Source organism: Litoribacterium kuwaitense, assembly GCF_011058155.1.
GTDB lineage: Bacteria > Bacillota > Bacilli > Bacillales > DSM-28697 > Litoribacterium > Litoribacterium kuwaitense.
In genome coordinates, this window is record NZ_JAALFC010000003.1 from 57,672 (window position 1) to 115,342 (window position 57,671).

General features: G+C 43.2%; 54 protein-coding genes and 2 pseudogenes (1 of these 56 only partly in view). 13 read left to right on the forward strand and 43 right to left on the reverse strand.

Annotated features, from left to right (window positions below; genetic code table 11):
• Positions 1-636: the 5' portion of a LacI family DNA-binding transcriptional regulator gene (locus G4V62_RS03245; RefSeq protein ID WP_165199321.1), read on the reverse strand. The gene continues 285 nt to the left of window position 1, outside the view; 636 of the gene's 921 nt are visible here — the first part of the coding sequence; it begins with the start codon at positions 634-636; its stop codon lies beyond the left edge, outside the window.
• Between the two features lie 161 nt (positions 637-797).
• On the opposite strand from G4V62_RS03245, the gene G4V62_RS03250 reads away from it, so the two are divergent.
• Positions 798-1,031 (forward strand): hypothetical protein, encoded by a 234-nt coding sequence (locus tag G4V62_RS03250; protein ID WP_165199322.1) that lies wholly within the window; start codon positions 798-800, stop codon positions 1,029-1,031.
• A gap of 92 nt (positions 1,032-1,123) precedes the next feature.
• Here the strand turns inward: G4V62_RS03250 and G4V62_RS03255 are convergent, their stop codons facing one another.
• The 8 genes from G4V62_RS03255 to G4V62_RS03290 all read right to left on the reverse strand — a co-directional run bounded on the left by G4V62_RS03255 (position 1,124) and on the right by G4V62_RS03290 (position 8,364).
• A complete protein-coding gene (locus G4V62_RS03255; protein WP_165199323.1) occupies positions 1,124-1,498 on the reverse strand; it encodes a DnaJ family domain-containing protein in 375 nt (124 codons plus the stop codon).
• A 51-nt stretch (positions 1,499-1,549) separates the two neighbouring features.
• Complete coding sequence (gene bshB2 / locus G4V62_RS03260) at positions 1,550-2,230, reverse strand: bacillithiol biosynthesis deacetylase BshB2 (RefSeq protein ID WP_165199324.1); 681 nt, start codon at positions 2,228-2,230, stop codon at positions 1,550-1,552.
• Positions 2,223-2,594 (reverse strand): YojF family protein, encoded by a 372-nt coding sequence (locus G4V62_RS03265; RefSeq protein WP_165199325.1) that lies wholly within the window; start codon positions 2,592-2,594, stop codon positions 2,223-2,225. The genes bshB2 and G4V62_RS03265 overlap by 8 nt, the downstream gene beginning before the upstream one ends.
• 143 nt (positions 2,595-2,737) lie before the next feature.
• Positions 2,738-2,983 carry a type B 50S ribosomal protein L31 gene (locus G4V62_RS03270; RefSeq protein ID WP_165199326.1) on the reverse strand — a complete coding sequence of 82 codons (246 nt, stop codon included), beginning with the start codon at positions 2,981-2,983 and terminating at the stop codon, positions 2,738-2,740.
• 194 nt (positions 2,984-3,177) lie between these two features.
• A complete protein-coding gene (locus tag G4V62_RS03275; RefSeq protein WP_376768259.1) occupies positions 3,178-3,597 on the reverse strand; it encodes a CoA-binding protein in 420 nt (139 codons plus the stop codon).
• Positions 3,588-5,153 (reverse strand): ABC transporter permease/substrate-binding protein, encoded by a 1,566-nt coding sequence (locus tag G4V62_RS03280; RefSeq protein ID WP_165199328.1) that lies wholly within the window; start codon positions 5,151-5,153, stop codon positions 3,588-3,590. The genes G4V62_RS03275 and G4V62_RS03280 overlap by 10 nt, the downstream gene beginning before the upstream one ends.
• A complete protein-coding gene (locus G4V62_RS03285; RefSeq protein WP_165199329.1) occupies positions 5,150-6,202 on the reverse strand; it encodes an ABC transporter ATP-binding protein in 1,053 nt (350 codons plus the stop codon). The genes G4V62_RS03280 and G4V62_RS03285 overlap by 4 nt, the downstream gene beginning before the upstream one ends.
• Before the next feature lie 632 nt (positions 6,203-6,834).
• Positions 6,835-8,364, reverse strand: a complete 1,530-nt coding sequence (locus G4V62_RS03290) for a glycosyl hydrolase family 18 protein (RefSeq protein WP_165199330.1) — start codon at positions 8,362-8,364, stop codon at positions 6,835-6,837.
• A 270-nt stretch (positions 8,365-8,634) separates the two neighbouring features.
• On the opposite strand from G4V62_RS03290, the gene plsY reads away from it, so the two are divergent.
• Entirely contained in the window at positions 8,635-9,219 is a 585-nt protein-coding gene (gene plsY, locus G4V62_RS03295) for a glycerol-3-phosphate 1-O-acyltransferase PlsY (protein ID WP_165199331.1), read from the forward strand.
• 288 nt (positions 9,220-9,507) lie between these two features.
• On the opposite strand, the gene gltD is transcribed toward plsY, so the two are convergent.
• Together gltD and gltB are read right to left on the reverse strand one after the other, a co-directional pair.
• Positions 9,508-10,992 carry a glutamate synthase small subunit gene (gene gltD / locus G4V62_RS03300; protein ID WP_165199332.1) on the reverse strand — a complete coding sequence of 495 codons (1,485 nt, stop codon included), beginning with the start codon at positions 10,990-10,992 and terminating at the stop codon, positions 9,508-9,510.
• A 14-nt stretch (positions 10,993-11,006) separates the two neighbouring features.
• Positions 11,007-15,628, reverse strand: a pseudogene (gene gltB / locus G4V62_RS03305) (glutamate synthase large subunit).
• Between the two features lie 188 nt (positions 15,629-15,816).
• Between gltB and gltC the strand changes: the two are divergent.
• The 5 genes and pseudogenes from gltC (at position 15,817) to G4V62_RS03330 (ending at position 19,238) form a co-directional block, all read left to right on the forward strand.
• A pseudogene (gene gltC, locus G4V62_RS03310) lies at positions 15,817-16,721 on the forward strand (glutamate biosynthesis transcriptional regulator GltC).
• A gap of 81 nt (positions 16,722-16,802) precedes the next feature.
• Positions 16,803-16,976, forward strand: a complete 174-nt coding sequence (locus G4V62_RS03315) for a hypothetical protein (protein WP_165199333.1) — start codon at positions 16,803-16,805, stop codon at positions 16,974-16,976.
• A gap of 77 nt (positions 16,977-17,053) precedes the next feature.
• The gene (locus tag G4V62_RS03320) at positions 17,054-17,767 is read left to right on the forward strand and encodes a YwaF family protein (protein ID WP_165199334.1); all 714 of its coding nucleotides are present in this window, start codon (positions 17,054-17,056) and stop codon (positions 17,765-17,767) included.
• A gap of 87 nt (positions 17,768-17,854) precedes the next feature.
• Complete coding sequence (locus G4V62_RS03325) at positions 17,855-18,157, forward strand: HesB/YadR/YfhF family protein (RefSeq protein WP_165199335.1); 303 nt, start codon at positions 17,855-17,857, stop codon at positions 18,155-18,157.
• A gap of 241 nt (positions 18,158-18,398) precedes the next feature.
• Positions 18,399-19,238 carry a metallophosphoesterase family protein gene (locus tag G4V62_RS03330; protein ID WP_165199336.1) on the forward strand — a complete coding sequence of 280 codons (840 nt, stop codon included), beginning with the start codon at positions 18,399-18,401 and terminating at the stop codon, positions 19,236-19,238.
• Positions 19,239-19,458: 220 nt separating this feature from the next.
• Here G4V62_RS03330 and G4V62_RS03335 read toward each other — a convergent pair whose 3' ends face one another.
• The 7 genes from G4V62_RS03335 to acnA form a co-directional block, all read right to left on the reverse strand.
• Positions 19,459-19,776, reverse strand: a complete 318-nt coding sequence (locus tag G4V62_RS03335) for a hypothetical protein (RefSeq protein WP_165199337.1) — start codon at positions 19,774-19,776, stop codon at positions 19,459-19,461.
• Positions 19,777-19,781: 5 nt separating this feature from the next.
• Positions 19,782-20,201, reverse strand: coding sequence for an acyl-CoA thioesterase (locus tag G4V62_RS03340; protein ID WP_165199338.1), 420 nt, complete (start codon positions 20,199-20,201; stop codon positions 19,782-19,784).
• The gene (locus tag G4V62_RS03345) at positions 20,198-22,414 is read right to left on the reverse strand and encodes an AAA family ATPase (protein WP_165199339.1); all 2,217 of its coding nucleotides are present in this window, start codon (positions 22,412-22,414) and stop codon (positions 20,198-20,200) included. Before G4V62_RS03345 ends, G4V62_RS03340 begins: the two co-directional genes overlap by 4 nt.
• Positions 22,415-22,574: 160 nt before the next feature.
• Positions 22,575-22,811 carry a small acid-soluble spore protein Tlp gene (locus tag G4V62_RS03350; protein ID WP_165199340.1) on the reverse strand — a complete coding sequence of 79 codons (237 nt, stop codon included), beginning with the start codon at positions 22,809-22,811 and terminating at the stop codon, positions 22,575-22,577.
• Positions 22,812-22,815: 4 nt separating this feature from the next.
• Positions 22,816-22,959 carry an acid-soluble spore protein N gene (locus G4V62_RS03355; RefSeq protein ID WP_165199341.1) on the reverse strand — a complete coding sequence of 48 codons (144 nt, stop codon included), beginning with the start codon at positions 22,957-22,959 and terminating at the stop codon, positions 22,816-22,818.
• Positions 22,960-23,068: 109 nt separating this feature from the next.
• On the reverse strand, positions 23,069-23,203 hold the full coding sequence (locus tag G4V62_RS03360) for an FbpB family small basic protein (protein WP_165199342.1): 135 nt from the start codon (positions 23,201-23,203) through the stop codon (positions 23,069-23,071).
• Between the two features lie 139 nt (positions 23,204-23,342).
• The gene (gene acnA / locus G4V62_RS03365; RefSeq protein ID WP_165199343.1) at positions 23,343-26,054 is read right to left on the reverse strand and encodes an aconitate hydratase AcnA; all 2,712 of its coding nucleotides are present in this window, start codon (positions 26,052-26,054) and stop codon (positions 23,343-23,345) included.
• Between the two features lie 166 nt (positions 26,055-26,220).
• On the opposite strand from acnA, the gene G4V62_RS03370 reads away from it, so the two are divergent.
• The 3 genes from G4V62_RS03370 (at position 26,221) to G4V62_RS03380 (ending at position 27,391) form a co-directional block, all read left to right on the forward strand.
• Positions 26,221-26,325: a small acid-soluble spore protein P gene (locus G4V62_RS03370; protein WP_165199344.1), complete on the forward strand. Its 105-nt coding sequence runs from the start codon at positions 26,221-26,223 to the stop codon at positions 26,323-26,325.
• A gap of 298 nt (positions 26,326-26,623) precedes the next feature.
• Entirely contained in the window at positions 26,624-26,872 is a 249-nt protein-coding gene (locus G4V62_RS03375) for a hypothetical protein (RefSeq protein ID WP_165199345.1), read from the forward strand.
• A 60-nt stretch (positions 26,873-26,932) separates the two neighbouring features.
• Positions 26,933-27,391 (forward strand): DUF2621 domain-containing protein, encoded by a 459-nt coding sequence (locus tag G4V62_RS03380; protein ID WP_165199346.1) that lies wholly within the window; start codon positions 26,933-26,935, stop codon positions 27,389-27,391.
• Positions 27,392-27,412: 21 nt separating this feature from the next.
• On the opposite strand, the gene G4V62_RS03385 is transcribed toward G4V62_RS03380, so the two are convergent.
• The 8 genes from G4V62_RS03385 to yneA all read right to left on the reverse strand — a co-directional run bounded on the left by G4V62_RS03385 (position 27,413) and on the right by yneA (position 33,209).
• Positions 27,413-27,943, reverse strand: coding sequence for a CcdC family protein (locus G4V62_RS03385; RefSeq protein WP_312855422.1), 531 nt, complete (start codon positions 27,941-27,943; stop codon positions 27,413-27,415).
• A gap of 67 nt (positions 27,944-28,010) precedes the next feature.
• Positions 28,011-28,445: a Na(+)/H(+) antiporter subunit B gene (locus tag G4V62_RS03390; RefSeq protein WP_165199347.1), complete on the reverse strand. Its 435-nt coding sequence runs from the start codon at positions 28,443-28,445 to the stop codon at positions 28,011-28,013.
• Between the two features lie 29 nt (positions 28,446-28,474).
• Positions 28,475-28,693: a YneF family protein gene (locus G4V62_RS03395; RefSeq protein ID WP_165199348.1), complete on the reverse strand. Its 219-nt coding sequence runs from the start codon at positions 28,691-28,693 to the stop codon at positions 28,475-28,477.
• Between the two features lie 36 nt (positions 28,694-28,729).
• Positions 28,730-29,206 carry a sporulation inhibitor of replication protein SirA gene (sirA, locus tag G4V62_RS03400; RefSeq protein ID WP_165199349.1) on the reverse strand — a complete coding sequence of 159 codons (477 nt, stop codon included), beginning with the start codon at positions 29,204-29,206 and terminating at the stop codon, positions 28,730-28,732.
• Between the two features lie 339 nt (positions 29,207-29,545).
• Positions 29,546-31,552, reverse strand: coding sequence for a transketolase (gene tkt, locus G4V62_RS03405; RefSeq protein WP_165199350.1), 2,007 nt, complete (start codon positions 31,550-31,552; stop codon positions 29,546-29,548).
• A gap of 385 nt (positions 31,553-31,937) precedes the next feature.
• The gene (locus tag G4V62_RS03410) at positions 31,938-32,183 is read right to left on the reverse strand and encodes a DUF896 domain-containing protein (RefSeq protein ID WP_165199351.1); all 246 of its coding nucleotides are present in this window, start codon (positions 32,181-32,183) and stop codon (positions 31,938-31,940) included.
• 49 nt (positions 32,184-32,232) lie between these two features.
• The gene (locus G4V62_RS03415) at positions 32,233-32,895 is read right to left on the reverse strand and encodes a YneB family resolvase-like protein (protein WP_165199352.1); all 663 of its coding nucleotides are present in this window, start codon (positions 32,893-32,895) and stop codon (positions 32,233-32,235) included.
• Positions 32,892-33,209: a cell division suppressor protein YneA gene (gene yneA / locus G4V62_RS03420; protein WP_165199353.1), complete on the reverse strand. Its 318-nt coding sequence runs from the start codon at positions 33,207-33,209 to the stop codon at positions 32,892-32,894. Before yneA ends, G4V62_RS03415 begins: the two co-directional genes overlap by 4 nt.
• 210 nt (positions 33,210-33,419) lie before the next feature.
• Here yneA and lexA point away from each other — a divergent pair, with 210 nt between their 5' ends.
• Both lexA and G4V62_RS03430 read left to right on the forward strand, forming a co-directional pair.
• Positions 33,420-34,040 (forward strand): transcriptional repressor LexA, encoded by a 621-nt coding sequence (gene lexA, locus G4V62_RS03425; protein WP_165199354.1) that lies wholly within the window; start codon positions 33,420-33,422, stop codon positions 34,038-34,040.
• A gap of 341 nt (positions 34,041-34,381) precedes the next feature.
• Complete coding sequence (locus tag G4V62_RS03430; protein ID WP_165199355.1) at positions 34,382-34,576, forward strand: hypothetical protein; 195 nt, start codon at positions 34,382-34,384, stop codon at positions 34,574-34,576.
• Positions 34,577-34,642: 66 nt separating this feature from the next.
• Here the strand turns inward: G4V62_RS03430 and G4V62_RS03435 are convergent, their stop codons facing one another.
• The 5 genes from G4V62_RS03435 to G4V62_RS03455 form a co-directional block, all read right to left on the reverse strand.
• Positions 34,643-36,676 (reverse strand): LamG-like jellyroll fold domain-containing protein, encoded by a 2,034-nt coding sequence (locus tag G4V62_RS03435; protein ID WP_165199356.1) that lies wholly within the window; start codon positions 36,674-36,676, stop codon positions 34,643-34,645.
• Positions 36,677-37,110: 434 nt separating this feature from the next.
• Entirely contained in the window at positions 37,111-38,448 is a 1,338-nt protein-coding gene (glnA, locus tag G4V62_RS03440) for a type I glutamate--ammonia ligase (protein WP_165199357.1), read from the reverse strand.
• Positions 38,449-38,636: 188 nt separating this feature from the next.
• Positions 38,637-39,884: a methionine gamma-lyase family protein gene (locus G4V62_RS03445; protein ID WP_165199358.1), complete on the reverse strand. Its 1,248-nt coding sequence runs from the start codon at positions 39,882-39,884 to the stop codon at positions 38,637-38,639.
• A gap of 16 nt (positions 39,885-39,900) precedes the next feature.
• Positions 39,901-41,124 (reverse strand): GTPase HflX, encoded by a 1,224-nt coding sequence (gene hflX / locus G4V62_RS03450; RefSeq protein ID WP_165199359.1) that lies wholly within the window; start codon positions 41,122-41,124, stop codon positions 39,901-39,903.
• Positions 41,125-41,147: 23 nt separating this feature from the next.
• The gene (locus G4V62_RS03455) at positions 41,148-42,101 is read right to left on the reverse strand and encodes an AAA family ATPase (RefSeq protein WP_165199360.1); all 954 of its coding nucleotides are present in this window, start codon (positions 42,099-42,101) and stop codon (positions 41,148-41,150) included.
• Positions 42,102-42,267: 166 nt separating this feature from the next.
• Here G4V62_RS03455 and G4V62_RS03460 point away from each other — a divergent pair, with 166 nt between their 5' ends.
• Positions 42,268-43,293, forward strand: coding sequence for a tyrosine-type recombinase/integrase (locus tag G4V62_RS03460; RefSeq protein ID WP_165199361.1), 1,026 nt, complete (start codon positions 42,268-42,270; stop codon positions 43,291-43,293).
• 281 nt (positions 43,294-43,574) lie between these two features.
• Here the strand turns inward: G4V62_RS03460 and hfq are convergent, their stop codons facing one another.
• The 12 genes from hfq to recA all read right to left on the reverse strand — a co-directional run bounded on the left by hfq (position 43,575) and on the right by recA (position 57,597).
• Positions 43,575-43,811 carry an RNA chaperone Hfq gene (hfq, locus tag G4V62_RS03465; RefSeq protein WP_165199362.1) on the reverse strand — a complete coding sequence of 79 codons (237 nt, stop codon included), beginning with the start codon at positions 43,809-43,811 and terminating at the stop codon, positions 43,575-43,577.
• Positions 43,812-43,853: 42 nt separating this feature from the next.
• The gene (miaA, locus tag G4V62_RS03470) at positions 43,854-44,792 is read right to left on the reverse strand and encodes a tRNA (adenosine(37)-N6)-dimethylallyltransferase MiaA (RefSeq protein ID WP_165199363.1); all 939 of its coding nucleotides are present in this window, start codon (positions 44,790-44,792) and stop codon (positions 43,854-43,856) included.
• Positions 44,793-44,808: 16 nt separating this feature from the next.
• Complete coding sequence (gene mutL, locus G4V62_RS03475; protein WP_165199364.1) at positions 44,809-46,686, reverse strand: DNA mismatch repair endonuclease MutL; 1,878 nt, start codon at positions 46,684-46,686, stop codon at positions 44,809-44,811.
• A gap of 18 nt (positions 46,687-46,704) precedes the next feature.
• The gene (gene mutS, locus G4V62_RS03480; protein ID WP_165199365.1) at positions 46,705-49,296 is read right to left on the reverse strand and encodes a DNA mismatch repair protein MutS; all 2,592 of its coding nucleotides are present in this window, start codon (positions 49,294-49,296) and stop codon (positions 46,705-46,707) included.
• A gap of 133 nt (positions 49,297-49,429) precedes the next feature.
• Positions 49,430-49,987: an outer spore coat protein CotE gene (locus tag G4V62_RS03485; protein WP_165199366.1), complete on the reverse strand. Its 558-nt coding sequence runs from the start codon at positions 49,985-49,987 to the stop codon at positions 49,430-49,432.
• Positions 49,988-50,238: 251 nt separating this feature from the next.
• Positions 50,239-50,679, reverse strand: a complete 441-nt coding sequence (locus G4V62_RS03490; RefSeq protein ID WP_165199367.1) for a YlbF/YmcA family competence regulator — start codon at positions 50,677-50,679, stop codon at positions 50,239-50,241.
• Positions 50,680-52,200: a tRNA (N6-isopentenyl adenosine(37)-C2)-methylthiotransferase MiaB gene (miaB, locus tag G4V62_RS03495; RefSeq protein WP_165199368.1), complete on the reverse strand. Its 1,521-nt coding sequence runs from the start codon at positions 52,198-52,200 to the stop codon at positions 50,680-50,682.
• 103 nt (positions 52,201-52,303) lie between these two features.
• Positions 52,304-53,233: a dipeptidase gene (locus G4V62_RS03500; protein WP_165199369.1), complete on the reverse strand. Its 930-nt coding sequence runs from the start codon at positions 53,231-53,233 to the stop codon at positions 52,304-52,306.
• 223 nt (positions 53,234-53,456) lie between these two features.
• On the reverse strand, positions 53,457-53,717 hold the full coding sequence (gene spoVS / locus G4V62_RS03505) for a stage V sporulation protein SpoVS (protein WP_019242228.1): 261 nt from the start codon (positions 53,715-53,717) through the stop codon (positions 53,457-53,459).
• A gap of 107 nt (positions 53,718-53,824) precedes the next feature.
• Positions 53,825-54,622: a TIGR00282 family metallophosphoesterase gene (locus G4V62_RS03510; RefSeq protein ID WP_165199370.1), complete on the reverse strand. Its 798-nt coding sequence runs from the start codon at positions 54,620-54,622 to the stop codon at positions 53,825-53,827.
• A gap of 75 nt (positions 54,623-54,697) precedes the next feature.
• Positions 54,698-56,260 carry a ribonuclease Y gene (gene rny / locus G4V62_RS03515; RefSeq protein ID WP_165199452.1) on the reverse strand — a complete coding sequence of 521 codons (1,563 nt, stop codon included), beginning with the start codon at positions 56,258-56,260 and terminating at the stop codon, positions 54,698-54,700.
• A 290-nt stretch (positions 56,261-56,550) separates the two neighbouring features.
• Entirely contained in the window at positions 56,551-57,597 is a 1,047-nt protein-coding gene (gene recA / locus G4V62_RS03520; RefSeq protein WP_165199371.1) for a recombinase RecA, read from the reverse strand.
• Positions 57,598-57,671 lie beyond the last annotated feature (74 nt).

Sequence of the window (57,671 nt, forward strand, 5' to 3'; positions counted from 1 at the left end):
TCGCGGTGGCGTTTCAGAATGAAGTAACTGGATGGTTTCTTGATAACCTTCAGCGGCGCTGTTTTGCTTACACGTCACAATTGAATGAACACCTACTTTTTCGACATAACTCTTCCACGCAAAGCTATCGTCTGCTGTTAAACAGAGCGCCGTTTTGTCATTGTCTTCTTTGAGCCAGTATCGTAAAGCATATGCTTCATCAATCGTAATCTGCAATGCATCAGACCCTTCCGCTGTAAGTAGTGTCTTTTTTTCTTCGCCTCGTTTATGTCCCACACGAATGACATGAGCGCTTTCCGATGCTAACCCTTGGTGAGCACGGCTTAACGGAAGCATCATCACTTCAATACCTGCTGCTAAAGCATACTCTTCAATGCCGGCCCTTAGGCGCTGCACGTACGATGTTGAAGAATACTCATCAGGAAGGAGCAGACACAATTGACCTTCAACTAAATCGTCCTCTGTTGGACTTTCTTTTTTACTAAAATTTTTTCGGTAACCTAACTCACGAGCATACTGCCAGACTCTTGTCTTCGTTTCTTCTGTGACATGCAATGTTTCGTCTTTCTTCAACACGCGGGAGACCGTAGAAATTGATACACCTGCACGTTCAGCAATATCCTTTAGCGTAGCCATACAGCACCTTCTTTTAGTAAAGAATATGTTTTAGTAAACAATCAAAGCCGTCTTTAGTTTTTCATCACTGCCACCCATTTTACCAAAGAAAGCGACCTTGTTGTGCACATTTTATCACTTCAAGCTTACAATATAATGGAGGTTAAAGGAGGTTACGGGTCATGGATTCACCAATGAAATCTCTTGAAGACTTGCTGATGTCGCATGCGACGAAAACAGAGAAGAAGCTCATTTCACTTGCGGAAGAACTTGAATCTAAGGATGAAGTGTTTGTTGAGTTCGCTGAAAAAATCAATCAAGAAACCGGCGTGCACGTAGGAGAGTTTTTTAAGAAGCGACACGGTCACCAGCTTGATGGGTTAAGCTCAGCCCTTTCATTTCTTGACAATGAATAACAGGCCTTCCTCTTCCTACACATAAAAAGCCGATGTCTCAATTATTAAAGAAACATCGGCAGATTTTATTTATACGCAAAAAGCGCTAAACATTATTTAAACGACCGAAATTTTTGCATCACTCGCTGTTGATAAAAACGGACAGATGGACGAGAAAGATTTTTATGTTTTGCCATCAGCAGCTGATACCTTATTTCTGATTCAGAAAGCTTTGTCTGCAACATTTGTTTTTCGTCCTCATCTACACAACAAGCAAGCAAGTCCTTCATGTGTAAAATCTCTTTTTTGAGTTCCATTTCTGGTGGGAGCATCCCTGCATTTTTCAACACTTTATAGGAGGATTTTAATTCTTTTGGTACGCCATTCGCATCATCCAAAGGTAATGGTCTTCCCTTTCCAGGAAGATTAGAGAAATCGCCCTTTTTAATGGCATTGCGTATCCGTTCTTCGACGACGTCATCTAACATACCTTCGCCCTCCCTTTAGTTTACATAATATAATTATGGTGAATTTAAGAATTATCGATCGATTAAATCAAATTGATCAACATCCACTGTCCAAAAACGCTCCTCAACAAAAAACGAATATTGTTCTTTGACATCTGCAGCACCAAGATCCATATCTTTAAGTGCACTTTCCGTTTGCGACCGATGGGCCCGTAACGCTTCTAATTTAGTCTCTAAGTATTCTTTAATATGAATGACGACGTCAGCTTCCCCGATGTATCGTTCATGATTTTTAGAAAAAGCATGCGCCAAAACAACAGGACGATCCTCTTTAGGCATGTGCTGTACAGCACGCATCGTTGCAGCGCCAAGCGAATTATGATCTGGATGCACAGCATAGCCTGGATAGTGCGTCAAAATCGTATCTGGCTTTTCCTCTTTAATCACTTTCATAAGCATTGCTGCAAGTTCTTCGCGGTCTTCAAACTCAATCATTTTGTCATGCAAACCGAGCTTACGGAGGCGGGAAACGCCTAAGGCTTTACAAGCATCTTCAAGCTCTTTTTCACGAATGAGCGGCAGCGTTTCACGATTGGCAAAAATCGGTGCGCCCATATTTCTGCCCATTTGGCCAAGGGTCCCACAAGCATAAGTGACATGACCGCCTTCTTGGACATGCTTGGCAATAATACCTCCACAACCGTATGATTCGTCATCTGGATGAGGGAATACGACAAGCAGTTTTTTACTCATGGCGATCTCCCCCTTCTCCATTTCGAAAAGGTTTTTTACTTAGCTGTAAAGCAACAGCTAAACGCCCCTCTAAATTATGTCCAGCCAGTAATAACTGACCGTCCGCCTCTTCAAAATCTGTGAGGCCTTCAGAATAGAGCCAGCCCTCAGGTAGTTTAATCCCGACGCGATACGGTCCCTCTCCTTTAATAGCAGCGCGTTCAATGAAAATTTTCCCATTTCTTAAAAAGACACCCGCACTAAGGAAACCTTCATTATGGTGAGAAGCGTATGCGCCATTCGTCGTTTCCATATGAATATAAACTTGTTGCTTTTCAAAGCCTTTAAGAATCTCCTCCACTTGCACACGATCGATTGGCTTCACAAAACACCCTTCTTTCTCCCTCATTTTCTATCTATCATTTTACGCATTCCATGCGTTCATTGCAACGACCGCGCCTTTTCGGGTACAAACTTATAAAAAAACTGCCCTTCTTATAAAAAGAAAGGCAGCGAAGACGTTCACGTTTATTTCATATTGTATTTTTTCATAAAACGTTCTGCACGTCCGCCTGCATCAGCAAATTTCTGTTTGCCTGTATAGAACGGATGAGATGCAGAGCTGATCTCGACTTTAATGACTGGGTAAGTGTTCCCATCTTCCCACTCAATCGTTTCGTCTGAAGAACGAGTTGAACCAGTCAAAAACTTCTCACCGTTATTTGTGTCCATAAAAACCACTTTACGGTATTCTGGATGCGTTTCTTGTTTCATTTCTTTCACCTCCAACTAAAACGTAAGCATCATCATTGATCCCAAAAATAAATTATATCGGCCAAACTAGGAAAGATCAAGCCGAAGCTATAAACACCTTTTTCATTGTAGTTGATTTTGCAAAAGAGATCAATGGTTTAAAGGAAAAAGACTTAACAAACTGTATGCAACAGATGACTCTTCTCATTGCTGTCTTATGACCTTTTTAAACGCGCATGCTCCACTTGAATGCATCGATTCATCACAGTTTTTACTTCATGCTTCGTTAGATAATCGTACGTCTCTTGATCTTCAATTCCCAATTGCGCCCAAAAGAAAGGGAACCCGGCTTTCACTGTCTCTTCCGCTACTGAGAACAAATACTCTGGCCTTCTGAAGACGTTGACAATATCGACTGCTGATTCAATATCTAAAAGTGAGGCAACAGCAGGGACACCTAGACTTTCATCAATCGTCGGATTGACTGGAATAATGCGATAACCCTTTGCCTGCATTTCCTGAGCGACCTGATAAGATGTACGCATAGGGTTGTCTGATAGACCAACGATTGCAATGGTCTGTGCTGTCTTTAACATCTCGTTCATTTCTTCAGTAGCAATGTTCATCATAAAGATCCTGCCTCCTTTAACAATTGCGCTTCAAGTAAATATTCTCTAGCAACACCCTCTGCCGACTCGCCTTCTACTTCAACTCGATAATTCATACTTTGCATCTCTTCATCGGTAATTTGCCCACCAAGCTTGTTTAATGACTCGGCAACTTCAGGATAACGATCAACAGTTTCTTGTCGCAATAAAGGTGCGCCTTGGTAAGGTGGAAAAAGTTTTTGATTATCCTCTAAGGCGACGAGATCGAGCTTAATCATGGATGAGCTTGTAGAATATGCATCGATAACATCCACTTCCCCTTTGCGAATGGCATTTTCGCGAATGCCTGGCTCCATCGTTTCCACTGCGCTAAATTGAAACCCGTAAAGCTCCTGAATACCGAGGTAACCGTCTCCGCGATCAGCAAATTCCAAAGTAAAACCCGCCGTTAATGAAGGAGCTACGGTTGCAAGGTCGCTGATCGTCTCTAAACCCTTCTCCTCAGCGAGCGACCTTTTCATGGCGAGTGAGTATGTGTTGTTAAAAGACATTGGCGCCAAATAAACCATGTTGTACTTTTCAGCCATTCCCTTTTTTGCCTGTTCGTACACCTCTTCACGATTTGTACTTACTGCCTTCTCTTCTAAATGTGTCACGATCGCTGTACCTGTAAATTCCGGATAGACGTCAACCTCTCCGGACTGCAGTGCTGTAAAAACGAGCTCTGTTTTTCCGAATCCGGGCTTCAGCTCAACTTCTAAATCAGTGTCCTGCTCAATCAACAGTTTGTACATATGAATTAGTATTGTCGGCTCAGCTCCTAGCTTCGCGGCAGCGACGATTTTTTCTTTGCTTGAACTTCCTTGTGTTGCAGCAGTCCACCCTAGCGGAACAGTGACGATCAAAACGAGCGCTACGAGTACACTGACAAATGGTGTAATGCTGCGTGTCGACTTGCTGCGCTCAATGCTTCGGAAAATGATATCTAAGAGAATCGCAAGCAGCGCAGCAGGAACGGCTCCAAGCAAAATTAAGTAAGGATCTGCACCGCGGTCAATTCCAAGTAGTATTAAATCTCCTAAACCGCCTGCGCCAATGAGCGCAGCAATCGTTGTCGTCCCAACAATTAATACCATCGACGTCCTGATACCCGCTAAAATGACGGGAATGCTTAATGGAAATTCAACTTTTAACAGACGCCGCATTGAGTTCATTCCAAAGCCTTTCGCAGCTTCAATCAAAGAAGGGTCGACTTCCTTAATTCCGGTATAAGTATTTCTCAAGATGGGCAGCAAGCCGTAAGCGACTAAAGCGATAATCGCCGGCTGCTTCCCAATACCGACGAGCGGAATTAAAAAAGCGAGTACTGCCAAGCTCGGAATGGTTTGAATAATTGCTGCCACGGCAATGATTGGCTCAGCGATAGAAGTTCTTCGTGTTAATAAAATGCCTAATGGGACGCCTATAACAATCGCAAACAGCAGGGAAATCACAGATATTTGCAGATGCTCCCAAAGGCTTAGCCAAAATTGATCCTGACGACTAAAATAAACATCACGTATTCCAGCAAAAAAATCATTCATGCGCTTCGCTCTTCCTGTATGAATCCTTGTGCTAAATGCTTATAAGTTAAAATACCGCTTAGTTTGTCCTGATGCATGACCGGTAGCATACCATATCGCGACTCGTCCATTCGTTTTAATGCCTCGGTTAATCGCATATCGCTTGAAAGAGGCTGTATATTAACATGCTGTCCCTCTTCCAGAACGTAAAGAAATTCGTGGTCGGCATTGCTGACAAACCATATCCCGCGCTGGAATTTAGCCTGATCGACTTCATTATCCCGGATAATATGTTCAGAAGACAATGAAGGTAAGCTAGAAAGCATTTTATGTACTTGGTGTTTTGAGCCTGCTTGCGAAACGAATGACTCAACAAAATCATTTGCCGGTTGGTAAACGATGTCATTGGGTGTCCCAACCTGTTCAATGACACCTTTTTTCATAACACAAATCCGGTCACCTAGCTTCATCGCTTCATCAATATCGTGAGTGACAAACACGATTGTTTTTTGAATTTTCTGTTGTATTTCAAGAATATCATTTTGTAATTGATTGCGGCTTAAAGGATCAAGTGCGCTAAACGGTTCATCCATTAAAATGATGTTTGGATCTGCAGCAAGCGCACGTACAACACCTACTCGTTGCTGTTGGCCGCCAGATAACTCTTCAGGACGGCGGTCACGATATTGTTTCGGATCAAGTCCTACCATGTTCAAAAGTTCATCAATACGCTTTGCTGTTCGATCCTTAGACCACTTTTTCATCTCAGGGACGACCGCTATATTTTCCGCAATGGTCATATGGGGAAATAAGGCGATTTGCTGGAGAACATAACCAATATTCCAACGCAGCTCATGTAACGCATATTGACTCAGCTCTTTTCCTTCGAGTTCAATGTGACCACTTGTAGGCTCCTCCAAACGATTGATCATTTTTAATGTCGTCGTTTTTCCGCAGCCACTCGGTCCGATCAAAACGAAAAATTCCCCCTCATTAATTGTCATATCAATATCTTTTAACGCTTCTGTACCATCTTTATATTGTTTTTTCACTGTACGAAAAGAGATCACTTCATCTCCTCCTTCTCACGGATGATGCCTTAAGATTCCCGAAATAGCCGTTGTCCAAACGTTAAAAATGCAGACCTTTTCACCACTACCTATCGATATACTAATACGAAATACAGACCTTACTTTCAGTTATTTTTTAAGCGACACGATCACTCTCACCAGCATGACTTATGGAAATATATGAACGCTTAGAATTTAGTTTTCCGAGAGTGCTACAGAAGCGAGTCATGGCTTGTTCCTCTGGCACCCTTTGCTTTTCACAAAGCACAACAGGAACATAGGTTCTGTATATTATACACATGACATCATTCATATTCAACATCCACATGCCTTATTCAATGTGCAAAATCGAGTAGGAGGGAGTGACTAACTCCCGTCCTCTCACATTACCCCGCATACCGTTCGGTACGGGGCGGTTCAATTAAGATAAATAACGAATTTGCAGATTTTTGAGACCTCGGTTACACCAAAAAAGGATATATGTTCAATTGTTGAACATATATCCTCTGTTAAAAATCATTTCGCTTCCAATGCCTCGTGTAATGGGCTCCAGATGTCTTCTGCTCCTAAGCTTCGTGTCCAACTGGCAACGCCTGCAAGATCATACTGGTGAACAAGGTCAACTCGCTTCTTCACTGATGAAGCATTCTCCAGCCATATTTTATACGTCTGCCGTCAGTCTCATACTCGACGTAATCTTGACCTGTGCTTTCGTCATACGTGCTCGTCAAATTCCGTTCTGCAATCCATTCATCAATCCCATTCATACTATAAGCTGATGAGGAAACTTCAATATTTTCTCCCTCCGTTGTTTTTTCTTCCCAAAGCCTCGTATAAAATGGGATGCCTAATATTAACCGATCGTTTGGCACGACTTCGAGAAGACGCTGTAAGTTGCTTTCAACCCACGGCAGGCTCGCGACACTGCCCGCTTTTGGCGATGAACCCCAATGCTCATCATAAGCCATAACGACCATGTAATCGACGATACTGGACAAATCATCTCGCTCATAAAACGCCGACCATTGGCTGCTCGAAATAAAGGTCATATCTAATGACACAGTGGCATCTACTTTATGTAGCGCTGGCGTCAATTCTCTGACAAACTGCGTTAAAAAAGGGCCGTCCTCTTCATAGACGTTTTCAAAGTCTATATTAATGCCATCAAGCTGAAATTCGTTGACATATGATACAACTTGATCAACCATGCGCTGGCGTCTCTCAAAAGTCGCTAACGCGCTTGACGTTCTATCGGGGTCAAAATCGTTGGAAAATAACGCCCAAACCTCATATCCACGCTCTTTTGCCCAAGCGACATATTCTGCTGACGCTTTAGATGAAATAGCGCCCTCATTGTCAGCGAGCGCGAACCAAGTCGGGGAGACGACTTGTACGCCTGGCATGTCAGAAATCTCCGAGACATCAGGGTTGTATGAATACACAGCCTCCCACGTCATGTTCACCGGCTCATCAAACGGGAGCGGACGCCGATCCACTTCTTCATATGATGTTTCGAGCGTCTCAGTTTCGACTGTATTTAATGCTTTAGACGGAATGAAGCCTTGTTCGCCGGTATACGCCTTTACTTTCGTAAAGTCTCCTTCAGATTGCAGAACAATGACCTTTTCTCCTTGGCTTACTTCCTTGACATACGGCTCTTGAAGACTCGCCCTCTCTCTTAAACGGCGGTCATCGACATCGTCTACGATCACTTTTGCCGTTGTTAATTCGGCTTGGTTGTCATACACATGAACGGCTTTTTTTTGCTCCGATGTATTAAAAACATAAGGAAGAAACGGTGGCCACTGATTAGGAGCGAGATACACCATATCATTTCGAAATGACCGGCGCACGCTCAGTATCAATTTTTCAAGATCTTGTTCATAAAACGCTTCGGAAACAGGCATTTTGAATACGTGAGAGCGAGTCGTAAAAATCACCTGTTCGCTTGGCTCGTCATAAATAACGGGAATTTGTAATACCTCTTTCATAAAGGAGAGGGGAATGTACAATTCGCCTTCTTTCCATAGCGCTTCTTCAGAATAGAGTTCTTCCTCATAAACGATTGGGTGCGCTAAAGATGTATAAGGTATATACTCATCAGAGGCAGGCGGAAATATAACTACAAAGAAAATGCCGCCAGTTAATAGTAGAAAGAGCATTAAGAAGGTAAATCGCCCTCGTTTTTTTCGGCGCGGACGTGTATGTATTGTATTTCTTTCAAGTCTAGTCATGGCTGCAACAGAACATTCGGTCCTGGTGCTTCTCCCCCTTTTTAGATCAGTTAAGCACTTCATTCATCGTACCTTAATCTCGTTCACTCTGAAAAGAGCTTTCGTAGAATCATTTTATTTTCTGTCACGTATAAAAGGTCTCACGATTCTTTTCTATTCATGATACAATAACGACACACTGGGAAAAGGAGAACGTCTATGTGGAATGTCATCTATTTACTTATAGCATATGTACTCGGATCGATTCCTTCTGCACTCATTATTGGAAAATGGTTTAAAGGTATAGATGTAAGACAGCACGGAAGTGGGAATTTAGGCGCTACAAATGCTTTTAGAACATTAGGCGTCAAGGCGGGTAGCGTTGTTCTTGTCATGGATATTTTGAAAGGAACAGCGGGCACAGCACTTGGCATGCTAGCAATGGGAACGACATGGCATGCGCTGATCTTCGGTTGTGCTGCCGTGCTTGGTCACGTTTTTCCGTTATTCGCTCGCTTTAAAGGCGGGAAAGCGGTCGCCACTTCGGCAGGATCAATCCTTGCATACAGCCCGGTTTTGTTCCTCGTATTGGTCATCAGTTTCTTACTTGTGCTTTATTTGTTTAAGTACGTTTCGTTAGCGTCAATGATTGCGGGCATATCCGGTTCAATCTACTCGTTCTGGATCGGTGATTGGGTATTGATCGCTGTAACAGGCTCTTTAACTGTTTTTGTCATCATTCGACATTGGACGAACATTAAACGAATCGCCCAAAAAACAGAGCCAAAAATAAAATGGATGTAGCGCATGACCTAGATTGTTTATTTAAAATGAATCAACTATATTACCATATAAATAGACGTCGCGTAACTGGTCTCACTCTACGCGACGTCTATTTTGCTCGTTTTCAAATGGACGATGATGGAAAGCTTTAAGTGTATTAATCCTTATTTGTAAAAACCAACAGACTTTGATGTCTTGATACATTGCTCACAGCATTTCTTATTGACCTTACATCTGTAAGAGCAATGGAAATCGGCTAACCAAGCGAAGGGCTACTTTATCTTCCTCCATCATCAGATGGGAGGACTTTTAAGGAAGAACCGTACTGCCCATCAAATACCGATCACACTCACGAGCGGCTTCACGCCCTTCATGAATCGCCCAAACGATCAAGCTTTGCCCACGGCGAACGTCTCCAGCGGCAAAGACGCCTTCCTCACTCGTCATATATTTTCCATACGCTGCCTTGACAGTATTTCTTGCCCCTCTTTGAAGATTTGTTTTTTGGAGCAACGTTTCCTCTGGCCCTTCAAAACCAATGGCAACTAGGACAAGCTGAGCTGGACACACGCGTTCGCTTCCAGGGATATCCACCATTTGCACACGACCGTCGTCGCCAAGCTCTTTTTTTGTCTGCACCGTATGCAAAGCTTTCACTTGGCCGTGTTCATCCTTTTCAAAACGAGTTGTCTTAATTGCATACTCTCTTGGATCACGTCCAAATAACGCCTTCGCTTCTTCGTAAGCATAGTCTAGTGTATACACTTGTGGTTGCTCTGGCCATGGGTTATCGTCACTTCGCTTAGCTGGAAGCTGTGGATATTTGCCAAATTGCACAACGGAATGGCTTTTTTGCCGAAGCGCGGTGGCGACACAGTCTGCACCCGTGTCCCCTCCGCCGATCACGATCACATCTTTCCCAGCAGCTGAAATAAATCGACCATCCGCCTGGTCCGAATCGAGCAGACTTTTTGTATTTTGTGTTAAATAATCCATGGCTAACTCGATACCAGCACTTTCACGACCTTCCAGTTCAATATCACGCTGCTTTAACGCGCCAATGGCTAAAATGATTGCATCATTGTCTTTCTTTAACTGTTCCATAGACATGTCTACACCGATTTCTGTATTTGGTACAAACGATACTCCTTCGGCTTCTAGCAGCTGCACCCGACGGAAAACAACACTTTTATCAAGTTTCATATTTGGAATCCCATACATAAGTAAGCCGCCTATACGATCCGACTTTTCATATACCGTTACATGATGACCAGCTTTATTGAGCTGATCGGCGGCCGCTAAACCAGCTGGTCCAGATCCGATGACTGCGACGCGCTTCCCAGTTCGTCGTGCTGGCGGTGTCGGGGTGATCCACCCTTCAGAAAATCCTTTATCAATAATCGTGCGTTCAATCGACTTAATGGCAACAGCAGGATCTGAGATCGCTACAGTACAAGAGCCTTCACATGGAGCGGGACAGACACGACCTGTAAATTCCGGGAAATTATTTGTTTTCAAGAGACGATCAAGCGCTTCTTTCCATCGTCCACGGTAAACAAGGTCATTCCACTCCGGGATTAAATTATATAAAGGACATCCAGTTGGTCCATCAGTTATTTCAATGCCAGTGTGACAAAACGGCGTGCCGCAATCCATGCAACGGGCACCTTGCTTTTGCAACGATTTTTCGTCAAAAGGGAGCTGGTACTCCCTCCAGTCGTCTAAACGGGCTACTGGATCGCGTTCTTTCGCCTGTTCACGCTCGTAGTCTAAAAATCCGGTTGCTTTCCCCAAATAGACGCCTCCTTTTAATTTTTGGTCGCTACTAACGTCGTTTCATGTGTAGCCTCGTTCGTATTGCCTTTCTTCGCTTGAAAAGCTTTTAAGACGGCGTCATCAAGTGCCATCCCTTCATTCATAAAATGCTGAATCAAATCGTTCATTTCACGATAAGCAGTCGGAATAACTTTGATAAATAGCGACACATGATGTTCCCAATCTGCTAAAATTCGATGTGCGATGGTTGAGTCTGTATAGCTTGCGTGTTTTTCAATCATTGTTTTTAATTCAATTTGATCCCTGCTGTTTGTTACATCATGAAACTCAAGCTGATCGTCACTCACACGATCTTTGAACTGTTGAAGGTTCGGAGCGTAAACATACACGATGCCACCTGACATACCCGCGCCAAAATTTTTCCCAATCTCACCAAGAATGACCACACGTCCGCCAGTCATATATTCACAGCCGTGGTCGCCAACCCCTTCGACGACTGCACGCCCACCGCTGTTACGAACAGCAAACCGTTCACCTGCTTTGCCATTGACATATGCTTCCCCTGCTGTTGCACCAAACAAAGCAACATTGCCGGCAATTACTTGTGTTGAGGAATCTTTAGCAAAAATCGCTGGCTTTCTTACAATGAGACTACCTCCTGAAAGCCCTTTTCCGACGTAATCATTGGCGTCACCTGTCAAGTGGATCGTTATGCCTTTTGGAAGAAAGGCACCTAAGCTCTGTCCGGCAGATCCTTGCAAGTGGATCCGAATTGTGTCGTTGGGAAGCCCTTCTGCACCCCATCTTTTCGTCAATTCGTGTCCTAACAGCGTGCCAACAACACGATTCGTGTTCTCGATTGGTAAGGTCAGGTTAACCGGCTCCCGGCGCTCCAAAGCGGGTGAACAAGCAGCCATGATCGCTGATCGGTCAAGAGACGAATCAAGCTTATGATCCTGTTTTCGCTGTTGAAAGCGACCGACGGCAGCAGAAACATTAGGCTGGTAAAGCAAAGCAGAGAAATCTAAGTGTTTTGCTTTCCAATGGGCAGCGATTCTGTCGCTTTTTTGCAATAGGTCCGTCCGGCCAATCATTTCATTAATCGTACGAAAGCCAAGCTCAGCCATAATCTCACGCACTTCTTCAGCGACAAAGTGCATATAATTGACGATGTGCTCTGGTGTTCCGATCATTTTTTGCGAAGCTCAAGATTTTGCGTAGCAACACCCACTGGACAAGTATCAAGATGACAAGCACGCATCAGGATACAACCAAGTACGACGAGTGGTGCCGTGGCAAAGCCATATTCTTCAGCTCCAAGCAATGTCGCTAATACAACATCGCGACCTGTCATTAATTTGCCGTCTGCTTCAAGCACGACGCGGTCACGCAAGTTGTTTAAGAGAAGCGTTTGATGGGTTTCAGCTAAACCAATTTCCCAAGGTAAACCGGCATGACGAATACTCGTTCTCGGGGAAGCGCCTGTGCCTCCTTCATACCCAGAAATAAGAATGACGTCAGCAAGTCCTTTCGCAACCCCAGCAGCAATCGTACCAACACCTGTTTTACTGACAAGTTTTACACTAATTCGTGCTTTTGGATTAGCGTTCTTCAAATCATGGATTAATTGCGCTAAATCTTCAATGGAATAAATATCATGGTGCGGTGGTGGTGAAATTAACCCAACGCCTGCAGTCGTCCCCCGAACTTCTGCGATCCACGGATACACTTTAAAGTCGGGAAGCTGCCCACCTTCTCCAGGCTTTGCACCTTGCGCCATTTTAATTTGGATCTCGTCGGCATTGGTTAAATAATGGCTATTTACACCGAAGCGTGCGGAGGCGACCTGTTTAATTGCACTTTTACGGAGATCACCATTTTCATCAGGAGCATATCTGCTTGGATGCTCTCCACCTTCGCCACTGTTGCTTTTACCGCCAATTCGATTCATCGCAATGGCCAAGGCTTCATGCGCTTCCTCGCTTAATGAACCATAACTCATTGCTCCTGTTTTAAATCGTTTAAAAATAGATTCTACGGACTCAACCTCTTCAATAGAAATCGACTGGCGGTTCTTTTTAAAGTCGAGGGTGCCACGCAAAAAGGACACCTCATCATTTGTTGCCAGATGTGAAAATTTTCGATAAAGTTCATGATCATTCATCCGACACGCGCGTTGAAGCGTATGAATCGTCAACGGGTTAAACGCATGGTGCTCTTCGTGTCGGCGATATTGCAGATCGCCACCTGTATCGAGCGTCAGATCTTCATAGGAAGAATGATGAAAAGCACTTTGATGGCGAAGCAGCGTTTCTTTTGCAACGGTTTCAAGCTGAATACCACTCAGCTGTGAAGACGTACCGACAAAAAATTCATCAATTAAGTCTTTATGGAGACCAACCGCTTCAAAAATTTGTGCACCACGATAGCTTTGAATTGTCGATATTCCCATTTTGGCAATGACTTTGACAATTCCTGTGGTTGCTGCGTGAATATATTGTGTTTCAGCCTCTTCGACTGAGACATTTTGAATATCTCCATCGAGAATGAACTGTTGTATCGACGCAACACCTAAATAAGGCTGTATCGCATCGGCGCCATAGCCGAGTAACATTGAAAACTGGTGAACATCACGTGCTTCACCTGTTTCAACGATGATGCTGACCTGTGACCTTACACCTTGGTTTACTAAATGATGGTGGAGTCCGCTTACAGCTAGTAGTGAAGGAATTGCGCTTCGTTCTGAATCAACTTGTTGATCGGAAAGGATTAACAAAGACACGCCTTGTGCAATGGCCGCCTTTGCTTCTGTAAACAAATGATGCAAGGCATCGCGAAGCGAACGCTCCCCTTTTCCAACCGAAAATGTCATATCGAATGTCTTTGCAGTAAATTCTTGTTGTTTAAGTGAACGTAGGGCTTTTAACTGTGCCATCGAGAGAATTGGTGTTTCAAGACGAATGCGGCGACAGCTTTCAGGCTGCGGGTCGAGCAAGTTCCCCTCTGCACCGAGAAACGTGGCTGTTGATGTAACGCACTCCTCACGAATGGCATCGATCGGCGGGTTCGTGACTTGGGCAAACAATTGCTTAAAGTAGTTGAATAGTAGCTGTGGTTTGTTTGATAAGACGGCGAGCGGTGCATCATTGCCCATCGAACCAATCGGGTCTTTCCCCTCTGTCACCATCGGCTTTAAGTTTTTCTGTAGCTCTTCGTACGTATAGCCAAACGCCTTTTGCTTTTGAAGCAAAGCTTTTCCGATCGGCAAGGTGGAAAATGAATCGTGCTCCACAGACGTTTTCAGGGAATGAAGATGTTTGCTAATCCATTCATCATAAGGGCATTGCAAAAAATATTGATCTTTTAATTGTTCATCTGGAACAATTCGCCCTTCTTCTAAATCAATATATAATATTTGTCCTGGACTTAATCGCTGCTTCTCTACAATGTCAGCATCAGGAACGTGAAGCACGCCAACCTCAGAAGCGAAAATCACACGCTCATCCTTCGTGACATAATATCTAGCCGGACGTAGACCATTACGATCAAGCATTGCGCCAATCTGTCTGCCGTCTGTAAATGCTGTCGCGGTTGGACCATCCCAAGGCTCCATAAGCGTGCTATGATACTCATAAAAAGCCTTTTTCTTCGGATCCATTTGTTGCTCTTTGTCCCAAGGTTCAGGAATCATCATCATCGCAGCCATAGGAAGCGGTCGCCCACTCAACGTTAAAAACTCAAGGGTATTGTCTAAAATAGAGGAATCACTTCCCCCTTCCTGGACGACAGAACCAATCTTATCCATGTCTTCGCCAAATAATTTAGCATAAGCACTGTGCTGACGTGCCTTCATCCAGTTTACATTTCCTGTAAGGGTATTGATTTCACCATTGTGAATTAAATAACGATTAGGATGCGCCCGTTCCCAGCTTGGAAATGTGTTAGTACTAAACCGAGAATGGACAAGGGAGAACGAAGACGTAAATGCTGGTTGTCGTAAATCCAAATAAAAGCGATCCAACTGATCAGGTGTCAGCATCCCTTTATAAACAATCGTCCGAGTGGAAAGGCTTGGTATATAAAAGTTGCTCGCTTTAAGTGCTTCGTCTTTTAAAATCGCCTGTTCCATTCGTCGACGGATGACATACAACTTGCGCTCAAAAGCCTCTTGTGAAAGGTCACACTTAGAACTAATAAACGCTTGTCGGATATAAGGCTGAGCCATACGAGCAGATTCCCCAATCACACTCGGGTCTACTGGTACATCGCGCCAGCCAATCAATGCTTGCCCTTCTTCTTGAACCATTTGTTCAAAAAGAACTTCTGTTTGTTTTCGTAACTGGGCATCGGCGGGGAAGAACACCATTGCGACTCCGTAATGTCCAGGCGCTGGAAGGTCGAGATGTTGTTCTTTCAACACGGATTGGAAAAAAAGATGAGGAATTTGTGTCATAATGCCTGCACCATCGCCGGTCAGCGGATCACTCCCCTGCCCGCCACGATGATCCATTTTACATAGCATTTGGACACCTTGTTTTACGATATCATGCGATGGCTGATTTTTAATATGGGCGATAAAACCGACGCCACACGCATCATGTTCATGCTTTGGGTCGTAAAGCCCCTGTTTGTTCGGAATTCGTTGTTGTATCATTATTCACAACCCCCTAGGGTAAGTATCATAGCTATTTCATCCATCAGCTCCTGTATATTTCATCGTTTACAGATGACAGTTGCACTTCAACCGTCTATGCTATATTCTAAAATCCAACGAATCATATAAGCAATATATAGATTAGATGCAACCAATCTATTTATTAGATGAATGAGTGGTGAAGGGTTTTGGAATTCCGTCAAATCAATTACTTTATCGAAGTAGCGAAGCGGGAACATGTGACCGATGCAGCATTTGCTTTACATGTGGCGCAATCTGCCGTTAGTAGACAAATTGCCAATCTCGAAGATGAATTAGGCGTCCGTCTGTTCAGGCGAGAAGGGCGTAACGTAAAGCTAACAAAAGCAGGTGCATTATTTTTAGAGCACGCGCAACGATCCGTCGAAGAAATCGAGCTCGGTAAACGAAAGGTTGATGAGTTTTTAAATCCAGAAGTCGGACAGATTCACCTTGGGTTTCCAAACACACTCGCTCCAAAATCACTGGCTTTTGCCATTGCGTCGTTTAAGGAGCAACACCCTGACATTGGCTTTCATATTCACCAAGGTACGCAGAAACAATTGATTTCAAGTATTGTAAATCGAGACATTGACCTCGCTCTCGTATCCCCTGTCCCTAAAAATAACCAAGACGTGAATGGACGCATTTTCTTCTCCGAGTCATATGTTGCACTCTTACCGTTAAATCACCCATTAGCGACGAAAAAATCCATACGTCTAGATGAATTAAGAAATGATTCTTTTATTACTTTTTCTCCAGGCTACACATTACGCGATTTATTTATTGAGGCTTGCCACCATATTGGTTTCAAACCGAAAATTGCTTTTGAAGGCGAGGACGCTGATACGATTAAAGGCTTAGTTGCCGCTGGGCTTGGCACGACTTTACTCCCTGAAATGTCGGTGATTGATAACATCCCGAGAGAAACGAAAAAAATGACCATTCAAGAACCAAAGCTATCTAGAAGCGTCGGGGTTATGACCCCAAAAATCGTGAACTCGCACCAAGTGATCAGTTATTTTTTGAATTTCTTGTGTCATTTTACGACCGTTTAAACCAATTTGGGCAATGATTTTATGAAATCTTGCTTGATTTTTTCGTACAGATAAGATATAAATGAAAAAATCCCTTTCAGTAAGGAGTTAAAAAACGTATGAGTTCAGAAAAATACCCTTTTCAGTATGTGACCCATACGGTAAGCGACGACGATTCTTTTTCTTTAGACGTTTATGACAAGCCAGAGGATGCATTAGAAGGTAAGCCTCCACAACGAACACTACGAAGCATTGATGAGTTGTTAGACTACAATGATATGTTAGATGAGTGATAAAGACAGGCTGTTTAATACAGTCTGTCTTTATTTTTTGAACCTTTCAAAAAGTTAGGATGTTAAGAGGTGAGTCGATGAATTACTTCTCTCCTAAAGCTGTTCCTTTTGAAACTTTAGGAATGGCCCATTTGTTTGCATGGCTCTTTATGCTGCTCGTCCTTTTTTTAATACTTTATATGTATAAATGCCTTCCGCACGTACTATGGCACTCAAGATGGATTTGGGTGATCATTTTAATCGTCGTCGACGCTTCGCTTTACGTCTGGTATTTGGCATCCGGCGTTTGGAATACCGCCACAACGCTTCCTTTTAACCTTTGCAGCTTGATGCTTTACTTCACGATATGGATGCTCATTCGCCCATCGCCAAAGCTAAGCGGTATTGTGTTTTTACTTACAATCGCAGGTGCATTACAAGCCATGCTCACACCTGAATTGTTTTACGGGTATCCTCATTACCGCTTCTTTCAGTTCTTTATCGCTCACGCGGTGATGATTTGCGGACAAATGCATTTGTTTTTCAGTGGCTTTATCCGGTTTCACCGGTTCACTTTTGTCTATGCCTGGTTGTTTTTAAATGGTTTGGCCGGACTTGCATGGTTTATCAATGAAGCGACTGGAGGCAATTACTTTTTTGTTCATCGCAAACCCGATAATGCGTCACTTCTTGATCTGTTAGGACCATACCCGTGGTACTTATTATCTTTAGAAATCGTCGCACTGATCATCCTAGCGATCATTCAATGTGTTTTTGTTTATTTGCAAAAATTCTTTAAGTGCGGTCATTGAAATTTTCTAATGCGGAAAGATTTGGTTTCGACACAATTTGCGTTATACTAATATTATACGATACACAGATAAAGGAGCGTGACCCCGATGGATATTTTCGTTTCAAAAACAGCGCTCGAGTGGTTTAAAGAAGAATTTGGGAATGATCAACCCGTTCGATTTTTTGTTCGCTATGGTGGTTGTAGCTCTATTCAATCCGGCTACTCACTTGGTATTGAAATTACGGAACCCTATGAACCTGTTGCGCTTAAAAAAACGGATGGCTTTACTTTTTTTGTTGAAAAAATGGACGAATGGTATTTCGACAGCAGAGATTTAAAGGTTGACTTTGATCCAGCCATTGAGGAGATTACTTTTGACTACCCAGCAGAAAAAAGTATGGACAAATAAGCGTAAAGCATCCGTCTTTCTTACATCTCAAGGAGGCGGATGTTTTGTCTCATCGTCACTTGTCTATTATTCAGTCTTTATTTTCCGAATTTTCTTTCTTATATGAAGAAGTATAATAAGTCGAACGCAGAAGATCATGTCAACTCCTAATGAAAGAAAACCTTATTTTTACATGATATCCATTGTAAGTTAACATTTTTACTTTAGGATTGTCAGTAGATCAGTAAAGGAGCTGTTTATTATGCGCATTGCATTTATTGGAGACCTGCATTATCCTGTCGTAGAAGAAAACGAGGCGACGGTTAAAGAGGCAAGAGATGCTTTTTACGCTGAATTTCTTCATCGCTTTTTTGCAACTGAAGCCGATTATTACATCTCTTTAGGAGACTTAACGAATTACGGCGAGGAAAGCGAAGTGAGGGAGGTTTACGAATTAATCACGCGCCATAACAAAAATTTCATTCACGTGTTTGGGAACCATGATTTGTATGACATCCCTCGCCAAGCATTGCTCGATCAGTCCAAAATGAATCAAAACTACTCCATAGAGACGGAGGAAGCCTACCTCGTTTTTTTAGAAACTGCTCGTGATCACGACTACGAAAATTACGGTGGCTTCTTGCATGACGAGCAGCTTCAATGGCTGGAAGCAGAGATCGAGCGTTCTGGTGAAAAAACGATGATGATTTTCGCACACCATCCTGTATATGATACGACCGCGCGCTCACAAAGAAAGTATTTATCTATTGATCCAGAATTAAACGTACAAGACATTTTAAACAAAAAACAAGGCACTGGCATTTACATCAACGGCCACAATCACGTAGATTCTATTGTTTACAGTGGGCAGTGGACGTATATCCAAGCTGGTGCAGTCCTTGATGATCAGAGTATTCGCATTTTGGAAATTGACAACGATCGTATTTGTCTTCAAGCGAAGGAGCTTAACGATTCGCAATTGAAGCAGCTCGCAGAGATCGTCGGTCAGCATATTTCTCATTTTAATTTATTCCCTGAAGGTCGTGGAACGACGTTAAATCGTGAAGCTGTCATTCAAACGACTGCGGTTAAACGTCTCTAACAATATGCTCTGGCTAGCTACTAAGCAAATAATCTTCATTGTGGCTAGCCTTGCTTTCCTATCCCCTGCACCTATTTCCCCCACTGTTCTTACGCATGAACATGAATACCCTCATGAAAAATGGAAATCGCATCCCTTTCGTCTTCTCGCTTTTTGAAAAGTAAATGCAGACAAAAATCATGGTGACTTTGTCTGCATGTTGGTTATTCTTTGAGTGACATCATCCGTTTTGCGGCGCCTTGATTCGAAATCGTTCAATATGTGAGTTAAGCCCTACATCGATGAGCACTTGATATTGAACAGCTCCTAATAGATCAAAATGGGGATAGGCTGGCCGATGGTGAATCCACTTCTCTTGCAAGCCGTATGCCTCGCCCCAAGCCATTAATTTCTCAAGGTCATTGCAGCCTGCCTTTGTCACTGTATGCCATTCAGGACGAGTTGGGTGCACCCAAAAATGAGTGAGAAAAGCAAGCTCACCAGCACTGACCTGTTTTTTCCAAGCAATTAACTCGTCCCTTTTTATTCCAAAAGCCACGAAATTTATATCTCCTTTAATACGTTTTTATAGGCTTGATCCCATTCAGGGAATGCCTTTCTTAACGGCACAGGCCGAAAGCTATCTTTTTTGACGCATAAATGAACCGAATGCCCTTCCGCACAAGTCTCGTCTTTTGCGTTGGAGATTCGATAACCATAAGTCGTACGCAAACCATCATACGCTTCTAACCATGTTGCTATCGAAGCTGTTTCTCCATATGTCAGTGCCTTCTTATAATTCAGCTGAATTGACAAAACTGGCGAGACATACCCTTCAGATTCCATATCATGGTACTCAAAGCCAAGGTTGTTGATAAAATCCGTTCGTCCAAGTTCCAAATAAACGACGTAGTTGGCATGGTAGACGACCCCCATTTGATCTGTTTCCCCGTATCGTACTTTAACTTCTGTCGTAGTAATCATTCGTGCTTCCCTTCCTGCAATTGTTTTTCGATGGCTGCTTTGACATCTGCCTTCAGTAGCGTCATTAAATCCAAATCCGACCACTGATCAGCTCTGTCTACGGATGCTAGACGATCGGCCTGTATAATGAACGCTTCAGTTAATATATTCTCAACCCACCTTGCATTATCCTTCACAGACTGATCAGGAAAAAGCTCGAGCCATCGTGCCTCGCCTACTTCTTCAATTCGGTAACCCGCTTGATTGGCTAAATGTTTAAATATCGCAAATAACTCTACAGATGAATACAATGGAAAATGCAAATGTTTTTTAAAGCGTCCTGAAAGCCCTGGATTCGAATGTAGGAGAAGATTCATTTCTGACGAATAGCCCGCCATAATGATCACGAGATTTTCATTATGGCGCGTCATCTCCTCAACGAGTGTATCAACCGCCTCTTTGCCATAATCACCGGTGCTGTTATTCATCAAAGCGTAAGCTTCATCGATAAATAATACCCCGCCTAAAGCTTCGCGCACTTTTTTTCGCGTACGATCAGCGGTTTGTCCAACATATGGTGCGACAAGATCAGCACGAGAAGCTGTCACTAAATGACCTCGCTTGAGCATCCCCGTTTCCTTAAGCATTCGTGCATACAAACGAGCGACAGTTGTTTTTCCCGTCCCTGGTGGTCCTGTGAAGACAGTATGAAACTGCATCGGTGGTACTTGAAGCCCTCTTTTTTTCCGAAGGTGCTGGATGTGGGCAAGCTTTTGAATAGCAGACAGTTCACTTTTCACCTCATGTAACCCGATCAACTGCTCGAGTTCACTAAGGGCACTGGACGACGAAGCTTCGTTCGTACTTACCATTTCTTGGTCTTCTAGACAAATGACGTCAAATACGTCGGTAACATTTGCACGTGTACGAGCGCCTTTTTTAAATACCGCATCTTCAATGATCTGCTTCACCGTCCGCGCATTACCGAAAGCTTCATCGACCTGCGCATTTACAATCTGATGCTCAAGCTCGATCATTGCACCTGAATCAAGGACAAAACCCTCCTGCAAAGCCATATGCTCGCCGATCTGCAGCAGCTCTTCAATTGTATAATCATCAACATGGAAATGATTGCTCGTTGGAAAACGGCTTAACAAGCCTGGATTCGCCCATAAAAATCGGCGCATTTCTGCTGGATAGCCTGCCAACATGACGACAAACGTTCCTTTAAACTCATCACTCGTCATCGCCGAAACGAGTGTGTCAATAACAGCTTGACCATAGTCATTTTCTGATTGACCGTCACGCTTTAAACTGTATGCTTCATCTATAAATAAAACGCCACCTTGCGCTTTGCGAATCGCCTGCATCGTTTTTTCTTCGGATTGTCCGACATACGCGCCGACTAAATGACCTCGATGGACCTCAGTCACTTCACTTGTTTCAAGCAGACCTGCCTCATAATATCTTTCGGCTACAATCCGCGCTAAGGTCGTTTTTCCCGTACCAGGATTTCCTGTCAGGATTAAATCAAGAGGTGGTGCGTCTTGTGCCGGAAACCCTTGCCTTTTCCGTTCGAATTGAAAATAAATGTAACCTTCAAGCTCCTGCATTCGTGTTTTCATGTCTTGCAATCCGATCATCTGTTCCAGTGGATCAGGGTCTTTATGCTCAGGTAGAAACGTTTCAATTCGCTCCGTTTCTTTTTGAATCTCTTCGATCAAATGAAGAATGTCGAAAATCGCGGTCTTTCCCTCAATATTGCGTGAATAATGTTCCGCATATGCCTTAGCGATGTCCTGAATTTGCTCTAGCAGTGACAAAAAAGAATCAATGACCGCTTTTTTAGATCCTTCTTGAATATATAAAACGGTGTTTTGCACCTGCTCTTGTAATGCCGCAGCAATGTCGCCTGCCTCAATAATCTTTCTTCTCTTTGTAGACGGATGATCAGTCTGTCGAATCACAGGCCATTGAATGGAGGCTAACTCGGCTCGTAAGCTTCTCAGCTGCTGATTTTCCTTCCATAATACAGCTGCATGATGATGTGCATCAAATTGTAAAGTTTGCTGAAAAAGCGCGTCCTGTAAATGCGGATAATGGCCGATCGATTCGATCAAAGTAGATAGTTCCAGCAAAATATCTGCTTTGTCTGAAGCATTTGTTGCTGAACGAAATCTCTCTTTGTATTGATTGACTTGCGCTGCACGTTGTGCCATTTCTGTTCGCGTCATAAATCTTCACTTCCTTTAATCGCTGTCCATCATTGTATCATAGACACGCCATACTCTCGAAAAAGTTTGCTTTTAATGATAATAGCCATAAAAAAAGCACCTCCAACAATTAGATACAATAATCCAATGTGGGGTGCTTCTCTGTTTACGTCTAGATGACTTATTGTTGCGACTGCTGGTGATTCACTTCATCGTGAATCTCATTTCGAACGGCTTCGAGGCTCTCTTTTCGATGTTCGTTCTTTTTCTTAAGGTTTTGCTGTTCTCCTTGATGATCTGAACGCATAATCCGTTCTTCAGTCTCACGAATGTTTTCTGACGTATTTGCCGCTATTTCTTGCAGCTTATCAACGTTGTCTGCGCGATTGTCCGGGTTCGGCTTTTGATGTTTATGCATATAGCTACTCTCCTTTTGTCTGAATCACTTGTGCATGCTGACCAGATTGGTCTTGCATTTGCTTCCCTTTATTGCCGCCGGCTTTTCGCGGCTGCGTGCCAATGTGAGATGGCTGAAAGGCTTCTGGATGTTTTTTTGGATTGCTCATTACAAACACTCCTTTCCTTATGCCCTATTAGCTTGTACCATTTACCCTCATTTTACTACCTAATAGCGAATCAAAAAAAGAAGCCGTAGCTATGCGGCTTCGTTCGTTTTTAAGATGTTCGCACCCGACTAGAGTGCTTTTGGTCAATTTTATTCTCAATTCTTTCTAAGGCTGACCGATCCTTTAATAAGCTTTCACGATTTTCTGTAATTAAATCTGTTAATGATTGCTTTCTTTTTCTCATTCCCTGTCCCTCTCTCTTCATTAATCTATTTCTATTTTTCCCTTTTTTAAAAAATATACTTATGATAATACGGTCATTGAAATTTAATATTGTCGCGAAAAAAAGCACACCGGATTGACCGATGCGCTTTTAAAAGCGATTAGTTGGCTTGCATTTTATTACGCAAGACCATTTGGAGAATGCCGCCATGACGGTAATAATCGATTTCCACTTCACTATCAAAGCGAACGAGTGCTTCGAAGCGTTTTTCGTTTCCATCTTCATCTACCGCCGTCACCTGTACAAAATCACGAGGCTTTACGTTTTCACCAATATCGACACTGAATGTTTCTTTACCAGTTAAACCTAAGGCTTCAGCGGAATCGCCATCTTTAAACTGCAAAGGAAGGACACCCATCAAGACGAGGTTACTGCGGTGAATTCGCTCAAAGCTCTCCGCAATAACGGTTTTAATGCCGAGCAAGTTCGTTCCTTTAGCAGCCCAGTCACGAGAGCTTCCCATACCATAGTCTTTTCCGGCCATAACGAGGAGACCTGTGTCATTCTCTTGATATTTCATGCAAGCATCAAAAATGGACATCACTTCACCTGTCGGCCAGTATGTTGTATAGCCGCCCTCAGTGCCTGGAGCAAGTTGGTTTTTAATACGGATATTAGCAAATGTTCCGCGCATCATGACTTCATGGTTTCCACGGCGAGATCCGTAAGAGTTGAAATCAATCGGGCGAACACCTTTTTCCTGCAAGTACTTACCTGCTGGTGAATCTTTTGCAATCGCTCCAGCCGGAGAAATGTGGTCTGTTGTGACCGAATCGCCAAATTTACCGACAGCACGCAGCTGCTGCAGTGGCTTCACTTCTTCAGGGTCTTTCGAGAGATTTACAAAGAAAGGTGGGTTCTGAATGTATGTTGACTCTTCATCCCATTGATAAAGCGGCTCATCTGTCGTTTCAATCGCGTTCCAACGCTCATTATCGTCAAAGACACGCTCGTACTCTTTCTTAAACAATTCAGGCGTAACAACTTTTTGAACTTCAGCTTTAATCTCGCTCGCTTCTGGCCAAATGTCTTTAAAGTACACATTCTCGCCAGCCTCAGTTTGACCAATTGGATCATTTTGGAGGTCGATATCGACTGTACCTGCCAACGCATACGCAACGACGAGCGGTGGTGAAGCTAAGTAGTTCGCTTTGACAAGTGGATGAATCCGCCCTTCAAAGTTACGGTTTCCTGAAAGTACAGATGCAACCGTTAAATCGGATTCTTGAATGGCTTTTTCCACTTCATCTGCAAGCGGGCCGGAGTTTCCGATACATGTCGTACAGCCATAGCCGACTAAGTTAAAGCCAAGCGCATTCAAAGGCTCCATAAGGCCACTCTTTTCAAGATAGCCAGTAACAACTTTTGAGCCAGGTGCTAGAGATGTTTTGACATAACCTGGTACTTTCAAACCTTTTTCAACAGCTTTTTTCGCAAGCAAACCCGCACCTAACATAACGTATGGGTTTGATGTGTTCGTACAGCTTGTAATCGCTGCAATGGCTAGTGCACCTGTCTTCATTTCTTCTGTCCGACCGTCATTGAAGTTAACAGTCGCAGTGCGATTAATTTCATCCTTATCAAGCCCAAATCCTTGGTTTCCTGCAGGTGCAGTCAAGGCTTTATGGAACTCTGTTTGCATATTTTTAAGCTCAATCAAGTCTTGCGGACGCTTTGGTCCGGACAAGCTTGGCTCTAATGTCGAAAGATCAATTTCGACAAGCTCGGTAAATTGTGGATCAGGCTGATCTGCAGAATAGAACAATCCGTTTTGTTTACAATACGCTTCAACGAGCTCGATTTGTTCTTCATCGCGACCTGTTAAACGCATATATTCAAGCGATTCTGCATCAACAGGGAAGAAGCCGCATGTCGCGCCATATTCAGGAGCCATATTAGAAATCGTTGCGCGGTCTGCTAACGGCATTTCTGACAAACCAGGACCGAAGAACTCAACAAACTTACCGACAACCTTTTTCTCACGCAAAATTTGCGTCACTTTTAAGGCGAGGTCTGTCGCCGTCGTTCCAGGTGGTAAAGAGCCTGTGAATTTCACGCCAACCACTTCTGGTACTGGGAAATACGATGGCTGCCCAAGCATACCTGCTTCAGCTTCAATGCCACCCACGCCCCAACCAAGAACGCCGATGCCATTGATCATCGTAGTGTGTGAGTCCGTTCCAACAAGTGTATCTGGGTAAGCTTCGACGGTACCGTCTTCTGTTTCTTTAGCATGAACGACATCCGCCAAATACTCTAAGTTTACCTGGTGAACGATTCCAGTTGCTGGTGGAACTGCACGATAGTTATCAAACGCTTTCTGTGCCCAGCTTAAAAACTGGTAACGTTCTGCGTTTCGTTGGAATTCCATCTCCATATTGTACTTTAATGCTTCTGGCGTACCGAATCGGTCTACCTGTACAGAGTGGTCAATGACAAGGTCTACAGGAATGTCCGGATTGATTTGATTTGGATCGCCATCAAAGTCAGCCATCGCTTTCCGAAGTGACGCTAAGTCAACAACCGCGGGAACACCTGTGAAGTCCTGCAAAATGACACGAGATGGCTTAAACGGTACATCGATCGCCTGTACCTTATCAGAGCCCCAATGAGCTAGATTTTCAACGTGCTCTTTTGAAATGACCCGTCCATCCTCTTGACGGAGCACCGATTCAAGCAATACTCGAATCGAAAAAGGCAAGTTTTCAACCTTTCCAAGCCCTTGTTTTTCCAAGGTGTGTAAATCATAGTACGTGAATGTTTTCCCATTTACTTCAAATGTTTGTTTGGCTTTAAATGAGTCTTGAGCCATGGGACAACCTCCTTCTCCAGACATTGTAAAAATGAATTTTTGTAATAATGCTCTTCTATATCTACATCCTCTCTTATCTTACATGATTCTGCATTATAAGTAAATTTCAACACGTTTATCAAATGCCATAAGCGACATCGATCACTGTAAAGGAGGTGAATAATTAATGACACATCAGAAACCTGAAGGTACACAACCAAAACCTTTAAGCGGCTCAAAGAAAGTTAAAAAGCAAAATCACTCACGCGCCAATAAAGGTGAAGGATCGTAAAAATGACAAGACATTTGCGTTAGCTTTCTTTGACGCAGATCAGAGTGTCACGAAGCATTTTTCAGGCTTTATGACACTCTTTTTTTACGTGAAAGTGAACATCTCTCCTGCAATTTTCACCCTCAGCATGGCGTAAAAAACTTCTCTGCCTTGGCGGTAAGGCGAGCGCAGACTCAGAGCCCAGGCGAGGCAACAATGGAATGCGCTTTCACTCAAGCTCTCCTGCCTCATATCTTTGGTGCAGCGTGCACAAATAATGAAACAACGCATATAAGAGAGAAAAAAGGAGACAATGGCAATGGATCATTGGAGCGAACGCGTGTTTGTCTTTCAATACAAACATGTTCTTCTCGTCGAGATTGACCGTGTTCCAGGAGAAAAGTGTCTTTCCTGGAGCCTCCAGCTTCCCTTTTTCTTTTATGAAACGAATGTTGAACAAAACATGATTTTTCTTGATCTCCCTAACACAATGATTGTTCATGAACCAACAATAACCGATAAAGATGATCAGATTTGCTTTCAATGGAAGTTGGCGAAAAGCAGTTGATTCTTCTGCCGTTGTTTTGTAAACTTGGCATAAAGTCATAAAGGCAGGAGTCGGAAGAAGATGACCGGATGGTTTGCTTGGTTTATCGTCGGTTGGGGTGTGTTTTTGGTTGTTATGATGTTTATCGGTGGCTTCTTTATGTTCCGCAAATTTTTAAAACGGCTCCCTCGAGATGATGGAAAGTCCATATTAGACTGGCAAGATTATTACATCCAACAAACGAGACAGCTTTGGAGCGATCAGCAAAAAATGTTGCTTGAAGAGCTTGTTAAGCCCGTACCTGAATTATTTAGAGATGTTGCTCGTGAAAAAATTGCGGGTAAGATCGGTCAAATTGCGCTCGAGCGCAAAAACACAAAAATGACCGAAGATGTGATTATTGAAGGATATATACTTGCCACACCGAAACGAGATCATAAGTACTTAAGAAAAACATTAAAAAAGAATAATATAGATGTGACACCTTATGAAGAGCTTTTTCATCTAAAGAGCCAAGAGAAAAACGACCTAAGCAGTTAAACTAAACTGTGTAGGTCGTTTTTATGTAATCGATGTCGGTGTGTCTAGCTGCTTCTCTACTTTTTTGAATTGAATTAACATCGCCAAACGCCAAGGTAGCAACATTCCGAATGCTAAGATAAAAAACATTCCACTCAATGCTTCCCACTCGATGTAATGGCCTAAAACGGCCTTTAGCAAAATGCGAAACGCGAGCAAACCAAGCAATATAAACGGGAAAGCACGAGATCGTCTTAAGAAGACATGCTCACCGCGTACTTCAAAGCCAGACGTTTTGATTAATATAATCGAAAAAAGAAGACCGACTAAAAAGGCTTCCAATGCTTGATATATCGATAGATGAAACATCGGGTGTGTAAACATCAAAAATCCGCTACTCATAAACAAAGGCGGAAGGATAATTTTTTTGACACTGGCCGGCTTTTCAGCGGCCTTGATTCGAATCATCATGGCAACAATCGCCATCGCTGCTGCTACAGCTGTGGCAAAAACCGCTTCCAAAACCATCCCTTCTTTCTCTGAGTCTTGCCATAGTATAGCATAGACGATCACTCTTCACCACCTACAACAAGAACCGCCATTTACTCAATATAAAAAAGAGGTCAAAATGACCTCTTTTCTAATTTTTTTCATCGTCTTCAGCAATAGACAGAATAATGGTCATCGTCACACCAACCACCGTTAAATAAACACCGAGATCAAATAACAAAGCTGTCGCCCATTCATACTCTCCAAAAAACGGAAGGTCGATATATCCGTACGTATGGCTTAAAAATGGTTGGTCAAAAACAAACGATCCGACCCCTGTCAACACTGCGATCAATAGGCCAGCTGGAATAAACAGCTTAAAATCAACTGGAAGTACTTCACTCGCCCTCTCGTACCCATAGCTGACGAACAGGAGTACGAGCGCCGCAGAGGTCATCAAACCACCGACAAACCCTCCGCCAGTCGCATTATGTCCAGCTATAAACAAATAGAGGGAGAACGATAGAATGAGAAATGCTGTCACCTTTGTCGTCGTCTGTAAAATTAAATCGTTTAAACCATTCAAAGGGCGCTCCTCCTATCAAGAAATATAACCTATTTTATCTGCTGGTTATTCATTGCTTTCATCATTTGGTTAATCTTCTTCTGGGAAGGTTTTTGTCCCATTTGCATTAGAAGCACCCGCAACATTTGTTCATTAATGGGCGGGTTTTTTTTCAAATAATTCATCATGTATTTGCGGGCAATAAAAAATCCGAGAGCGACTCCTGCCAGAAGTGCGCCTAGACCCACAAGAACATAGATCCACCACATGTTGTATCCTCCTTCACGTCATCTGTTCTAAGTGTACTAAATCCATTGTGAAGGCGCAATACTATCTCTTGAATGGAGTTGATTTATTACGCGTATAGGCTTTAACCATCCATACTGCTGTTCACTATAATTACTAGCAAAAAAGTATCCATCATACGCCCGTAACGCTTCAAAAAAAGTCATTTCCCCAGAGAAACACCCTTCAGAACTCATAGACAATACATTCGCATCGATCGTTAATGTAGTTAATCCGGTCTCTTCGTTCGTCTGAAACATCATGCGACGAACGTGTGTCTTGTCCATAGATATATGATTGGAGAACGCACACAAATGCTCAACTAAGTCATCCATAGAAAAAGATTCAGTAATATAATGGACTTGCTTTTCTAGAAGCAAACGATGCGTAGCTACACTACGAGAGCACTCTTCTAACAGCTGATAGATTTTGAATTCTTTCCCGAAAAACTCGTGAGCCACATCTTCCTGGATTCGGTAAATTTCATAGAATGCCATCTCATTTAACTCCCTTCACTTATCTATGTACATCTCATTGAGACAAGTATAAGACAAGTAGAGAGAGAAGACTGTCCCTTTATGAGGCAAACAGACACATGTTTTGTCGAATCAAACGACCTTATTACATAAGATGGCAGCTACAATTGCTTATTCACGACAAACAGCATTGCCATTGCTCCTCGCTTTGACAATCATTTTTATGCTGAAGAAAATCGTCTGACCGTTGATGAATAGCAATAAAAACAGTGTCGGCAAAGTCATTTGTGCTTTGCCGACACTTCATGAAGCTAATCATTCGATGTTATATCATTCTTGTCTAAGCCATACAACAGATGCTTAACGAAGCAAGCCTTTCACTTTGGAGACAACATTGTCGACATTGAAGCCAAACTCATGCACGACCGTTTCTCCTGGTCCAGAGGCACCAAAGCCGTCAATTCCAATAACATCGCCATGGTCGCCTGTATACTTATCCCAACCAAACGGGTTAGCCATTTCGAGCGCTAGACGTGTCTTCACTTGTGGTGGGATGACTTCGTCTTTATAGCTTTGTGGCTGCTTTTCAAAGAGCTCCCAAGATGGCATGCTGATAACCGCAACATCAATACCCTCTTGTAATAAAACTTTCTGCGCTTCTACTGAAAGACTGACTTCCGAGCCAGTAGCAAGCAGAAGGGCATCCGGTGTTTCTTTCGTCGCAGGTGACACGACGTAGGCACCTTTGGATACTTTCTCGTAACGGTTTTCCACAGTCCCTTCGAGTACAGGAAGGTTTTGGCGGGTAAGAACGAGTGCTGTCGGGGTCTCTTTTGACTCTAAAGCAATTTGCCAAGCCGCTTGAACTTCATTTCCATCCGCTGGACGGAGTACAGTTAAATTCGGCATTGCTCGCAATGAAGGAAGCTGCTCAATCGGCTCGTGTGTCGGTCCATCTTCGCCAACCGCAATCGAATCATGTGTAAAGACGTAAGTGACTGGCAACTTAGACAGAGCTGCTAGGCGAATGGCCGGGCGAAGATAATCGGAAAAGACGAAGAATGTCCCTCCGTAGGACTTCAAGCCACCGTGCAATGCCATTCCGTTCATCGCAGAACCCATCGCGTGCTCACGTACACCAAACCAAATATTTTTTCCAGCATAGTTCGAGGCAGTGAAATCTTCTTCGCCACTGACTGATGTTTTATTTGAGCCAGCTAAATCCGCAGAACCCCCAAAAAACTGAGGAACCGTTTTAGCAATGGCATTAATCGCTTCTCCAGAAGTTGCTCTTGTTGCAGCAGCCTTGTCATCTGTCGAATAAACTGGTAACGCTTTTTCCCATCCTTCAGGAAGCGTACCATTCATAGCATCAGTAAATTGTGCTGCAAGTTCAGGGAAAGCTTTTTCGTATTCAGCAAACATGGCTTCCCATTGTGCAACTTTCTCTTCACCTTTTTGAACGATATTTTTATTAAAGTGTTCATAGACTTCTTCAGGTACGTGGAAATCTTCTTCAAACGTCCAATCGTACGCTTTTTTCGTCAACGTAGTTTCTTCTTCTCCTAAAGGAGAACCGTGAGATGCAGACTTACCTGACTTATTCGGTGATCCATAACCAATGACGGTTTTCACTTCAATAAGTGTCGGTTTATCAGTTTCTTTTTGTGCTTGCTCGATTGCCTGTCCAATCGCATGAAGGTCATTTCCATCTTCAACGCGGATAACCTGCCAGCCGTAGGACTTGTATCTGTCTTCTACATTTTCAGAAAAGGCTCTGTCTAAATCTCCATCTAAAGAGATATCGTTTGAGTCATACAATGCAATTAAGCGACCAAGCTTTAAGTGACCTGCTAAAGATGCCGCTTCTGCACTGACACCCTCCATAATATCTCCATCACTGCAGATGGTATATGTATAATGATCAACGACCGGGAAACCATCACGATTAAATACTGCAGCTAAATGGCGTTCTGCCATAGCCATCCCAACAGCGTTAGAGATTCCTTGTCCTAATGGACCAGTTGTTGCCTCTACCCCAGGCGTATGGCCTACTTCAGGATGTCCAGGTGTTTTGCTGTTAAATTGACGAAAGTTTTTAATGTCTTCCATAGTGACATCATAACCTGCTAAGTGAAGAAGGCTATAGAGAAGCATTGATCCGTGCCCTGCAGATAAAATAAAGCGATCCCGATTTGACCAATCAGGGTGTTTAGGCGAAATATTCATATAGTTTGCCCATAGGCTATAAGCCATTGGTGCAGCACCCATTGGCAGCCCTGGATGTCCTGAATTTGCTTTTTCAATTGCATCAATGGAAAGGGTACGAATTGAATTGACAGCAAGTGTTTCCAAAGGTGTAGTCATGCAAACAGTCCTTTCTCTTTGAACTTTTCTTTTCCATCATATACCTTAACACACTAAAGTGGCAAGGTTTTTCCCGAAGGAGAATCTGTAAAATGATCTAATGCATCCAATCTCATTGATGATCTTTTTCCTTCAAAAATAGCGTCAGAAAAGGTAGCGATCATCGATTGAACGAAATGCTTCATCCCCGCGGTTAGAAGCTAACAGCTTCACGATTTACATCCTCGAATAAAAACTCTCGACGTACACTGTCATAGAACCAGTATTTTCACACACTTGAATTCTATAGCTGAGCTGCAAAGGACTACATTATATTGTCTTGAGCAAGGGGATTCACTATTCTTAAAGAAGAAAGCCCACAGATATCATGGACTTCTTTTGATTATTATTCTTCATTCAACTCCGAATGACGCTGATTTTTTGATTTCTTTAGTTTCTCCGGCGTCACATCGTTGCCTTCCTCGTCAACAACCTTCACTTGATGAAGGTGATTTGTCATTGATTGACGAAACACTTGCAAATACTCTTTACGGAGTGTTTGCTGTTCATCTGTTTCCTGTTTCGTAAGGCCTTCGTATTTCTTCTTTTGTGCTAGTTCATTGATGCGATTTAATTTTTGTTGAGAGAGCATTTTATCACCTCTGTCCAGATGATACACGCCTGCTTCACTTTTAGCAAATTCATTGCTTTTTTCTGATTAACTCTTCTTCATATTGACGATATCTACGGTTCACAGTTGCTTTAGAAATATCATAACCCATGCCCCGCATCGTCGCCGCAATATCACGAAAAGTCAGCCCGTTTTTTTTGAGTCGGATAATTTCTTCTAATGGAACGTCCTTCTTTTTCCTTCCAGGAGAGTGGTTTGCATTTGGCTCACTAAAATTGGTTTGAGGCGTAAAGCCGCGAGCAACAGCACGTTTCATCCCTCTTGAAATTTTGGAATTATGTAACTTTCTTTGGTATTCCTCGACGACTGATAGAATACCTAACACCATATCATCCGCATCTGAAAGTTCAAGCTCGCCATCGTTTTCAAGCGTATAAATTGGCTTTTTCATCTTTCTAAGCGAATGAACAATTGCCATTTTAGCATGACCTCTTCCTAGCCTCGTATCATCAGTAATCAGCAGACCATCAACTTCACCCGTCTGCAACATATCGAGACAATCGAATAGACCTTCTCGATTGACTTCATATCCACTCGCCTGTTCTTTAAAGACATGGATAATAGTCCATCCTTTACTCTCTGCTGCACGTCTTAATTCTTCTTCTTGTCGGTCAAGGCTTGTTTCTTGGCTTTTCTTTTCTGTACTTACTCGGCAATATAAGACTAAATTCATTCATTTGCACCACCATCGTAGACGAAATGAGCATACGTTTGCTCTTCAAGCTTATCTGCCTGAACAGGAATAATAATCTCTTGACTTGACTGCATCGGTTCTTGATTTAACGCATTTTTCTCATTGACCCAAACGAGAAATTCTTCTTTTGAAAGCTGATGAGCATGCGCATATCGTTCTGCAAGCTCTGATATTTGTTCCCCTTTTTCTACTTGAACAGTTGCGTAGGATGGGGTCATCATATATTTTAGACCAATACATAGAACAATGACGGCTGCTAGACTAAAGTAATAAGATATACCAATGGTTTTCATATCGTATCTCCTCCATCGAATGTTTGTTCGTTATTATTCTTACATACGAACAAATGTTTTGTCAATAAAATTCGAACTTATGTTTGTGTTTCTAGTTTTTGTTTGCTATAATTTGACTAGAATCACTTCTGAGATAAATCTATGAAAGCAGTTTATATTCTATGCCTAAAAAAGAAACGTGATCATACACTGTTTGAAAGAGAGGATTTTATGAAAAAACTTTCAAAAAGACAGCAAGCAATCCTTGATTTTATTAAGGAAAATGTACAAACCAAAGGGTATCCGCCTTCTGTAAGAGAAATTGGCGAGGCAGTTGGCTTAGCTTCAAGTTCGACGGTTCATGGACATTTAGCACGCTTAGAGGAAAAAGGAATGATTCGCCGCGATCCAACGAAACCGCGCGCAATTGAAGTTTTGAACTTGGAGACTGATGACGCACCACAAGCACCAGCAATCTCAATTCCAGTCATCGGAAAAGTCACCGCTGGACAGCCAATTACTGCAATTGAAAACATTGAGGAGTATTTACCGCTACCTGAAAGGCTTCTCCCAACAGATGAATCGGTGTTTATTTTAGTAATTGAAGGAGAAAGTATGATTGAAGCCGGTATTTATGACGGAGATTATGTCGTCGTGAAGCAACAACATACTGCGCAAAACGGTGATATTGTTGTTGCGATGACAGAAGAGGACGAAGCTACTGTTAAACGTTTTTATAAAGAAAAGGACTATATTCGACTCCAGCCTGAGAATGCTACTATGGAGCCTATCCTTTTACACGATGTCAGCATTCTCGGAAAAGTCATTGGGTTATACCGTACATTTCATTAAAATTGATCGGGAAACTCACAAGCAGTTTCCCGATTATTTTAAACGTCATTCAAACAGAGCCTTAACTTCACTTCCACAAATCTAAGAGCTTACCGATTTCCTTTCTAATTAACAAGCGATGATTCATTTAAAGCGATCCAATATTGTCTCCTATGAAATTCTCTTTAAACGCCTCATGAAATACCACTCTATTTTGTCCAAGCAAATTCACTTTTCTTCCATTCCCCCATTCGGTCTGTCCGCAATCTAACCACAATTCGTTTTCATCATAGAGGTATTTCCCTTTGTTATAGCGCATATATTGAGCTAAATAAGCGCTTTTAGATTGGGAGGTTATATTTATGCAACACGAATCTAAAAAACCAGTCACACAAGCTGAAAGAGATCACGCTTGGCAAGTGAAAAATCGTGAACGAGCTAATTATTTACATCGCAGGCTTACTGCACGACACTTTTTAATGAACGATGCAACATTAAGCGATTTAAATGAGCTTAAGGGCCTTCTGAAAAAACGCGAGCTCAAATTTAAAAAATAGACAGCTGAAATAAGGCTCTGCATGTATTTGCAGAGCCTTCAGCGATGATTATAAGACAAACGTTCGTTATTTACCTAAACCTTTCCCTTCTTCAAACAGCCCTTCAGGCACTTTAGCTTCCCATGCTTCTGGCGCATCTAAACGTAATGCTTTAGCGACAACCGCCGCAGTGTCTTTCACATCAACATGATCTGTAATTACGGTCCCTGGCTCGATGCTTTTTCCTTTTGCAGCCCAAAAGATTGTTGTATCTTTCGGATCTAAAGTGCCATGTGTGTATCCATGCCCACCGTGATCCGTTGACATGACAATTAAGCTATCTTCCATCAGCCCAGCATCTTCAATCGCATCTAAAATCTTTCCTACATTCTCGTCTGTTTTTTCATATTGCTTATAGTACTTTTCACTTTCGTACTGGTTTGCATGACCGACATAATCTAGATCACTCAACTGGATGAACATGAGCGGTGTTTCTTCGCCTTTTGTCTTAATATATTCCACAATGCGTTCGGTAATGACATCATCACCCGCTGTATCAAAATACGTCTCAGCAGACCGCTCGATTAGTCCGTGATAGATCGGGTTCCAATCCATCATCGCTGCTGTGTTCGCAGCAGGACGTTCTTGTTTTAAGAGCTTTAAAAATGACGGGTGAGATACATTTTCCGCAAACGGATCACCTAATGTGCCATTGTGTTCTTGATGTATGTCATATCCTACTCCATGTAGCATCGCGCCCCAGGCTGGTGCACTGGATGAGTTATCTTCTGTTTTTGCTTCATAAGTATAAGCGCCGTCAGCGAAAAATTGTTTGAGTCGAGGTGCGTTCGCATTCTTTACAAAGTTTCCAGCACCATCTAATCCAATGACAAATACATGTTTATATTGAAACCCATTATGTTCTTTCAATGCTTTTTGAATGACCTGTACGTCTTTTCCATTAACCCTTCCATCTAAATTCAAATCGGCAATTTTGGAGTTATCCCATTTCTTACCGCCTTCTTTCGCACCGGCAAGTTTACTAACTAATTTCATATCTTCTTTTGTTAGTAATCCGTCACCATTCACATCTTTGGAATTTTCGACAGACACACTAGATACAGCTACATGGTTACCGTCTGTTGTAGACACAGTGATGTCTGCATTCCCTACGCCCTTTGCTTCAACGATCAGTGAATCGTTTTCCTCTGTCACGGTTGCGACTGTAGGATCACTAGATTCGACTGTGTATGATTGATTACTCGCATTGGAAGGTTCAATAGCGACGTTAATATAGGCTTTAGCCCCAATATTTAATGTGACCTCTTCTTGATCTAAACGGATGTCTTCTAAAGCAATTGCTGGCGCGTTCTCATATAAACGCTGCACATCTTCATCAGAAATCGCATCTCTAAAAATGTGCAAGTCATCGAGCATTGCATTAAAATGGTTTCCCCAAAGTGTGCCCTTGCCGTCAACACCGATTTTCGTTGTAAAATCCGTATCGATGGTTCCTTCTGTCTGACTAATATCAACTTCAGCTTCTAGTTGACCATCTTTGTAAATTTTAGCACTTCCATCGCGATCGTGAGAAATGGCGATATGGTGCCACACGTTATCGCCAACGGTGATCCATTTATCAAGCCGGTTGCTTTCAGATGTACTGTAATTCCAAACGAGGCTTCCTCCATTCATACCGACAAACCAACCCGTATTTCCACCACTTGCCCAGTTTTTATTTGAAATAATGGCTGGATCAGCGTTAACACCTGGTGACTTCAACCAAAAAGCTATTGAAAAATCTTGATCTTCACCAAATTTCAACTCATCTGTGTCGCCGAGGTCGATATACGGAGCTGTTGCTTGCGAAGTGGATTCAAAATGAAGTGCTTGTTTAATGCGCCCTTCAGTATACTTTACATCTCCTACGACTTCAGGTTGAGCAGCTGATCCTTCGTTTAAAACATTTCCATCAAATGAAAAAGAAGCGACTGCAGCTTCTTCATTTTGTTGGATCTCAACTGCGTGTGTGGTCGAAATTGTCGAGCCAATAGACGATAAAGAAAGACAAGTGACGAGAACCGTACTTGAAAGTACCTTCCAAGGAAATTTCTTTTTCATTTGTTTACCCTCCAGGTTATGTTTGCTTACGATTCTCATTTTAAAAGCAAAATGTTGTCCTAATTTTTCATTGATGTAAAAATATTTGGTCAAATAATTAAACTTTTGTAAATGATGTAAGCGTTTTGAATGATGCTAAAACTTTTGAACTACATTATTTCTATGTTGACTATATCAATAGTAGAAGTTTATTTTTTACTTTAAAGGTGTTTTTTGAGAAATTAAAATGCACAACTTAGCTCTCTACGATTTGAACGGTCATTTCATCTCTTATTATTCCCCTGGAGGCCACTGAGATTCAGCGAATCAAGCTGATTTCTTAATTTATGTTACACAAGCGGGAGCGTTTGTTGGGTAAAAATAAATTAAGTGAGCTCCTTTGACCCCACAACAGAAAAAACCCCTGACGCCTACAGCGCCAAGGGCTCTCCTGCTTAATACAAGCTCATATATTGCTCGCGTTCCCACGGGTGGACTTGCGTCCGGAACATATCCCACTCAATTTCTTTTGCTTCAATAAAGTGTTCTGATGCATGGTCACCGAGTGCGTCCATTAAGACTTGGTCTTTCTTGAGCTTTTCAAGTGCATCATACAGCGTCGCCGGTAAGTCGGTGATGCCGTTTGCGAGACGTTCTTCTTTATCCATGACATAAATGTTTCGGTCTACCGGTTTTGGCGGAGTCATTTTGTTTTTCACACCGTCTAAACCAGCAGCGAGCATGACTGCCATTGCCAAATATGGGTTCGCTGATGGATCAACAGAACGAACTTCGATTCGCGTGCTTAGTCCGCGTGATGCTGGGATACGCACAAGCGGGGAACGGTTTCTTGAAGACCAGGCGACGTAGCATGGCGCTTCATAGCCAGGAACAAGTCGTTTATAAGAGTTAACTGTCGGGTTGGTGATCGCTGTAAAGGCTTCAGCATGCTTTAAAATACCTGCTGTAAACTGACGAGCGGTTTCGCTTAATTGTAAGTCGCCCTCTTCGTCATAAAAAGCATTTTGATCGCCTTTAAATAAACTCATATTGGCGTGCATGCCTGAGCCATTCACTCCGAAAAGCGGCTTCGGCATAAAAGTAGCATGCAGACCGTGCTTTCTAGCAATCGTTTTGACGACGAGCTTAAATGTTTGGATTTCGTCACATGCGGTGACGGCATCTTCGTATTTAAAATCGATTTCGTGCTGACCAGGAGCGACTTCGTGGTGAGACGCTTCGATTTCAAAGCCCATGTCCTCTAATTCAAGGACGATGTCTCGACGGCAGTTTTCACCTAAGTCGGTTGGCGCTAAGTCAAAGTAGCCGCCTTTGTCATTCAGTTCAAGCGTTGGTTCTCCAGAAGCATCATTTTTAAAGAGGAAAAATTCTGGTTCAGGACCGATATTAAAAGCGGTAAACCCTAAATCATTCATCTCTTGAATCGTTCTTTTTAAAACATATCGTGGATCGCCTGAGAAAGGTGTGCCGTCCGAATTATAAATATCGCAGATAAAGCGTGCTACTTTCCCTTTTTCGCTTGTCCATGGGAAGACGACAAACGTATCAAGGTCTGGATATAAGTACATGTCTGACTCTTCAATGCGGACAAATCCTTCAATAGAGGAGCCGTCAAACATCATCTTATTGTCCAATGCTTTGCCTAGTTGGCTTACCGGGATTTCAACATTTTTAATAATCCCTAGCAAGTCGGTAAATTGCAGACGAATAAAACGAACGTTTTCTTCTTTCACAAGCCTTAAAATATCTTCTCTGGTGTATTTCGATCCCATAATTGAAATGTTCCTCCTCTTTATTTTTTGAAGCTTTTATCTCAAGCGCCCTTAAACCAAGAGCGCATGTGACCTTTAGTCGCTTAACCATTGTCTAAACATTCATATCCTTTGAATTGATTTTAGTATACCGGTTCGATGACGGTTCGTATTTATTTATGTAAGAAAATCTAACATAGTAATTTTCATCACATCTCATCACGCTGCAATGCGGCTTTGGCTGCTTCCTTAATCGCCCATTTCACGTGTTCATACGTTAAGCCTCCTTGAACAAACACTCGATATGGCGGCTTTACAGGACCATCGGCACTAAATTCAAGGCTTGCTCCTTGTACAAAAGTACCTGCCGCCATAATGACTTCACTATCATATCCAGGCATCGCGCTAGGAATCGGGAGGAATTGACTGTTTACTGGCGATGACGCTTGAATCGATTGACAAAATGAAATCATCGATGATGCGTCAGGAAACTCCACTGTTTGAATTAAGTCAGAACGCTCATCTCTCCAAGAAGGCCATGTCTTTAAGTCAAGCTCTGAAAATAAACCGGCTGTAAAGACCGCTCCTTTAAGCGCTTGTCCTACTGTATGTGGTGCTAAAAACAATCCTTGATACATGAGGGGCCATTGGCCTAGCGACGGGCCAATTTCTTTTTGTAGACCTGGCGCGGTGAGACGTGCAGCACATTTTTGCACGAGCTTTTCGGTACCGGCAATATATCCACCTGTTCGAGCGAGTCCACCACCTGGGTTTTTAATAAGTGACCCGGCCATGATATCGACATTGACATGTCCAGGCTCTTTCATTTCGGTAAATTCCCCATAACAGTTGTCTACAAACACAATCATGTCGTGACGTGTTTTTTTAATTTCTTTCGTTAACCGTTCAATGTCATTTATCGAAAGTGCAGGTCTTTTTTCGTAACCACAAGAACGTTGCAATGCGACGACCTTTGTTTCTGGGCGGATCGCTTCAACGATTCCTTGAACGTTAGGATGCCCTTCTGCGGTCAGAGCGACATCCCGATATGATATTTGATATTCGTTCATGGAGCCAACTGCGCTTTCTGTAAGCCCGAGAAAATCATGCAGTGTGTCGTATGGCTGTCCTGTTGCATACAACAGTTCATCTCCTGGTCGAAGCAAGCCCGATAAAGCTGTCACAATCGCATGTGTTCCCGAAATAAGCTGAGGACGCACGAGTGCATCCTCTGTTCCAAAAACGTCTGCGTAAATCGCTTCCAGAACATCTCTGCCGCTATCATCGTATCCATAACCGGTTGAATCATTAAAATGGGTGTCCGTCACGCGGTGCGCTTGAAATGCTTTTAGGACTCTTACTTGATTATGCTCCGAAATATGCTGAATGTGCTCCCAAGCAGGCTGCACGATTCCTTCTACCTTTAAACTAACAGCATCAATCGATTGTGTATTCATGTTGCTCTCTCTCCTTTTATTGTGCAGCTGGCTTATATCCTCTGACTTCATACTTGTCCTCATCTTCATTAAAAATGAGAGAGGTCATAATGGTATGGCGCTTTAGTAAGTCTAAGCGTTTGCCATCATCGGCTGACACGTGCTCGACATATGAGTCAAAAAAAGAGCCCAGCCATTGTTCAATATTTTTTTTCAACACCCTCGTCTGTTCCGTATGTATTCCAGAAGTAAATATACACGGTTTTTGAACAGGAAGAAGATCTTGCTCGTTGACTTGATCCATCTTATTGTAAATGGTTAGCACTGGTAAATGGTCTAGTTCGAGCTGTTTGAGCAAGTTAAACACCGTTCGCTCATGAGCGAGACGTTCATCATCTGAACCGTCTACGACAAATAGGAGGGCATCTGCTTCAGCTGCCTCCTCAAGGGTCGAACGAAATGCCGCAATCAAGGTCGTCGGCAAATCACGAATAAAGCCAACGGTGTCACTGACTAAACAATGAAAACTACTCGGCATTCGACATTGCTTTGTCAACGGATCAAGTGTTGCAAATAGCTGATCTTCGACGAGTGTCTCTTGGTCTGTCAAACGACTAAAGAGCGTTGATTTTCCTGCGTTCGTATACCCTACTAAAGCGAGCTGAAATGCTTGCTGTTGTCGACGTCGCTCGCGATATCGTTGGCGATGAGCGACGACTTCGTTTAGCTTCTTTTCAATATCCCGTATCCGCCGCCGGATATGGCGACGGTCTGTTTCAAGCTTCGTCTCTCCTGGCCCTCTTGTTCCGATACCGCCCCCGAGCCTGGACATCACTGCGCCCATGCCAGTCAAGCGTGGCAATGTATATTTCAGCTGCGCCAGCTCAACTTGAAGCTTCCCTTCTTTTGAACGAGCGCGTCTGGCGAAGATATCTAAAATGAGCTGCGTCCGATCAATCACCCGAACATCTAGGATATCTTGCAATCTTTTTTGCTGCGAAGGGGTCAGCTCATCATTACAAATAGCGATCGTTGCGTTTAAGTCAATGACGGTCTGCTTTAATTCGGCTAATTTGCCGGCACCAAAATAAGTTCCTGATTCAGGGCGATCCCGTTTTTGAAACAGAATCGCCGCCACCCAGCCATTCGCTGTCTCCACGAGAGATTCTAATTCTTCTAATGATACGCCGTCTTCCATATCGTCAGGACGTAATATGGAAAAGAGTACGGCGACATCCGTCTGCTGTTCTGTCTGCTTCATTTAACATTGCTCCTACTGATTTATTATGAGTCGCGTCCTTCTTCCACTACACAATCGCGAGCAGTCAATAATATTAAGTCACGCCTCGTGTAGGCTGCTGGATGATGAAGAAGGCGAACCGCTTGTTTACGAATGGTTTTTTCCAATATGTTGCGAACGTATCGGCCATTAGAAAAGGTTTTTGTCGTACCTTGAGTGATTTTCTGTTGAAAATGCTGCTGAAGCAAATATTCTGCATCACTTGACCATTCATAATCACGATCTTTGGCCATCTGTTTTGCAATTTCTAATAACTGCTGAGCTGAATAATTTGGAAAATCGATGATTAACGGAAAACGCGACGGCAATCCTGGATTCAGCCGGAGAAAACGATCCATTTCTTCAGGATAACCAGCTAAGATGAGTACAAACTGATTCGACGCATCTTCCATATGCTTGACGAGTGTGTCAACGGCTTCTTTGCCAAAATCTTTTTCGCCGCCCCTGGATAAGGAGTACGCCTCATCAATGAAGAGAATTCCTCCTTGTGCTTTCTTGACGAGGTCTCTCGTCTTTTGGGCGGTTTGACCAATATATTCACCGACAAGATCAGCACGCTCAGCTTCGATTAGATGCCCTTTTGGCAACATCCCCATTTCTTTAAAGAACATACCTAATAGCCTTGCAACGGTTGTTTTCCCTGTACCAGGGTTTCCTTTAAAAAGCATGTGTAAAACTTGACGTTCTGTTTTTAAGGAAAAACGCTCTCTGTGCTTATTCAAAAAAAGCCAGGCGTACAACTCTTTTACATGCTTTTTCAGCTCTTGCATCCCAATCATTTTTTCTAATTGTTGTTCAATATGCTTTAGTGGCTGATGAACATCTGCATCCATAGCTAGAGCGTCTGTTTGTGAGAAGGAAGCGACGTCTGGTTCTTGATGACGATTTAGCACAAAATTCATTTGCCCATTCGTTTTCATTGTGTAAGACTGCTCCATCTCTCTTTCACCTCTTAAGCTCATTATACGTGCTTAGCGGCATGTTTGTGACAAATGCCTATGCTAAAATAAAAAGAAAGCCAGTTCGATTCGATCCAACTGATGAACCCCCTGACGATTTTGTTGGCTTAGGGGAAGAACTGAATATTTCTTCGGAGGGTAATTTATGGATATCAACCAATGGAAACGACTTCCACAAATGATGCGTGCCTTCCTTACATCTTTACAGGATAAAGGACGCAAGCGATCTACTCTACAAAGATATGCGTACGACCTTGAAGATTTGCATAAATGGCTAGAAGCACAAGAACTTGAAAGCGGTCACCAAGGATTTCGCCAGTTGACCCCTTCTCATGCTGCACGTTGGCTGCATGATATGCAGGTCGAGCGTCAGTATTCAACTGCCACGATAAAACGAATGTTAACTGTCATTCAACAATTTTACAAGTTTCTGGCTGAAGAAGGTCAAGAACGTGTGTCCAATCCTTTCCTTGCGATTGATCTGTCAGAATTCAAGAGTAAGCCGCTTGGTTTAGAAGCTATCCTTAGTTATGACGAATGTCACCGCTTTTACGACACAGTCTTATCGGACGAGGGGTACTCTGAACAGCAGATGAAGGCGCGCCCGTATTTAAAACGACGAAATTATACGATCATTCGTTTATTGCTTCATTATGGGTTAACAACCGCAGAAGTCACTGCACTTACGATCAAAGACATCTTTTTTGAACAGAACACAATAAAGATAGAGCCGGTGCATACGGCAAGCCAAGCCCGCACCGTACAATTGGAGAAAAATGACCGGGTTGAGCTGTTTCATTATTTAATGGATGTGCCAGAACCAGTTCGGCCGCGCTATTACACAGACGATCCTTTTTTTGTCGCATTTGACTTTCAACGGTTAACGTTTCGCTGGGTGTATGAAACAGATTGTCCTAAAGCGCTCAGTGACTTTGCCGTGCAAAAAATGATTCGCCAGGAAGCACAACGGGCAGGGCGTTCTGGTTACACTGCACAGCAGATGAGACATACGTGTATCATTCATACGATCGCGAGCGGTGACAAAATGGATGAGCATGAGCTACAGCAACGCTTTGGTTTTCACACGCCGCTTTCTGCAAGACGTTATTTGCGTTTTTTCCAACAACATCAAGCTGAAATCATGTCTCGTGTGCAGCCTACAATCGAGTAGAAGGGAAAGTTGAATCACTTTCCGGCCCTTTCACCACCACCTTACGTACGGTTCTGTATTCGTTCGTCGAGCCAAGATTTTAATCCACGCTTCCTTCAGCGCTTACCTCACAGTAAGTACCTTGCGCTTCCTTAGTGGTTGGTCGATGTGTATCCCCACAGTGGACTTTCATCACCTAGATCGTCGCCATGCTTGGCGCATTAGAAAAACCCTGCCAAGACATACGTTGGCAGGGAAGCGCAAAGGAATATGTATACCGTTTTCACATACGTGACGGATGATTAATCAGAGTCCTTGGACGTATCCATTTGCACAGGCTTTTGAGGGGCGAACGTTGAAATGGCATGCTTAAAAATAAGCTGCTGCTTCCCATCTGTTTCAATGAGTACTGTAAAGTTATCAAAACCTTTGATCGTTCCGCGCAGCTGGAATCCGTTTAGTAAAAAGACTGTTACAAAGGTATTATCTTTTCGCAATTGGTTTAGAAACTGATCCTGAATATTAATGCCCTGCTTCAATGACGGAATCCTCCTTTTCTCTTTATCAGTATAATAGTTCGATTAAAATGTGAGCTTTCCTGCTATCAGTGGTAAAATTTCATTGGCAATTTCTTGTGTCGGTGGTCGATCAGTGACGTCAAACCAAGTGACATCCATCTTATTCCTGAACCAAGTCAGTTGTCTTTTCGCAAAACGACGTGTGTTTTTCTTCAACTGGGCGATACTCTCGTCTTTAGAGCACTCCCCATCATAATACGCGACAATTTCCTTATAGCCTATGGCCTGCATCGCTTGTGTATTCTTATAACCGCGGTCGAGGAGGTCTTTGACTTCGTCAAATAACCCTTCCTCCACCATCTGCTCAACTCTTTGATTGATCGTTTGATACAATGTTGCACGCTCCATCGTCAAACCGACAAGCAATGTCGGGAAGCGATAGTCGGTCGATTGCTTGCGAAGCTGAGCTGTCGGTGTTTCGTTCGTCATTTCGTAAATTTCTAATGCCCTAATGACACGCCTAACGTTGTTCGGATGAATGCGTTTTGCGGCTTCCTGATCGATCGCTTGTAAACGTTGGTGTAATTGCTCCTGACCGAAGCGCTCTGCCTCTTTTTCAAGGCGTTTACGAAGTTCAGGAGAGCTGCCTTGATCAGTAAATTCATACGGGTAAACGACGGACTGAATATAAAGGCCTGTGCCTCCAACAATCATCGGTAGCTTTTTTGCTGTATGAATGTCGTGAATTTTTTTTAATGCCTGCTCCTTGAAATCAGCAACTGAATAAGAGGCATCTGGCGGCAACGTATCGATAAAATGATGCGTAATCTCCTGCCGCTCTTCCTCGGTCACTTTTGCGGTACCGATGTCAAACCCTTGGTACACTTGGAGCGCATCGCCAGAGATAATTTCACCACCAAGCCTTTTGGCTAGTTCAATGCCTAAAGCTGTCTTTCCAACGGCTGTTGGTCCTACAATGACAAGCAATGGATTCTCATACATGCTACAGTTCTCTCCCTTACATGACGCGCTTAAACATTTTTTCGAGCTCATATGGTGAAAAGTTTAGTACAACCGGACGACCATGCGGACACGTATAAGGGTCTTTCGCTTGTCGCAGGTCATCAAGCAGTCGTTGCATATCTTCGTGTCGCAAATACATGTTGGCTTTAATCGATTTTTTACAAGCCATCATAATCGCAGCTTCTTCACGAAAATCGGCTACCGTCGCCTCTGGCCGATCGAGCACTTGCTGGATTAAATCTTGGGTCGTATCAGCTTCTTTGCCTGCTGGGAACCAAGTCGGATGGCTGCGAACGATGACGCTTCCGTTCCCAAAATCTTCAAGCTGTATTCCTAAAGAATGAAGGCGTGCGGTCTCTTCAAGGAGTCGCAAATAGTCTTTATGAGAGAACGTTAAGGTCAACGGCACGATCAGCCCTTGCTCTTCATGACTATCTTCTCCTAATTTTCGGTAGTAATATTCATATTTAATTCGTTCTTGTGCAGCATGCTGATCAATGATATGGAGCCCCTCTTCAGACTGAGCAAGAATATATGAACCATGATGTTGCCCAATGACTTCCATGTATGGAAGCTTGTACGAAGACAGCTGCTCGCTAGAATAAACCGCTGCCTCTTCACGGCTGTAGGTGACAGGAGTAGACGGCGTATCATTCGTCAATTCTTCTTCAGGCGTGCTGGCCTCTTCAGCAGTATGATGAGCCACTCGCGTCGAATCAGCTGTTCCTCGCTCTGGACTTAAGGTTACTTCTGATTCAAGCACAATTGGTGAGCTTGGTGCTGTAGAGACCTCCTCTTGAACAGGCAGAGAATCCTGTTCGAGCTTCCACGAGCCTTGTTCCGACATACGACGAGGCGTCGCCATTTGTCCAGGACGAGGGGCTAATGACTCTTGACGAAGTGCTCGTTTAAGCTCTGTCGTCAAGAGGTGACACAACTCTTTTTCTTTACTTAATCGCACCTCAAGCTTTGCTGGATGTACGTTCACGTCAATAAGCATCGGGTCCATATCGATAGCGATCACACCAACAGGGTAGCGTCCGATCGGGAGAAGGGTCTTATAGCCTTCTAACACGGCTTGATACAAAGCGATATTTTTTACAAAACGACCATTTAAAACAAATGAAAAATAATGACGTGAGGCACGGGTCACCGACGGTTGGGCAATGTAACCTTCGATCGTAAAGTCTGACGACGTTGCGGCTATGGGCTGCAGTGCCCGCGCAACGTCCATGCCATACATTTTTGCAAGGACAGCATCTCTCCGCCCTTGTCCTCCTGTTTGTAATAGCACACGCCCGTCATGTACGAGCTTCATTTGAATACTTGGAGAGGAAAGAGCGATACGATTAACAGCCTCCGTAATATGTCCCAGCTCTGTATGCAAACTTCGAATATACTTTAAACGCGCTGGTGTGTTGAAAAATAAATCTTCTACGAGGACGTCTGTACCTTGGCGGCTATGAACCTTCTTTTCCTCTTTGCATTCGCCACCAGCAAAATGAAGCGATATTCCCGGACCTTGTCCAGTCGATGTAGCCAGCGTCAGCCGACTAACAGAGGCAATGCTTGGCAAGGCCTCACCACGGAAGCCAAGCGTCCGGATACGAAACAGATCATGCTCATCCATCACCTTGCTCGTCGCATGTCGTTTTAAAGCTAAATACGCATCTTCTGCATCCATTCCGATGCCATTATCAGAAACACGAATTGATTTTAAACCAGCCTCTTCTACTTCAACGGTTATTTTTGTTGCTTTTGCGTCTACAGCATTTTCAAGCAACTCTTTTACGACGGATGCGGGTCGTTCGACGACTTCCCCTGCAGCAATTTTATCTGAGAGCTGGTGGTGCATCTGACGTATCGTCGCCATCCAATCTCTCCTTTGTCACTATGATTTTAAACGTTTTTTTATGTTGTAAAGCCAATTCATTGCTTCTAACGGTGTCATATCCATTAAATCTACTGCCTTAATGTCACTTAAAATGGCTTTTTCGCTCTTTTTCATGTTGTCTTTCTCTTGATCTACTTTAGGCTCAGGAAACAAAGACAGCTGTTCTACTTCAGATTCCTTCACTTTTTCGACCGGCACAACCGTCGAATGTTCTGATACAGCGACTTCCTTGTGCGGTTCCTCAAGAGCTTCCAATAGTTCCGTCGCGTGGCGCGTCAATTCTTCCGGCAAACCTGCCAATCTGGCGACATGGATTCCGTAGCTTTTATCAGAAGGCCCGGGCATCACCTTATGAAGAAAAACAATCTCTTCTTGATCCTCAGTTGCTTGCACGTGTACATTTTCGAGCGCACTGAGCTGCTCTGAAAGACGTGTCAGCTCATGATAATGAGTAGAGAATAGAGTGACGGCTCCAATGTGCTCGTGAATGTATTCGATAATGGCTTGCGCTAAAGCCATGCCATCGTATGTCGATGTACCTCGCCCAATTTCGTCGAGCAATATGAGGCTTTCTTCAGTCGCCTGTTGAATTGCATCATTTGCTTCCATCATTTCCACCATAAATGTACTCTGTCCACTTGCAAGATCGTCCGCGGCCCCAATCCTCGTAAAAATCTGGTCAAATAAAGGAAGCCTCGCTTCAGTTGCCGGAACGAAGCAGCCAATTTGTGCCATAATTGAAATTAAAGCGACTTGTCGCATGTAAGTACTTTTTCCCGACATATTTGGACCGGTAATGAGCAGCATTCGGGTGGACTTGTCCAATTGTATCGTATTTGGGACATATTGCTGGTGAACGGTCATTTTTTCAACGACAGGGTGCCTTCCCTCAACGATGTTAAGTTCGCCATCATTTGTAAAGACAGGTCTTACAAATCCTGCCGCTTCACTCACCTCAGCAAATCCAGTCAGCACGTCTAGCTCACTGATGAACGACGCGAGCTGCTGGAGGTCAGGAATATACGCTTGTGTGCTTTTGCGCAGCTCAATAAACAGTTCATGCTCTAAATCTATACTTTTTTCTTCGGCTTGCAGGATTAACGCTTCTTTTTCTTTCAGTTCATTTGTAATGAACCGCTCAGCATTCGTCAGCGTCTGTTTTCGTTCATAACGACCTTCGGGCAAGTATTTTAAATTCGCTTTGCTTACTTCAATATAATAACCGAACACACGATTATAGCCGACTTTTAAAGAGCGGATATTCGTCGCTTCACGCTCCTTTTGTTCAAGTTCAGCGATCCACGCCTTTCCATTTTTACCTGCGTCACGGTACCGGTCTAATTCTTCAGAATACCCTTCAGCAATCATTCCACCTTCAGTAATACTCATCGGTACATCCTCAAGCAAAGCTTCAGACAATTGCATATGCAGCTTTTGCAAGGTTTGCATATGCCGATGAATATCTTTTGCTACAGGCAAATTGAGTTGTTTAGCCCCTTCGTAAATCGCGGGAAGGGCTGTGATCGTTTTTTTAATTTGGACGAGATCGCGAGCATTTGCATTCCCATACGACATCCGACCGGCAAGACGCTCAATATCGTACACATTCGCAAAGCTTTCCCTTAAATCGTGACGAACTGTAAAATGTTCCAGTAGCTTTTCTACAGCCTGTAACCGGTCGTCAATCCGATGTTTTGTCCGTAATGGCTTTTCTAACCACGTTTTTAGTTTTCGCGCTCCCATAGCTGTTTTTGTTTCATCGAGTAGCCAGAGGAGTGAGCCTTTTTTCGTTTTTTCCCGCATTGTTTCAGTAAGCTCCAGCGTCCGCCTGCCATTTGTATCAATTTGTACAAACTCTTCTAGTTCGAACTCATATGGTGCTTGTAAATGGTCAATGGTACGACGCTGTGTCTTTTCTAAATAATTGACTAAGAGCGCAAGCGCGGGTAAGTTCTCCTCGTGTTCTAATGTAAAGCGCTGCGCATATTCTTTTGGGTCGACTTCGTCAGCAAGCGTGACTGCCCATTGATTTATTTTGGAAACTTCATGCTGCCACTGATTTGATACGACGACCTCGCGAACATCCGCTCTCTGTAATTCCTCCAGCGCTTTTTGTAAGGACGTCTGAACATACGTCGCTTGCAATGTTCCTGTCGTTAAATCGCATAACGCCACAGAATATGTATTCCCTTCCGAAGCGATCGCTCCGAGAAAGTTATGATCATTGTTTGTGAGCATTTGCTCATCCATGACCATCCCTGGAGAAATCAGATGGGTCACTTCACGTTTAACGACACCTTTAGCTTCTTTCGGATCCTCGACCTGTTCACAAATGGCTACTTTAAATCCAAGTTCGATAAATCTTTTAATATATTGCTTCGCTGAATGATGAGGAACACCGCACATTGGAATGCGGTCATCTCCACCGCCGTCTCGACTAGTTAACGTAATTTCGAGTAATTGTGCCGCTCGAACAGCATCGTCAAAAAACATTTCATAAAAATCACCAAGCCGAAAAAAGAGGAATGCATCTTTATATTCTTCTTTGATCGACAAATATTGTTGAATCATCGGCGTGTATGTAGGCATATGTAATCGCTCCAAATTTCTTTCTCGTATACGTCAGTATATCATGTTTTTTCGGTGCTTGACGAAAAACGGGAGGCTGATTTCTTCGGCTTTTTTAACAAAAATAAAAACTAGGAAGTGTCTCCTTCCTAGCTTACTCTTCTTCAGTGCTGAGAAAGTCAGTGTCCAAGTCTTCAAATGACTCTTCTTCAAGTACCTTTTGCCAGTCGTCATCACTACGGGAATCCGGATGTACTGTCACGCGTACCTTCGTATCCCCAATAATTTCAACGAGAAATTCACGCTCGACCTCGACAAGTACTTTGTTGCCTCGTTCAGAAATATTTGCCTCAAGACAATTCGGCTGTTGCAATACACGGGCAATGACCTCTTCATCTACACCGAAGCCTTCTTCATCTTTTACTTTTAACGGCACTTCATCGGTATAGCTAATCGTTTCAGTACACACTTGCGTTTTCGTATTGTTTTCACACGAATACCAAATGTTAACGTCATAACGCCCATCCACAACTACGACATCACCGCGCTTTTTTGCTTCATAACGATGGTTTATAATCCAACACCCTAAAATGCTCGTCGGACGGTGCTGCGGGGAAATGGAGTGGCTCGTTTGCGTAAACTTTTTTCCTTTGCCGCACACAGCTTTCGTAATAACCTCTCTGTACTTCATTGTTTGACCTCTTTTCGCCATGAGTGTCCCATCCTCCTTGTTCAGTCGTCCCCATATCGTATGCGCACTCACTATGAATTGTGACGAATGCCTACTCTTAAGTCACCTGTACACACCTTCTATAAATTTTATGAGGTCTTCATATAACTAGAACAAAAAAATAAGACACCTTTTTCACAAGAGAGCTTTTCTTGTAGACGAAAAAGATTTTTACTGTGAAATAAGAAAAAACGCCCTATCCATCATATGCTTGGATAGAGCGTCTGTACCACTTACTTCGCTTCATTGGAGCCACATGAGTCGGCGATGGAGGCAGCGGATCCAGTTAATCCGGTCACGATATCGCCGTCAGTCGATTCAATGACATGCTGCGTTACATTTGATGAAATCGTTTGTGCGACAATTTGTAAAAGATCATTGACGTCATTTTGTGATTGTTTAAATTCCTGAACGATCGGAATATCATCAAGCTCTACAAAAAGAGCATCGAGTCGATCTTCAGCTTTTTTCAATGCTTCAGATTTTCCGTAATGCTGCAAATTGACCGCTTGTTTTTGAACAGCTTTAATCTGCTTAATGATTCTTTGTACTTTTTCATTTTGATTGATCTGTGCTTCGGCACGTTTAAAAAACGCCACCTCTTCGGTTTCCGCAATCATCTCGGCGATTTTTTTGGCTTCCTGTAGCACTTCAGAACGTGTGTAATGGCTCATTTATGTCACCTCAGTCGTTTCAGTTACTAATTCGCCATCAAGTGTCCACGTTTTTGCTTCTTTAATTCGGACAGGGACAATGTTACCGATGGCAGATTTTGGTCCTTTAAAGTTAACAACCTTATTTTTTCTCGTATATCCAGACAGAACGTCAGCATTCTTTTTGCTTTCACCTTCCACAAGGACATCGACAATTTGACCTTCAAACACTTTATTTTTCTTCAAAGCAATGTCGTTAACGAGCTTATTTAACCGTTGTAGGCGTTCTTTTTTCACTTCCATCGACACATTGTCTTCCATACGTGCTGCTGGCGTACCATCCCGCGGCGAATAGATGAACGTGTATGCAGCATCATACTCCACTTCTCGCATGATGGATAGCGTATCTTCAAACTGCTCTTCAGTCTCATTTGGAAAGCCGACGATAATATCCGTTGAAAACGTTACATCAGGAATGCGTTCCTTCATTTTGCGGACAAGTTCCAGATATTGTTCTCTGGAGTATTTTCGTCCCATAATTTTAAGAATGTCTGTATTTCCAGACTGAACAGGCAAATGAATATGCTCCATCAAATTACCACCTTGGGCAAGCACATCGATGAGATGGTCATCAAAATCCCGCGGATGGCTCGTCGTAAAGCGAATGCGTGGAATATCAATTTTATGGAGATCATCCATTAAATCACCGAAGCGGTAATCAAGGTCTGTAAAGTCCTTGCCATACGCATTGACATTTTGACCTAGCAGCGTGATCTCTTGATAGCCGTTGCGGGCGAGGTGACGTACTTCTTCAATAATGTCCTCTGGCAGTCGGCTCCGCTCTTTTCCGCGCGTATAGGGGACAATACAATATGTGCAAAATTTATCACAGCCGTACATAATATTGACCCATGCTTTAATATTGCCTTTACGTACTTTCGGAAGGTTTTCAATGATGTCGCCTTCCTTCGACCAAACCTCAACGACCATTTCCTTCCCGAACAGAGCCCCTTTTATGATTTCTGGAAGCCTATGAATGTTATGAGTTCCGAAGATCATATCAATGAACGGGTGTTTTTTCAAAATACGGTTCACGACCGCTTCCTCTTGTGACATACAGCCACAAATCCCGATCAGTAGATCTGGTTTTTCCAGTTTTAGAGGCTTTAGATGACCAATTTCGCCAAACACTTTATTTTCAGCATTTTCCCGAATGGCACACGTATTTAACAGGATCACATCGGCTGCTTCCATTTCGGTCGTCGCCTCATACCCCATGCCCTCTAAAATACCAGCCATCACTTCTGTATCATGCTCGTTCATTTGGCAACCATATGTTCGAATAAAAAATTTCTTGCCGATTCCGACTTGCTGCATATCTTCCGAAATCGCAAAATCGTAATGCACTTCAATATCTTCTCTTCGGCGGCGCCTTGCGTCTTTCAAAGAAGGAGGTTGAAATGTCGTTTGAAAATATTTAGCGAAATCCTCTGAGGTTTTTTCCCGCAGAGGCTTTTGATCGGTTGATGTTTTATCCGCCATCTTGCAAGAACACCCTTTCTCCTACAATTCTTCTATTTGGGCTAACTGTGTTAGTATAACAAACCTTTGAATGGTTCAACAAGGTTCACCTTCACTGTCCGCTTTATGGAAGGTAGGTTTCCATAAATCTGTGAGCGTTTCTGTGCATGAGCTTCTCTACTAAATCTTTTCCCCAATGCTTTTGGAATTGATCTTTTAACGCCCGCATACCGTCATACGTCTCTAAACCAATCGTTTTCTCATCAATTCCGTCAAAATCAGATCCGATCATGACATGGTCTTCGCCGCCGAGGTTAAGCATATGATCGATATGCCTTAAGACATCATTGATTGTTGCACGCTGATCAGTCCGCAAGAAATCGGGTACAAAATTGACACCAATGACACCGTCTTTTTGAAACAGTGCCTTTATTTGTTCATCAGATAAATTGCGTGGATGATCAGCAAGCGCGCGGGCATTGCAATGAGATGCCCAAACGACGTCTCCACGCTCCATCACTTCCCAGAAACCTGGCTCCGCGAGATGGCTCACGTCAATCCAGCATTTTTCCTGATTCAAATGATGTACCACTTCGCGACCGAATAGGGTGAGGCCTGCAGCGCGAGGCTCACCTACACCATCGGCGACCGCATTTGCGAAATTCCACGTTAATCCAACCGAACGGACCCCTAATTGAATTAAGGTTTGGAGGCGGGTTAGGCTTTGGCCGATCGCATCACAGCCTTCTAGCGTGAGAAAAGCACCGATGTCTCCTGTTTGTAGTTGCGCTAGATCATTTTTCGAAACAATCGGCTTCATTTCGGGACAGGCTAGCACTTGACGTCTGTATTGCTCAATCATTTCGAGCACGACGTCAAATTGTTGCGGAGAAGGGACATCTTCCTCCACGACAAACAGAGCAAACGTTTGCAAACGCGCTTCTGAACGCTTTAAACGATTTAAATTAATATCCAATTCGTCACTGCTTTGATAAGAGAGTGACTTGTTCATCCAAAGCTTGTAAAGTACATCACAATGAAAGTCATACCACATGAGCTTGTCTCCTCTATCGGTTACTATCTATCTGGTCTTTTCTTTTATATTATACCGCGAATAAACCTGCCGTTTATTTTACCGGCAGGCTCAGCCTGTTGAAAATAACAGAGAGATTGCTAAGCGGACGCTAGAAAAGCGTAGAAGAAATCTAGAATAGACTTTGTCTTCAATTTTAACCTGCCGTTTATTTACCGGCAGGCTCTTACACGTTTGAATAAATTTAACGCGGTTCAACGATTAATTTAATGGCGGTTCGTTCTTCTCCATCGATCATTATGTCTGTGAAGGCTGGAATACAAATTAAATCAACACCACTAGGAGCAACAAATCCTCGGGCGATTGCGACCGCTTTCACTGCTTGGTTTAAGGCACCGGCACCGATGGCCTGAATCTCTGCCGCTCCTCTTTCTCGTAATACACCTGCAAGTGCGCCTGCAACGGAATTCGGGTTGGATTTTGCTGAAACTTTTAATATTTCCATTCTTCGTTTCCTCCTCGTCTCATTGGATCGATGCTTTATCAAATATATTCAAGACGACCGTTCTTATTCCTGTAGGTGACACTCCAAACAGATGCGTCTGGAAATACTTATCCTTCCATAAAGGGATGGTCGTCGTTAATCAGCACACGCTGAATCGATTGTGCTTTTCCCGTAACCTTATCCGCCTTAATAAAAACCGCACTTAACTGTTCCCTGCCTTCCGCGACTTCAAACCTCACAGGCAATGCTGTCTTAAATTTTTGGATCACCGCACTGCTTTCCATTCCGAGAATACCATCATATGGACCAGTCATGCCAACATCGGTGACGTAAGCAGTCCCTTTTGGTAAAATTCGTTCGTCAGCTGTCGGTACATGAGTGTGAGTACCTACAACGGCCGTCACCCGTCCATCTAAGTATTGCCCCATTGCAATTTTTTCAGAAGTGGCTTCGGCATGAAAATCGACAAAAATAATTGACGTTCTCTGACTCGCTTCTTGAACGAGCTCATCGGCTTTTTTAAATGGACAATCGAGGGGTGGCAGAAAAGCCCTCCCTTGCAGATTAATTACTGCCACTTCAGTGCCATTGATATTGACAAAAACAAGCCCTTGACCTGGTGTACCTTCAGGAAAGTTTGCCGGCCGAACGAGTTTATGCGCCTGATCAATAAAGTCAAAAATCTGTTTATTATCCCACGTATGGTTTCCCATCGTCACTACTTGGGCACCAGCGCTTAACAAGGAACGATATATTTGCTCAGTAATTCCCCGGCCATGGGCTGCATTTTCTCCATTGACAATTGTCACCGTTGGCTTATATGTATCTCTTAGCTTTGACAAATACGTCTCCACCATAGATCGTCCTGGTTTACCAACGATATCTCCAATAAACAATATATTCATCCAAAAACTCCTTTAGCTTTCAATGCGTTTAAACATAGTTGTAGATATGAAAAATAAAGCGGCAAAAAAGCCGCTTTATTTAGCATACTCGACGGAACGTGTTTCTCGAATGACCGTTATTTTAATGTGGCCTGGATAATCTAGCTCGGATTCCACTTGTTTGCGGATATTTCGCGCTAGCTTTGGTGCTTCCACATCATTGACTTCATCCGGACGGACCATAATACGAATTTCACGTCCCGCCTGAATGGCAAATGATTTTTCTACACCTTCAAATGACTCACAAATGTCTTCTAACTTCTCTAGTCTGCGAATGTAATTTTCTAATGTCTCGCTTCGGGCACCTGGTCTAGCTGCGGATAAAGCATCAGCAGCCGCAACAAGAACCGAAATGATTGACGTCGGTTCGGTATCTCCGTGGTGGGAAGCGACGCCATTAATCACGACAGGGTGCTCTTTATATTTCGTCGTGAGCTCGACACCGATTTCAACGTGGCTTCCCTCGACCTCATGATCAATGGCCTTACCGATATCATGCAGCAAGCCAGCGCGGCGAGCCAATGTCTCGTCCTCTCCAAGCTCTGCAGCCATCAATCCGGTCAAGTACGCGACTTCCATTGAATGCTTCAACACATTCTGACCATAGCTCGTTCGATATTTCAGACGTCCTAACGTTTTGATCAAGTCAGGGTGAAGACCGTGAACGCCTACTTCAAATGTCGTTTGCTCACCAACTTCACGAATATGCTCATCGACTTCACGACGTGACTTTTCGACGGTCTCTTCTATGCGTGCCGGATGGATTCGTCCGTCCTGCACGAGCTTCTCAAGAGCAATGCGAGCTGTTTCACGACGAATTGGATCAAACCCGGATAAGATAACTGCTTCAGGCGTATCATCAATGATGAGATCAATGCCTGTCAGTGTCTCTAATGTACGGATATTTCTTCCTTCCCTTCCGATGATACGCCCTTTCATTTCATCATTGGGAAGATTAACGACAGATACCGTCGTTTCTGCCACATGATCGGCTGCACATCGTTGTAAAGCTAGAGAAAGAATATTTTTTGCACGTTTATCCGCTTCTTCTTTTGCTCGGTTTTCATGCTCTTTAATGAGCATCGCCATTTCATGTGAAAGCTCTTTATCCGCTTCTTCCATAATAATCTGGCGTGCCTCGTCGCTTGATAAACCTGAAATGCGCTCTAATTCCTCGTGCTGCATTTGAATTAAATGATCAACTTTGTTTTTCATCTCTTCAATTTGTTGCTGCTTCGCCGTCAGAGAATCTTCTTTTTTCTCAAGTGAAAGTTCTCGCTTGTCTACATTTTCACTTTTTCTCTCTAGATTCTCTTCTTTTTGCAATAAGCGATTTTCTTGTTTTTGCAATTCATTTCTTCGTTCGCGTGCTTCTTCTTCAGTATTTGTTCGAAGTTTATGAATCTCATCCTTTGCTTCCAGAAGCGCCTCTTTTTTGGAGGCTTCAGCTTCTCTTTTTCCCTCGTCAACAATTTGCTGCGCTGCGTGCTCCGCACTGGAAATTTTCGCTTCTGCAATGGATTTGCGAACAAAATAACCGATGATTGCGCCGACGATTAAGACAACAACGGAGATGATGATCACCAAAGACCAATTCAGTGATGGCACATGAATTCACCTCCTTGCCTTGAACTTCTCTACTTTTTTTGTTCATGTCGGCTTGTATATTGCTACTCAGTGGAAGTCAACATACAGCACAATAACCCATATTCATGTCATGGTAATAAAAGAATTATACAAGGCAATTTTACGGCTGTGAAAAGAGAATGTCAAGCAAACGCCTTGTCTGCCTTTTCAAAGAACTTACACAAATGAAGCTGGATACACGCATTTCACAAAAAAACAGCACGGTCGTTGTTTCTCACCGTACTGTTTCGTTTATCGTTATGCTAAATCCAATTGTTCTTGATCGTGATCTTCATCGTCTGTCGGATCCGGCTCATCCTTGGCACATCGAGCGCATAATGCCCACGAATGGACGTGCGAATCGTTTCCATCACACCTTCATTCTCTTTCAAAAACTGTTTGGCGTTTTCACGGCCTTGACCGAGTCGTTCTTCATTAAATGAGTACCACGCGCCGCTTTTTTGCACAATGTCGAGGTCTGATCCGATATCCAGCACTTCGCCTTCCTTAGAAATGCCTTCTCCATACATAATATCGACTTCTGCTTGCCTAAAAGGAGGAGCGACCTTGTTTTTAACAACCTTAATACGCGTTTTGTTACCGACCATATCGTTGCCTTGCTTCAATGTTTCAGCGCGTCTGACCTCTAAGCGAACGGATGAATAAAACTTTAATGCCCGACCTCCAGGTGTCGTCTCAGGGTTTCCGAACATGACGCCTACTTTTTCACGAATTTGGTTAATAAAGATGGCGATCGTTTTAGATTTATTGATGGCACCCGATAGCTTTCTTAACGCCTGGGACATAAGGCGTGCCTGTAGTCCTACGTGGGAATCACCCATTTCGCCTTCGATCTCTGCTTTTGGTACAAGTGCTGCAACGGAGTCAATGACAACAATATCAACAGCTCCACTGCGAACGAGTGCTTCTGCGATTTCAAGCGCTTGTTCCCCTGTATCTGGCTGTGAAAGCAAGAGCTCGTCTATGTTAACTCCCAGCTTTTGCGCATACACGGGATCTAAAGCGTGCTCCGCATCGATAAAGGCCGCTGTGCCGCCGTTATACTGAACTTCGGCAATGGCATGTAGAGCAACAGTCGTCTTACCAGAGGATTCTGGTCCGTAAACCTCTACAATACGTCCTCGAGGATAACCGCCGACGCCAAGCGCCACATCCAACGCAAGAGATCCGCTGGAAATGGTTGAAATTTTCCGATCTGTCTGATCCCCAAGCTTCATAATCGAACCTTTGCCAAACTGCTTTTCTATCTGTCGAAGTGCCATATCTAAGGCAGCTTTACGATCACTCAAATGTAACTCCTCCTCATTTCAAATATCTGTTTCTATCATACCTTTTTTTATAGCGTTTGCCAACAAAAAAGCGA

Bases quoted from the DNA above. Each gene is read 5' to 3' on its own strand.
- G4V62_RS03250 (WP_165199322.1), top strand. From the start codon at position 798: ATGGATTCACCAATGAAATCTCTTGAAGACTTGCTGATGTCGCATGCG.
- G4V62_RS03255 (WP_165199323.1), bottom strand. From the start codon at position 1,498: ATGTTAGATGACGTCGTCGAAGAACGGATACGCAATGCCATTAAAAAG.
- bshB2 (WP_165199324.1), bottom strand. From the start codon at position 2,230: ATGAGTAAAAAACTGCTTGTCGTATTCCCTCATCCAGATGACGAATCA.
- G4V62_RS03270 (WP_165199326.1), bottom strand. From the start codon at position 2,983: ATGAAACAAGAAACGCATCCAGAATACCGTAAAGTGGTTTTTATGGAC.
- G4V62_RS03280 (WP_165199328.1), bottom strand. From the start codon at position 5,153: ATGAATGATTTTTTTGCTGGAATACGTGATGTTTATTTTAGTCGTCAG.
- G4V62_RS03290 (WP_165199330.1), bottom strand. From the start codon at position 8,364: ATGCTCTTTCTACTATTAACTGGCGGCATTTTCTTTGTAGTTATATTT.
- plsY (WP_165199331.1), top strand. From the start codon at position 8,635: ATGTGGAATGTCATCTATTTACTTATAGCATATGTACTCGGATCGATT.
- G4V62_RS03315 (WP_165199333.1), top strand. From the start codon at position 16,803: ATGAGTTCAGAAAAATACCCTTTTCAGTATGTGACCCATACGGTAAGC.
- G4V62_RS03320 (WP_165199334.1), top strand. From the start codon at position 17,054: ATGAATTACTTCTCTCCTAAAGCTGTTCCTTTTGAAACTTTAGGAATG.
- G4V62_RS03325 (WP_165199335.1), top strand. From the start codon at position 17,855: ATGGATATTTTCGTTTCAAAAACAGCGCTCGAGTGGTTTAAAGAAGAA.
- G4V62_RS03330 (WP_165199336.1), top strand. From the start codon at position 18,399: ATGCGCATTGCATTTATTGGAGACCTGCATTATCCTGTCGTAGAAGAA.
- G4V62_RS03340 (WP_165199338.1), bottom strand. From the start codon at position 20,201: ATGATTACTACGACAGAAGTTAAAGTACGATACGGGGAAACAGATCAA.
- G4V62_RS03345 (WP_165199339.1), bottom strand. From the start codon at position 22,414: ATGACGCGAACAGAAATGGCACAACGTGCAGCGCAAGTCAATCAATAC.
- G4V62_RS03350 (WP_165199340.1), bottom strand. From the start codon at position 22,811: ATGCATAAACATCAAAAGCCGAACCCGGACAATCGCGCAGACAACGTT.
- G4V62_RS03355 (WP_165199341.1), bottom strand. From the start codon at position 22,959: ATGAGCAATCCAAAAAAACATCCAGAAGCCTTTCAGCCATCTCACATT.
- G4V62_RS03360 (WP_165199342.1), bottom strand. From the start codon at position 23,203: ATGAGAAAAAGAAAGCAATCATTAACAGATTTAATTACAGAAAATCGT.
- acnA (WP_165199343.1), bottom strand. From the start codon at position 26,054: ATGGCTCAAGACTCATTTAAAGCCAAACAAACATTTGAAGTAAATGGG.
- G4V62_RS03370 (WP_165199344.1), top strand. From the start codon at position 26,221: ATGACACATCAGAAACCTGAAGGTACACAACCAAAACCTTTAAGCGGC.
- G4V62_RS03375 (WP_165199345.1), top strand. From the start codon at position 26,624: ATGGATCATTGGAGCGAACGCGTGTTTGTCTTTCAATACAAACATGTT.
- G4V62_RS03380 (WP_165199346.1), top strand. From the start codon at position 26,933: ATGACCGGATGGTTTGCTTGGTTTATCGTCGGTTGGGGTGTGTTTTTG.
- G4V62_RS03395 (WP_165199348.1), bottom strand. From the start codon at position 28,693: ATGTGGTGGATCTATGTTCTTGTGGGTCTAGGCGCACTTCTGGCAGGA.
- sirA (WP_165199349.1), bottom strand. From the start codon at position 29,206: ATGGCATTCTATGAAATTTACCGAATCCAGGAAGATGTGGCTCACGAG.
- tkt (WP_165199350.1), bottom strand. From the start codon at position 31,552: ATGACTACACCTTTGGAAACACTTGCTGTCAATTCAATTCGTACCCTT.
- G4V62_RS03410 (WP_165199351.1), bottom strand. From the start codon at position 32,183: ATGCTCTCTCAACAAAAATTAAATCGCATCAATGAACTAGCACAAAAG.
- G4V62_RS03415 (WP_165199352.1), bottom strand. From the start codon at position 32,895: ATGAATTTAGTCTTATATTGCCGAGTAAGTACAGAAAAGAAAAGCCAA.
- yneA (WP_165199353.1), bottom strand. From the start codon at position 33,209: ATGAAAACCATTGGTATATCTTATTACTTTAGTCTAGCAGCCGTCATT.
- lexA (WP_165199354.1), top strand. From the start codon at position 33,420: ATGAAAAAACTTTCAAAAAGACAGCAAGCAATCCTTGATTTTATTAAG.
- G4V62_RS03430 (WP_165199355.1), top strand. From the start codon at position 34,382: ATGCAACACGAATCTAAAAAACCAGTCACACAAGCTGAAAGAGATCAC.
- G4V62_RS03435 (WP_165199356.1), bottom strand. From the start codon at position 36,676: ATGAAAAAGAAATTTCCTTGGAAGGTACTTTCAAGTACGGTTCTCGTC.
- glnA (WP_165199357.1), bottom strand. From the start codon at position 38,448: ATGGGATCGAAATACACCAGAGAAGATATTTTAAGGCTTGTGAAAGAA.
- G4V62_RS03445 (WP_165199358.1), bottom strand. From the start codon at position 39,884: ATGAATACACAATCGATTGATGCTGTTAGTTTAAAGGTAGAAGGAATC.
- hflX (WP_165199359.1), bottom strand. From the start codon at position 41,124: ATGAAGCAGACAGAACAGCAGACGGATGTCGCCGTACTCTTTTCCATA.
- G4V62_RS03455 (WP_165199360.1), bottom strand. From the start codon at position 42,101: ATGGAGCAGTCTTACACAATGAAAACGAATGGGCAAATGAATTTTGTG.
- G4V62_RS03460 (WP_165199361.1), top strand. From the start codon at position 42,268: ATGGATATCAACCAATGGAAACGACTTCCACAAATGATGCGTGCCTTC.
- miaA (WP_165199363.1), bottom strand. From the start codon at position 44,792: ATGTATGAGAATCCATTGCTTGTCATTGTAGGACCAACAGCCGTTGGA.
- mutL (WP_165199364.1), bottom strand. From the start codon at position 46,686: ATGGCGACGATACGTCAGATGCACCACCAGCTCTCAGATAAAATTGCT.
- mutS (WP_165199365.1), bottom strand. From the start codon at position 49,296: ATGCCTACATACACGCCGATGATTCAACAATATTTGTCGATCAAAGAA.
- G4V62_RS03485 (WP_165199366.1), bottom strand. From the start codon at position 49,987: ATGGCGAAAAGAGGTCAAACAATGAAGTACAGAGAGGTTATTACGAAA.
- G4V62_RS03490 (WP_165199367.1), bottom strand. From the start codon at position 50,679: ATGAGCCATTACACACGTTCTGAAGTGCTACAGGAAGCCAAAAAAATC.
- miaB (WP_165199368.1), bottom strand. From the start codon at position 52,200: ATGGCGGATAAAACATCAACCGATCAAAAGCCTCTGCGGGAAAAAACC.
- G4V62_RS03500 (WP_165199369.1), bottom strand. From the start codon at position 53,233: ATGTGGTATGACTTTCATTGTGATGTACTTTACAAGCTTTGGATGAAC.
- spoVS (WP_019242228.1), bottom strand. From the start codon at position 53,717: ATGGAAATATTAAAAGTTTCAGCAAAATCCAACCCGAATTCCGTTGCA.
- G4V62_RS03510 (WP_165199370.1), bottom strand. From the start codon at position 54,622: ATGAATATATTGTTTATTGGAGATATCGTTGGTAAACCAGGACGATCT.